Source organism: Pseudoalteromonas haloplanktis ATCC 14393 (assembly GCF_000238355.1).
GTDB classification, from domain to species: domain Bacteria; phylum Pseudomonadota; class Gammaproteobacteria; order Enterobacterales; family Alteromonadaceae; genus Pseudoalteromonas; species Pseudoalteromonas haloplanktis.
Genome location: NZ_AHCA01000011.1, coordinates 115,343 through 162,542 on the forward strand (window position 1 = coordinate 115,343; position 47,200 = coordinate 162,542).

A 47,200-nucleotide genomic window follows, 5' to 3' on the forward strand; every position below is an offset into this window, starting at 1 on the left:
TCAAACTAATTTTTTATGGACTGGGCACTGCAATGCCAAAGGCAAACTCTGGAGTGTTGCCAAACTTTTTGCATATCAAGAAAGTTACTACTTAGCCGCCTCTGCCGCTGAAGTTGCACAATCTCTAGCTGAGTTAAAAAAGTATGCGGTGTTTTCAAAAGTAGAAATACAGACTGATAACAACAAGCTAATTGGCCTTCTCGGTGATGATTTAACAGCAACATTAGCGGCATTAGAGATCCACTTTAATGAGCAAGACAGTGCATGTAATTTTAGTCATGGTAAAGCACTTAAATTAGCAGATAACCGTATATTGCTTATGGTTAATGCTGACTTTTCTCTGCCTGACGATGTTATTGCCTTAGAAAACGATGCACTTTGGCAACAACATAGTATTTTAGCTGGCGAGCCTGAGCTTAACGAAGAAGCACTCGGTGAATACGTACCGCAAATGGTTAACCTGCAAGCAATTAACGGAATAAGCTTTCGTAAAGGCTGCTACACAGGCCAAGAAACCGTTGCGAGAATGAAATACCTTGGTAAAAACAAACGTGCGATGTATATCGTATCAGGACACAGTGATGGTGAGCTCGCGGAGCCAGAGCTTGAAACCCAAATGGGTGAAAACTGGCGTCGTGCTGGTAAATTAATCAGCCAAGCCTACAATCAACAAAGTAAAACCTTATTTGGCCTTGTTGTGTTGCCAAACGACAGTGAACCTAGTCAGTTGCTGCGTGCAAAACATGCCCCAACGGTAGAGTTATCAATTCTTCCTCTACCCTACTCTCTCGAAGACGCATAAATAGGAGTGACTATGATCATTGCAGCAAACAAAGTGGTAAAAATGCATTATTCAGTAATGGATAACGACAAAAACTCTATCGATAACTCATTTGATGGCGAACCACTCATCTTTATCGTTGGTACCGGTTACCTAATTCAAGGGCTAGAAGATGCGTTACAAGGCAAACAAGCTGGCGATACTCTAAGTGTCACAGTGCCACCAGAGCAAGGCTATGGTGAGCGCCATGATGAACTAATGCAAGCTGTACCAAAATCGATGTTTGAAGGAATGGAAATTGAAGTTGGCATGCAATTTAGAGCCTCAACAGATGACGGCGACCAATCGGTAATGATCATTGATATTCAAGAAGATGAAGTGATTGTTGATGGTAATAACCCACTAGCTGGTATTACTCTAAACTTTGATGTAGAAATACTTGAAGTACGCGATGCAACAGCTGACGAACTAGCTCATGGGCATGTTCACGGTGCAGGCGGTTGTGGTCACGATCACTAATATCGACAGTATTACCGATATAAAAAAGCGCTACGGCGCTTTTTTTATATTGCCCAAATTATACGGCTTCAATTTCTTCAGGCTGGCTAATTTTATCAGCTAAAGCGGCTAATAACCCAGCTTGATCATTGGTCCCTAATCGATATTGGCTACCATCTTTTAAAGTTAACTGTACTGCACTAAAACCTGACACTGTGTATACCCAGCCATCATGTGTAATACGTAGGCCTATACCATGTCGAAAAGAGTTTTCTACGGCTTTAGCTTCCACGATATCCGCTAATTGTAATGTATCACCGAAGACCCCAGGACCAAAACCCCAACTTATCTGGCTGTCATCCACTTTAATCGTTAAACCATGGAATAAAAAACCTACCAGCACTAAAATCGCAGCAAATACCATTAACGGCATATCTGCACCAATTAAATACCACGCTAGACCTACAAAGCTGGCTATCCAGCTTAAAATTACAAAAATGAACAGTGCAAATTGCTTATGTTGATACATACTACTCTCTAAAAACTATAAACTAATGTCGCACTTAGCTCTGAGTCAAACTTTAATTTGTCGTCTTCCGGTTTGGAGTTATAACGATACAAATAGGCGAACTTTAGGGATACTGAGCCCATAACTTGACTTATTAATGAGGTTTCTGACTTTAATCGCGAGTTGAGCCCTGATAAAGATTGCTCAATACTTAAATCTTGATTAAAGCGAGTGCGTGTTGATACTGTACGCTCCCACTGCAAGGCTAGGCGTAATAAATAACCGGTTTTGGTTTCATCTTCATCCTCTTCGAGTTCGGCATCATCCTCTGCCACAGAGCGATATAAACCAGGCCCAATATCAAAATCCACTTGGTTCTTCACTCCTTGATATAAACGATTACCGTAACCGGCAGCTAACGTACTTTTGAAATCAAGACCACTGAATTCATCTTCTTCATAATCACCATATATAAAGAAGGAGGCATTTTTTTCCCCTACTTTATAGTTGCCTTGAGCAGAGAGAAAAATACGGTTAGCAGACACTTCATCATTGCCTGTAGTGTCATTTCGATCACGCTTATATAAGCTGTCTATTTTAAATTGATTGCGCCACTTTTCGAGATCTTGATATAAATTACCTTTAAACTTCAAGCTCGTCGAATTGGTATTACCACGGCTAACAATAAAACCAAACTCAGTATCGCCGTATAAAAGCTCACCTTGGTGGATTTTATGGATCTCTTCATCCGAGAGTTGCCCATACTCATGGAAATCTTCAAAAGGATCAACGGCCCAAGCATTAACACTCAGCAAGCAGCTTATTAACAGTAATAACCTAATCACTGTACGCTCACTTGACTGATGCTTAAAACAGGGCGTCTTTCACACAAATACAACATCGATATTATTCGCTATCTTTCCACAAAATATGACAAAACGGGGCGTCTTTATCACGGCTGATCAAAATTTTCGCAAATAATATATCTTGATTGTCGAACTCAAGGCCAACCAAAACCTGTAGAAATAATTCCGGCTCTATTTCCAATGCCACAAAGTCATGCCATTGATCATCAGGTTCACCTTCTTCAATAAAGCCAAGCTCTTCACGGTGTTGATTAAAATCTTCAATATCTTGCTCGCTAAGGTTATCAGGGGCTAACTCTAGAAAGATATCGTAAGCTTGGTGTGTTACTTCTTCTTCGCTGTATAAACGTGGTCCTGTCATTGCCATAAACCTTTCATGCTGCTAATGCGAGATATAGTATCAAACCTCAGTAAATTTTTGACAAAAAAAAGCCAGGTTTCCCTGACTTTTTTTATATGGCGCGTATTTTACTCTTGTGTCGTCGCTGTACCTTTGACTTTTTCACGCATTAATTGCACCAAACTATAAAATAGCGGTACCAGTAAAGTGCCAAATATCGTCGCCGCTAACATACCAGCAAATACAGTGACACCCAGTGATACACGGCTTCCAGCTCCCGCACCAGTAGCAAATACTAATGGTAATATACCAAGCACAAATGATAATGCGGTCATTAGCACCGCACGAAACCTCATTTTAGCGGCACTAAGTGCCGCATCAAATATGCTCTTCCCCGCGAGGCGTTCTTCCATAGCAAACTCAACAATCAAAATTGCGGTTTTGGTCGACATGCCTATTAACAATACTAACCCCACCTGCGCATAAATATTATTCTCCATACCTAATACATAAAGCGCTAACATAGCACCAAACATCGCCAGTGGTATTGCCGCAATCACCGAAAACGGAATAGTCCAACTTTCATATTGCGCCACTAAGAATAAGTAAACAAAAATAACAGCTAAACCAAATAAGATTGGCGCCATATTCCCTGCTTCAATCTCTTGCTTTGATTGCCCAGCCCATTCAAAGATATAACCATTGGGAAGTTGCTCGGCAAGCTCTTGCATTGCTGCAATTGCATCGCCACTTGAAAAACCCGCCGCTGCCTGGCCACTGATACTGGCACTGCGATATAAGTTAAAGTGATTTAAGGTGGTTGGACCTAGGATTGGCTCAAGTTTAGCTAAGGTGGTGAGCGGCACCATAGCTCCCTCGTCATTGCGAACAAAATAATGCTGTAAGTCAGCTGGGTTTTTACGAAACTCGCTCTCAGCCTGTATTATAACTTTATAAGTACGGCTAAACTGATTGAAATCATTAATATATAGTGAACCCAGCTGAGCTTGCAGGGTTAAGAAAATATCACTTAACGCAACTCCTTGAGCTTTAGCTTTGTTTCGGTCTATTTCTAAAAAGTACTGCGGTACATTTGCTCTAAAGGTACTGTATACATTACTTAAGTTTGGATGCTGATTGGCTTCATAAACTAACCCATTAAGTACTTGTGCCAGCTCACTCGGATCACGCCCTTCACTGTCTTGCAAACGGAACTCAAATCCTGCACTTGCACCTAACCCTGGTATTGGTGGCGGGTTAAATACCATGATCTGTGCGTCAGGCATCGCCCACAATTGCCCCATTAATCGACCAATCACTGACTTCAATCCGAGTTCGGGTGTCGTACGTTCTTCCCAATCTTTTAAAACAACAATACCAAGTGCATTATTAGAACCTGCGCCACCAAGTAATGAAAACCCCGATACGGCGATAAAATCAGTTGCCGCAGGCTCTTGTTTTACAATTTCCCCAATTTTATGCATCACACTCTGTGTGCGCCCTGAGGCCGCAGCATCTGGTAATTGTACATCGACAAATACAAAGCCTTGGTCTTCTGCTGGTACAAAGCCCGTTGGCACGCTTTTAGCAAGCCAACCTGCCGCAACAAAAATAACTAATACAAATATGGCCATCCGTGCAGAACGCTTTAAAATAAAGTGAATTATTTTACTGTAAACTGAGGTTGATTTAGTGATACCACTTTCAATAGGTGCCAACCACTTAATTGGTTTCATGGCTTTTTCATTTAGCAATAACGCACATAAAGCAGGGCTTAAAGTTAATGCATTCACCGACGAGATAAGTACCGCAAACGAGATAGTTACTGAAAACTGCTTATAAAGCTCACCGGTTATGCCCGGCATAAAACCGACCGGTACAAATACAGCTAACAACACTAAGGTAGTCGCAATAATAGGCCCTGTCACTTGCTCCATTGCTTTAGTTACCGCGTCTTTAATTGGTAGTTTTTCTTCTTTGAGGATCCGTTCAACATTCTCAACCACGATAATCGCGTCATCCACCACAATACCAATGGCAAGCACTAAACCAAATAAAGTAATTAAATTAATTGAGTAACCCATTGCCATCATAAACGCAAAAGTGCCCACTAAAGAAACGGGAATTGCAATGGTGGGAATTAGTGTCGCACGCCAGTTTTGTAAGAATAAAAACACGACTAACACAACCAAACCAACCGCTTGAAATAAGGTAATAACAACTTCTTCAATAGAGCGATTGATAAACTCTGTGGTGTCATAAGGAATTGAGTACTGCACACCATCAGGTAACTGTTTTGCGAGCTCTGCCATGGTTGCTTTTACATCACTGGCGACTTGCGTTGCATTAGCATCAGTTAACTGATAAATAACGATAAAGGCGGTATCTTGTTGATTTAACTTGGCGCTGGTGCTGTAGTCAGCAGAGCCAAGTTCAATACGGGCAATATCATTTAAACGTACAAAGTTACCGTCTTTATTGGCTCGAATAATAGTCTGACCAAATTCTTCTGGGGTTTTTAAGCGCCCTTTAGCTTGGATTGAATACTCAAATTGCTGACTTGGTAAGCTCGGCGCGGCGCCTAATTTCCCTGCCGCAACTATGGTATTTTGCTCTTGTAATGCAGCTTGTACTTCACCTACAGTCAGCCCTAAAGCGGCCATTTTATCAGGGCGTAACCATAATCGCATCGAGTAAGTTTTCTCACCCATTACTTCAGCTGAGGCTACACCTGATATACGTCCTAGCGGTTCAGTTAAATAGTTAGTGGCATAGTTGCTTAAAAATATTGCATCGATATTTTGTTGATCAGAGTACAAATTAATACCGAGTAACATTGAACTGGACTTTTTCTTAACTGAAACGCCTTGGCGTGTTACTTCATTTGGTAAGCCGGGCTCTGCAAGTGCCACTCTATTTTGTACATTCACTTGCGCAATATCAGTATCAGTACCGACTTTAAAATACACGGTAATAGTTGCCGTCCCATTATTAGTAGAGCTGGACTCGATATACATCATATCTTCAACACCATTGACTTGCTCTTCAATGGGTCTGATCACCGACTCTTCAACAATTTGCGCACTCGCGCCAGGGTAAACAGCAGTTATTTGTACTTGTGGCGGGGTTATTTCGGGGTACATATTCACTGGTAGTAAAGCCATTGAAATCAAACCCGCAAGAGTTATCACAATGGAAATCACTAAAGCAAATTTAGGCCGCGCGATAAACGTTTTACTTATCATGTGGGTTCTCTTTAGCTTACTGCATCTGTTTTGTTAGAAATAGTACCTGTGGTGTGATCAACTTTTTTCTCAACCGGTTTTACTTCAACCCCTTGGCGTACTTTTTGTAAGCCTTCAACAATTACTTGCTCACCTTCTTTGAGCCCAGACTCAACCACCCACATGGCGTTAATACGACGACCAAGCTTAACAATACGCGTTGCAACTTTATGATCTTTACCCACGACTAAGACAAATTTACCTTGCTGGTTTTCTTGTACTGCAGCTTGAGGAATAAGAGCTTGTTGTTTTTTATCTTTACTTTCAACAATCAATGTCACAAACAAGCCTGGCATTATGATATTTTGTGGGTTCGCAAAAGTCGCTCTTAGCTCTACCGTCCCTGTGCTGCGATCAATTTTAGTATCAGCGAAGTCAAGTCGCCCTTTTGAATCTAAACTTGAGTTATTAGGTAAGCGCAGCGATAAATCAATAGGCACATTTTGTGGGTTATTAGCACTATCTTGATGCTTTTGACGATAACTAATAAAATCGGCTTCTTCTACTTGAAAATTCACATAAATAGGATCAACATCGGTCAGTTCAGCCAATTCATTTGAAGCAGGCCCTACGATATTACCCACATCATAATTCACCTTACCGATACGTCCTGCAAACGGAGCTTTTATTTCCGTATAGCTTAGATTTAGCTTCGCTTTTTCAAGACTTGCTCGTGAAGAAGTAACAGCCGCTGCAGCTTGATCATACTTAGTGGTTAATTTATCTAAATCAGATTGAGAGATAAACCCCTGTGAAGCCACTTCTTTACCACGCTTTAAATCACGGAATGCGCCATCTTGACCCGCAAGTTTACTCTTTAAATCCGCCTCGATTTCTGCAACAGATGATTGGTATTCGCTTGGATCTATTTTTAATAATAATTGCCCTTTTTCAACAAATGAGCCTTCATCAAAATGTCGCTCTATCAGCTCCCCCTCAACACGAGCGCGAATTTTAACTTCCTGATAAGCTTGTGTACGCGCAACAAACTCTCGATAATCCCCCACTTCTTGAGTCACCACATTAAACACAGAGACCGCCGGAGCAGGAGCCACTTGTTTTGTCGCATTGTCATCTGAGCAACCAGCTATATATGCAAGTAATGTTATACTCACAACGCCTTTTATAGCGAGTGACATGTAAGTTCCTAAAATGCTTGGCGTGAACCGTTTTAGCATGGTTTTTCTCCTTGGTAGGGTGCGCATCCTACCTTAATGATTGTTTGCAAAATGTGCTTAAACGCAACTTGCGTTAAGTGGCTATATTGATCGATAAGATAACAGTTAGTTCAGCTAAAAATATACACCACTTTGTAATCATTTGTGCGCCAAATTAACAATAAACGATGTTTTTATAGCTTATTTTTCAACTAACAAGCCATTCTTTACATCAATTCAAATAACTCGTAAGCTAATCTTAAACAGGTCTGAGGAGTTAGCATGATAAACTTTGAAAAACGACAATCGATTGCGTATGTAACATTATCCCGAAAGGATAAGCAGAACGCGTTAAACTTTGATATGTTCAAACAGCTCGCAACAATGATTAAGCTAATTAAAAAAGACGCCTGTATCCGTGCTGTTGTCATTCAAGGAGACGGAGAACATTTTTGTGCCGGATTGGATGTATCAGCCGTGATGAAAAGTCCTGCTAATATTGCCAAGCTGCTGTTTAAGTGGTTACCTGGGAACTGTAATTTAGCTCAGCAAGTTGTTCTTGGCTGGCAATCGTTAAGTGTGCCAGTATTTGCGGTAATTCAAGGTAACTGCTTTGGTGGCGGGCTACAAATAGCACTTGGCGCTGATTATCGTATTGTTCATCCAGATGCTCAATTAGCGATTATGGAAGCACGCTGGGGACTTTGTCCTGATATGGGGGCGAATGTGATTTTACCCAGCTTAATAAAACGTGATGATGCCATGTGGCTTGCCAGTCATGCCGCGCCTATCAGTGCAGATAAAGCATTGCAATTGGGCTTAATTACGCAAGTAAGTGATGACCCCTCACAGTGTTGTTTAGCAATGATAGACACCCTGTTAGCTCGCTCACCCGATACATTGGCGGCAATCAAGCGTGTTACCCAACAAAGTTTTAGCTCCTCAAAAAGACAAATTTTGGCCAAAGAAACAATTAGCCAAATTCGCTTACTAATGAATGGCAATACCAAAAAAGCCATTGCTATAGCAAAAGGCGCCGATAACATTGAGTATCACAATAGCAAACGCTGGTAACAAAACGCGCTTAATATGACGACTCAACAATAAGTCGCATAGTGTTAAGTAACAAAACATGGTGAAGTAATACCCAAACAGCTATGAGTCAATAATTAATGGACGTTAAAACATCTTTGCCCATCAAGCTTCTCCCATATTTGATCAGCAGTACATTAATTGTAGGCTGCTTAGCCGTTGCCAAGCTGATAATGAATTGGTTGCAAGGCAGTTTCCCCGCCCCATTATTAGGTATGTTGATCTTACTTACACTGCTTTTAACCAAAACAGTAAAAGAGCACCATATCGCACCATCAGCTAAACCACTGTTAAACTTTATGCCATTATTTTTTATCCCTGCGGGGGTCGGCTTTATCGAGCACCTTGAACTCATCAAACAACAATGGCAGTTCTTAACCGCAACACTTATTTTGGTACCGTTAACTAGCTTATTATTAATCGCTTTTGTGATTGGCTTATTTAAAGGACGTGCTGAGCATGGATGAGCTCGGATGGCTAAGTACCATCGTCATTATCACGTTATTTTTAGGGTTAAAAAAACTGAATGCAATCATTAAGAACCCTTTGCTTAAAGCGCTAACTAACCCAGTTTTGATGACGATTATGTTGCTTGCTTTATTATTAATCAGTTGCTCACTACCCTACTCACAACTTGCAAACGATAGTCAATTATTAACTAGCCTGTTGGAGCCGGCAATTGTTGCACTTGCATTACCTCTATACCAACAATTTATACATATACGGAACAACCTAATACTCATTTTTATCAGTTGTAGTATAGGGATAATCAATGCCACCGTCATGGCAACGCTGCTCAGTGCCGCATTTGATGCTCCTCCGCAATTGGCGGCATCTGTTGCCGCTTTATCAGTCACAACACCGATTACATTATTAGTAACCGAATCACTCGGTGGGATCCCTTCTTTAGCAGCTACAATGGTCATTTTTATAGGTATACTCGGCGCATTATTTGCTTTGATGATCTTGCGGTTAGTGGGCGTTCACAATCACCAAGCACAAGGCGTCGCAATTGGCACCACTTTCCATGCCATTGGCACTGCAGCGGTCTTAACTGAGCCTCAAAAAATCAGCGCATTTGCGTCCGTTGCTATGGCATTAAGTGCATTACTTACGGCATTAATTGTGCCGCTACTTTATCCATTTTTAAGTCAAGCTCTGCTATGATGATCTGTAATATTCTAATCGAACTATTTATGGCAAAGAGATGATCAGCACAGAAATTCAGCAAGTCGAAAAATACTACACCATGATCAGTGAGTACCTCGTTAAATACAGCATGCAGTTAGTGGGTGCATTGTTGATATTAGTTTTTGGCTTATGGGTCGCACAGAAAATCTCAAAAATGGTTGCCGCTTTAATGACGCGCAATAACATTGACGTGACGCTCACCAACTTTATCAGTAATGTTGTGAAAGTTTTACTGATCGTGATTTTTGTCATTATTGCGTTAGGTAAAATCGGCATAAGTGTTACCCCTTTTGTTGCCGCTATTGGTGCTGCTTCCTTAGGTGCAGGTTTAGCGTTACAAGGTATGCTATCAAACTATGGCGCTGGCTTAGCCATTATTGCTACTCGCCCCTTTATTGTTGGTGACACGATTGAAGTTAAAAATGTCAGTGGTCAAGTCAAGACTATCGAACTGGGCTATACCATTTTAATTAACGAAGAAAAAGTCGAAATAACCATTCCCAATAAACATATTGTTGGAGAAATACTGCATAACTCGTTTAACTACTCATTAGTCAAAGGGGAGATTGATATAGCCTACAATGCCAATGCAGAGCATGCCATCGAGCTTATTGAAAAGGTTTTAAAAGTACATGAGTTAGTTGCTGATGAACCTAATGCGCAAGTGGGTATTGAGCGCTTTGCACAAAGCGGTGTAACCATTAGCTATCGATACTGGGTGCCAACAACAAAAATTATCGAAACTAAGCTGGCAATAAATGGCGGTGTTTATAACGCAATTCAGGGGGCAGATATTGAAATTCCATTCCCGCAACGTGTTATTACTATTAATAATCAAGAACGTGATAGTTGACCCTGATAATCTTTGGGGTTTAATTTTCTGTGCCGGTGGCAGGTTATCTACACGAATGTAAACAAGATGCGATAATCAACTCAAATTAATAAGGGAGCAAATAGCTCCCTTATTAATTACGCTATTTTTTAAAACTTATAACGAACATTCGCCGACACCGTACGACGTTGCCCATAAAAGCAGTCGCCGCGCGCCAAACACGAAGTAATAACCGTTTTATCAGTAATATTTTGTGCCTGTAGACTCAGGCTATACTTCTCAAAGTCATACCCTATCATGGCATCAAATAGAGTAAAATCATCCGTCTTGATCGGATCATTCAGTACCACATTATCTATACTGACATAAGCACTACCATCAGAGGTTTCTCCTACATAACGAGCACCAAACCCCACCTTAAACCCATGCATATTCTCAGGTCGCCATGTTGTCCAAATTGAAGCTTGTTGTTCAGGTAAAGCAGCAAGTGTTGCGCCCTTTTCTCCTAGCGTATTACTTTGGCTCACATAACCATCGCTGTATGCATATGATGCATATACGTCAACACTTTGCCACGCTAGCTGCGCTTCAAGTTCAAGCCCTTTTACGGTAACTTCACCTTGCTGTACTTGGCCATTAGGATCAATAACGTTACTGTCTGTAGCTTGGTCTGCATTCAACGAGGTCGTACGGTTTTGCTCTACTATATGATACAACGCAGCCGTTAATAAATGCTCAGTTCCAGCGGGTTGATATTTAATACCAGCCTCGACTTGCTCACCTGTTTTTGGTACAAATGCATTACCAAACGCATCAGAACCTAATAAAGGTTCAAATGATTCACTGTAACTTGCGTATGGTGACACTCCACTATCAAATAAGTACATTAATCCAAGACGACCTGTTGTGGCATACTGTGATTCAGGCTCACCATTTTGTGGATTAGTGGTGGCTTTATCACGGCGCAATGCTGCTGATATGATCCATTGCTGCGCTATTTTCATACTATCTTGGATATATAAACCGGTTTGATAAGTTTTTGATGAATCATAATCAACAACATCTTCTAAGGTTGGTAAATTATCAACCTGTCCATATTCAGGGCTAAATAAGTCTAAAGTGCCGCCAACTCCATAAGCAGAGTCGTTGTCAGTATAGGCATTTTGATAGTCAAGACCGACGACTATTGAGTGCTCTATATTGCCAGTTACCACATTGCCATGAAACTGTGCGTCACTTGCAATAGCACGTGAATCAGCAGAGCTAATATAAGCTACTCGGCTAACTGTTCGACCATCATCAAGGTACTTTGGTGGCCAACCATAAATAGTATGATAATCAGCATGACTGTCTGTATAACGCGCTGCTAATTTAAATTGCCAGTCGGTATTAATATTTTGTTCTAAAATAGCGGTAACTGACGCTTGCTCAGTATCATAACGGTCAAAACCTGGTTCAGAAACAAATCGATTTGAAGGTATTTGACCGTTTTCATTTTCCAAAATCGTTCCCGAGTGAGGTAAAAAGGAGGTGCTTGTACCAGACTCATTTTTTTGCCAATTGGTTAACAAGGTTATTTTAGTATCTTGTGCGGCGTACCAAGTAAGTGATGGAGAAAACACCATGCTATTATCCGGGACATAATCTGTTTGCGTGTCACTATCACGCCATAAGCCAACAACCCGTCCCTGCAGTGACGCATCATCATTTAATGCACCTGTAATATCACCTGCAACTTGCTTACGAGAGTAATTACCCACTTGCCCCCAAAGCTGCCCTGACGTTTCAGCTTCTGGCTTTTTACTCACTAAGTTAACAATTCCACCAATTGAGCCTTGTCCATAAAGCACCGAACTTGGGCCTTTGAGAATTTCAATTTGTGATAAAGCATACGGGTTTGTACGAACATTATTGTAATAGCCATATAATGACTTTAAACCATCAAGATATTGCACCGGCGACACACCACGAATGACAGACCAATCACCACGTGTATCAACACCATAGGGACCATTATACAGACCTGCAACATAGCCGATTGCATCCTGAACGGTTAGTGCACCTAAATCTTCAATACGTTCTTGCGTTAAAACAGACACAGATAGTGGAGTTTCAATGATTGGCACATCTGATTTTGCACCAGACGCACTCATATATGAAATTAGACCCCGCTGGCTTTTGACCGTAATAACCTCTAAATCTTGATCTTCTTTCGTGATTACTTCATCGCGTGCGATAACTGTCGATGCATTAAAAAGTGTATATAAAGTCAGCGACAATACACTTAATCGCGTAGTTATTCTGTTTAACTGCATTACTATCTCTTAGTCGTAAATTGAAATTGCCTATAGTTTAATAGTACAATTACTCAAATACAATGGTAATGATAATAAATATCATTTAAATAGAGTTTAAAGATGGCAAAAATTAGCAAGCGGTTTTGGTTTCAATTACATGGGTGGTTCTCGTTACCTGTGTGGGTATTGTTCTGTTTTATTTGTTTAACTGGCACTATTTCAGTGATCAGTCATGAGCTAACATGGCTAACAAACTCACACGCGCGCGCTAGTAACCCTGACAACTTACCTGAGAAATCTAAACAATCGCTGATTAATAGCTTAACCAGTGAATACCCAACTGCTGATGTGATGAGTGTTGTTAGTTACGAACCTTATTTAGTTAATGCCATTATTTTTACTGATACCGATAAGCCATACGCAACAGCCTATGTAAATCAATACACAGGTGAAATACAAGCCATAAATCAAACAACATCGTTTATTGAATTCATGCGCACTTTACACGGCTGGTTATATTTTCCATGGCAAGCGGGCTATAGTGTAGGCTACTACCTAGTGAGCGCTATGGCATTAGTGATCTTCGGTGCCTTGGCAACTGGCTTAATAATCTATAAAAACTTCTGGCGTGCCTTTACTCAGCCAAAAATACGCTTTGGGCAAGGTAGTAAAACATTGCTAAAAGACTTACACACTGTGGCAGGTGTTTGGTCTATTTGGTTTATGGCGATTATGAGCTTAACTGGGCTTTGGTACTTAACTCAAGCCATTATGTGGCATAACGAGATCGATATTGAAGAGCATGCGCCGATAGTAAGCGAAGCCCAATTACCTAGCTCTAAAAACACACAAGCAATTGATTTAAATAGTGCTATTACAATAACTAAAAACCAGTTTAGCGAATTTACTCCGACTTACATCATGCTTCCTGAACACAACCGCGGTATGTATAGCATCATGGGGGCTGGCGATACGGTTTTTTATGATGGCTATTCATATTCTACATCTGTGAATCCTTGGACAGGCGAGATCGCAGCTAGCAAAAGTCCTGAAACCATGAGCACATTACAAACATTGTCACATATCGCAGATCCGTTACATTACGGCACAATTGGTGGTATTTGGACCAAAGTAATTTGGTTCCTTTTTGGCGTAATTTTAACGGGCATGTCTGTTACTGGTTTTATGATGTATTCAAAAAAGCTGGTTAAAGTGAAAAAGCCAAGCTCTGTCACACTGAATAATACTGCGGAGACAAACTAATGGCACGTTTACAACAAACCTGGTGGCAAGGTAACAAGTATTTACTCAATGCACTGATCTTGGTGTTGCCTTGTATCTATATTTATCAAGCGTTAAACCCTACTTTTCCTGAGCTATGGCAAGAACACACTGTAGGTGAGTTTAAAATAGCCCCTATGCCATTAAATATGGAACAACCATATTCGCATCATAACGAATATGTAAAAGACTTCTTTTTAGCATTTAACCAAGGTGAAATCAGTAATATTCGCCAAGCTTATTTAAATATAGGCCCGTATCCTTTGCCGCTAACTGAGTTAGCAAAGGGTGATGAAGGTATTATGCACGGCACCAATCATGGACAACACGCCCATGCTATAGCACCGTCGGGTATCAGCAAGGACGATAAGCTTTGGATCACCATTCAAACTTGGCAAGGTGAAGAACTCATTCAACACTGGGCGATCCCAAACCAATTAATACCGTAAACTATTCGCTTGGGGCACCTTGCCCTAAGCCTCTCCCTTCTTAGTGTGCTACTTAAAGTGTGCTCTCGTTTATAAAAACCAGCTTAAATCATTAGTTCATTAACTTTTATTGAACATTACAAAACAAACCCTTTACAAATATATTAATATAATAAAGTATTACAATTCATAAAGGCTAATTATCTGCCTTCGCTAATAATCTAATCCACACACAATAATTTGGAGACACTATGATATTTTCTAATAAAGTGATAGCCACTGCATGTATAGCTGTTGGTTTTTGTGCTAATAGTGCTTATGCAATTGATAACGGTGTTTACACTATTGAATCAAAATACAGCGCCAAACTTGTCGAAGTTAGTAGCGCACAAACCAATGATGGCGCAAATATAAGCCAGTGGACTGCAAATCAACATAATACTCAACGTTGGATCATTACCAATGTTGGAGGTAATAATTACTCTGTGATCAACTTAAACAGTGGTAAAGCGATGGAGGTGTACGACTGGGCCATAGCTGATGGTGCAAATGTCGCACAATATGAATATTCTGCAGTGGCTACACAACATTGGCAAATCAATGACAATGGCAACGGTTACGTGAGTTTCATTAATGCCAATAGCGGCAAAGCGCTCGATTTGTATGAGTTTAACGGTAGCGATGGCGCTAATATTAGTCAATGGACCTACAACGGCAGTGATGCTCAGCTTTGGCAACTCAATAAGCTGGCAAACGTAGAGTCTGCCCCGTTTGATCCTTCAACCACCAATGGTGCAACAAATCATTGGCCATTAACAGGTAGTTTAGTGACTCATGATCCGACCATTAGTTACGAAAATGGCACTTGGTGGATTTTTCAAACCGGGCCTGGCATTGCCGGAAAATGGTCAGATAATGGAGTTACTTGGAATGATGCAGCAGCGATTTTCCCTAATGGTTTAAATTGGTGGTCTAACTATGTGCCTGAGCATGATGGCATCGATGTCTGGGCACCAGAGCTGAAAAGCTATAATGGCCGTAGTTGGCTTTACTATGCCGTATCCACCTTTGGTTCACGGGTTTCAGCTATTGGTTTAACGTCAGCCACTAGCGTGTCAGCCGGTAACTGGCGAGATGATGGTTTAGTTATTAATACCACCAACAGCAATAACTACAATGCCATTGACCCTGATCTCGTCATCGCTAAAGATGGCGCCCCTTGGTTAGTCTTCGGTTCATGGAATTCAGGCATCAAATTAATGCGTATTAATCCGATCACCATGAAACCATTTGGTGAGCTCTATTCATTAGCTAGTCGCTCTGGTGGGATTGAAGCACCAACTATTATTTATCGTCAAGGTTATTACTATTTATTTGTCTCCGTGGGTAAATGCTGCGCGGGAACCGACAGTACCTACCGTATCGCATATGGCCGTGCCAGTGATATCCGCGGCCCTTACTTAGATAAAAATGGCAACAACATGCTCTCTGCTGGCGGCAGTATTTTAGATGCTGGTAACAATCAATGGGTCGGCCCAGGTGGGCAAGATATCCTAAATACTGATGTGATGGTTCGCCATGCTTATGACGGCGGTGACAACGGTGTGCCAAAGTTACTGATCAGTACGCTTAATTGGGACTCAAATGGTTGGCCAAAATATTAAATAACCTTGTTAGCTTTTCATCAAGCTTATTTACGCGCTTGATGAAAAGCTGTTAACAGCCAAACCTGTTTGCGCACTGTTAAAATCATTCATAAGCAGTTAATTGCTGAAATGTTTCCATCGTACACAATTGCCTAATTGCACTTAATTAGTGTAGCGTAGGCGAGTTGGTCTAGGTTAATGGGGAATACATGCAAAGCAAACAACGAAATGTTATCAAGTATATTGCCATACTTATACTAATAGTGCTTTGTTGGTTAGAGCAATTTAATAGCTATATAATGGCTTTTCTTGATCAAGCTTTAGTCCAAGCCTCACTCGTGTACGCTTCTGCTCGCAGCGTAAACGGGATTATTTCGTTACTGCAATCGGCCGAAGTGGGCATCGGCATAGCCAGCATTGCGCCTGCACAATTACTTGATCCCGTTAACGATTTAGCCGAATACATTGCCGATGCAATGCGTATGTCATTAGGTTCATTATTTATCCAACGAATATTATTTAGCATCTCTTCAGGTGTCTTTTTCAGTAGCCTATTCACCGCCAGTGCTATTGGTTATCTACTCTGTGATTACTTTGGCTATTTTAAACAGCTCACAAGCAAACTACTCGCCAGTCTTGTTTTAGTGCGGTTTTTAATCCCACTGGTGGTGCTCACCACAGGTCTTGCCAGCCAAGCGTTTTTAGATGAAGAGATTAACTCTCAAAATCAATATGTTGAAAACACCGTTGACACGCTCAGTGCCAAAGCCAACACAACCTCAGCGTTATCAGCGCAGTTAAGCGCAAAAATTAATAGCCAAAAGCAAAGTAGCCTCGATGAACTGGAACTCATTGCTGTTCAACAACAGCAATTAAAGGCAATTATTACCGATAATAAACAGCAACTTGATGAATTAGATAAACAAATTGAGGCTATTCAAACAACCCGTAGTTTAACCGAAAAACTCACCTTAACAGAGCTGCCACAAGCCAAACCATTATTAAAAAAACAGCGCGATCTAAGGCAACAGCAAGCGTCGCTCAACAACCAATTAGCGGCATTACATCTACAAAAAAATCAACAGCTGAAATTGTTACATGATTATAATGATCAACTAACGGGTAACTCGGGGAATTTAATTAGCAAAGTTGTTGATACTGTTAGCACTGGTATTGCCGAAATGGCCGATTCGTTGGAAGGGTTATTTATTGAATTTTTAAACCTTGTGTCGCTGCTGATCATCAAATTATTTTTAATGCCTTTACTATTTTTATACTTATTTTGTAAGGCGTTTAAAGCTATTTGGCAACGCTCTGTATTACAGGCTTTAGCACAACTAAAATCACAAATAACCACCACTATCACAGACAAATAATGGCTTAGGGTCAAATCAGCTCACCCTGTATTTTATAGATAAAAGAGTCAATAACAACTCAAAACGCTCAATATAAATAAAATTAAAACAATGAGTTATATTATTTAAAGTGATACCTAGATAAAAATAATCAATTTAACCTTTGTGGTAAAAGTCTTAATTTTGTCACGGCTTTGTCATAAAAGTTATTTAGCTTGCACCGCATATCTGGCTAACTTAGGACTTACTTGTGCCAACACTTAAACCACTGGCTTATGCACTGAGCATAATTACATTCACAGCAACATTAGGCGCTTGCAGCAACCAAAATGTGCAACCCTCTGCGTCAGAGCACACTGCGCTCAAGCTAAATAGCACGCCATTTTGGCAACAAAATAATATTCAAGGCTCGCAAGCCGCTTGGCTTGTTGACGACTCATGGTTACTCGCGAGTGAGAGTCAGGGCCTAATTATCGTTTCAAAAAATGGCCAACACAGTGACATTATTAAGTCAGGTAATTTTGAAACATTATCAGTACGCACTATTGCTGAGAACACGTTTTTAGTGGCCAGTATAGATAACGAGCATGATCACGTTGCAATATTCAAACTAACAAATACTAATGGTAATTGGCAACTTACAACACACTCTGCCATTATCACCCCACAGGCAAAACCTGAAGCAGTATGCCTATTTAACAACCTCAATACTGGCAGTATTTCAGCATTTGTTGCCGATGTACGAGGTTTAATGACAGAAACCTTAGTGTACAATTTTGTCACAGGCAAAGCTCCAAACATTGCAGTACGTGAGTTTGCAGCGGTCAATGAAGCTGCTGGCTGTACAGTTAATGATAAAAATCAACAACTATTTATTAGTGAAGAAGAACTGGGGATTTGGCAAATGAATGCCAATGCAGAGTCAACGGCAGCTAAGCACCCTGTAGCCATGGTTACGCCATTTGGAGAGCTTGCCAGTGGTATTGGTGGATTAACCACCAGTGCTGATGGCAGCTTATGGTTTACCACCAGCAACGACAATAGCTTATACCGATACAATACCGAGCATAACTTGCAACAAAAATGGCAGCTAGCTGGCGATCACAGTATTGGTTCAGTGGCCGTGACAAATGACGTAGCCGGTACGCAAGCTATTATGTACGATGACGAGACTGGCGCGTACCTCAGCAGCCAACTAGTGCTAGAGCCACTTAGTAGCGCTTCATCATCACCGAGCAGCGTGACTAAAACAGCACATGTATATGCAAACCTACAAACTGAGCCAGTTGCGGCCTTTGGCGATGCCGCTGACGACCCCGCCATTTGGGTGCACCCAACAGATACCAGCAAAAGTCTGATCCTAGGGACCGATAAACGCCGCGGCCTTATGGTATACAACTTAGCGGGTGAGCAAACGCAAGCGTTGGAAGTGGGTAGAGTTAACAATGTTGATGTTCGCCAAAATCGTCGCATCAATAACCCTACTAATACCTTAATAGCAGCAAGTAACCGCAGTGAAAATAGCATTAGTTTATTCACCGTCGATCTACAAAATAACGTGCAACTGCTAGGCAGCGTAGCAACAAATTTAACTGAAATTTATGGTTTATGTATGTACTCTTCTCACTCTGGGAATTACGTATTTGTTAATGATAAATCAGGGCTATACCAGCAATATAAAATTACCAACCAACAACAAAAAGTGGCCGGTGAACTGGTGCGTGAATTTAATCTACCAAGTCAGCCCGAGGGCTGCAGTAGTGACGATAAGAATGGCGAACTTTTTGCCGGTGAAGAAGACGCTGGAATTTGGTTTATCAGTGCTGAGCCCGATACAAAACAGCAACCCATTTTACTGCAATCAATTAATGAAATGTTGATTGATGATGTCGAAGGGATGGAAATTTATCAAGGTACTAATGAGCGTTTACTCGTGGTATCAAGCCAAGGTGATAATAGCTATGTGGTATATAGGATAAACAAAGGTGAACATCACCCGACACTAGAATTTACCAGCAAATTTAATATTATTGCCAATTTAGCTCACGGCATTGATGGCGTGTCAGAAACGGATGGCTTAACAGTAACCGCTAAGCCTCTGCCAGGTTACCCACAAGGCGTGTTAATTGTGCAAGATGGCTATAACCGTATGCCTCAACAACCGCAGAATTTTAAACTGGTTGATTGGCGCCAGATACAAAACCTGAAATAAAAGTCGCCACTCAAGCCTTGTTATTGCCGCTTTTAGGCGGCTATAGCAAGGTTGTTATCCACCAAATAAGTAACACTAATAGCGTTAAGCCAATCACCGCTTTGGTTTTATGTTTTTTAATAACCCGCTCTGCTTGATTACCCGCAAAGTAAACCACCAACGCCAACCCAAAGTAGCGGATTGAACGCGCGATAGTCGTGGCAATTAAAAACATCACAAGTGAATATTTAGTCGCACCTGCAGCAAGCATGGCAATTTGAAAGGGGATGGGCACGATCCCTAACGTGATCACAAACCAAAAGCCTTGTGCCTGCATTTGCTGTTTTACTTGTTCAAACTGTTCAGGATTTGAAAAAGTATTAATTACCCAATCTCCAACCGCATCAAATAAATAATAACCCAGTGCATAACCAAATAGCGCACCAATGATACAGCCGACTGTCGCCATTAAGGCGATTAACCACAGCTTTTCACGGCGAGCTTGCATTAAAGGCACTAACACCGCTTCAAGTGGGATAGGAACGATTGTTGATTCTAAAAATGAAGCCGCTGTTATGCTGGTAAGCATATGTTTTGAATCAATCAATTGTCGCGTTTTCTGCTTTAAACGCTTAACAACAGTCATGGTAATCCTTTAGAAAATAAATTCATAATATCAATACACTGCAAGCTCAATACCAACCGCTTCAGTGAAATAAAGGCATTGTTTAATAATGATTTTTCTTAAAAAAGTTAATTAATTGGCCGGCTTGTCTGAATGAGGCTGTAAAAATCCCAGTCAAAATTGTAAATTTTACTGTAATCAATAGCTTAGATATTAAGCAAGGTTATATTGGTCTCGCCCACTGTTTTTAGCTTTATATAACGCCTGATCAGCACGCTTAACGACCTCAGTAAGCGATTCGTTGGCAGTCTTAAACGACACCCCAATACTCACTGTAACCTTACGTTGCTTATTCAACTCTATAGTTCGTGCAATTGCGAGTAACTGCTGGCTAAGCTCGATGGCAAATTGCTGATCATCGCCGGGCACAAATACAGCAAACTCCTCACCTCCTAAGCGAGCAAACACACATTCTTGACTAAATGCCTTGCTATATAATGCCGCCAGTTCAGTCAGAACCTTATCGCCCACATCATGACCAAATTCATCGTTAATCGATTTAAAAAAATCGATATCAATAATTATCAGGGTAAATCGCTGAGTTTGCACCTGCTGCATATGTTGATAAAAAAAGCGTCGATTAGCTATTTTAGTTAGATAGTCTGTGGTCAACTCTTTTGATAAGCGTTGCTGAGTGCGCTTTAAATCCGCCATTGTTAGCTTTAAACCATAACAGGTAAGCAACATGCCCGCAGTACGTAAAATATCTTCAACATAAATACCAATAAATAATGGCTGAGTTAAAATTTCATCAAGAAGATCAAAAGTTAATCCTGCTGTCCAAAGCGTCAAACCGAGACTCAAGTGAACATAAGCAGTCGTCGACAAATTGGCTTTTTGTACGATCACAAAAATAGCCACCACAATTAAAAAGTTAATAGCGTCAGTAAGTACACCGTTTAAAAATATATGCTCATCAAGATCAGGTAAAAAAATACAATATAAAACAACAATCAATACCAGTGACAATATAAACATCGACGCAAACGCTCGGTGTAGCCACTTTCTCTCAAGCTGCTGATTAAATTCATTTTCACAGTATGCCATACGCGATTATCACTGCTTAAATTATCACTTAATAACTAACCTTAGCACAAACACATGAACCTATACTGCAGCTAATGCATCACGCGTGTATTTAATAACTTAGTCACCACGATAGAAAAATTTTGACACCTGTGTTCCTAACTGTCGTTTAGAGCAACTTACTGTGCAGCCATGTTTTGCCTTACTCAATCAGGGTAAGGCTAATCTTCGTCAGGTGCTTGTGCAGCCTTTATTCGCGCTTGGTTCTCTTGCATTTGCTCAAATGCCGCTCTGATTTCATCAAGTACTGAGTCTACATTAGCGGCAGTATGATCATCTGCGATATCACCATAAAGCACGGTTTCAGGAGTTAATTCACCCGCTTGGTACAAAGCCCACATTTCTTCACCAAAACGGGTATCGAGTATTTCTGGTGCGTACTGTCCGTAATACAAACGCATATTACGTACGTCACGTAAAAACATCTCGTGGGCATTATTATTCGCCGCCGCATTAACCGCTTGCGGTAAATCAATCACAACTGGACCATAACTGTCGACTAACACATTAAATTCAGACAAATCACCATGCACAATCCCAGCACAAAGCATCAAGCGAATGTAATGAATCATAGTGGCGTGATCTTCGATGGCCTGCTCTGCAGTTAAACTGACATCGTTTAAACGCGGTGCAACATCACCTTCATTATCGGTCACTAAGTCCATGATCAGTACACCATCATAACAACCATAAGGCTGCGGTACTTTTACACCAACCCGAGCCAGCGTGAACAGCGCATCTACCTCTGCATTTTGCCAGACGTTCTCTTGTTCTTTACGCCCAAACTTCGAGCCTTTCTCCATCGCCCGACCACGACGGCTATTACGTACTTTACGCCCCTCTTGGTATTTTACGGCTTGTTTGAAGCTGCGATGCTGCACATCTTTATAGACTTTTGCACAGCGAATGTCATTGCCGCAACGGACAACATAAACCGACGCTTCTTTACCACTCATTAACTGGCTGATGACTTCATCAACGATACCGTCTTCGATTAACGGTAGGATCTGTTTTGGCGTTTTCATAACACGTTTATACCGAACTTAGGCATACCTTTTAATCTTCTCGCACACTATTTTATTTGACAGGCCCTTACGTTAAAGCAAAAGCACATGAAAACCAATGCTAATAAACACACTATCGAATTTATCAAACTGGTTAAATAACAAAAAACTTGACTAAATCAGCTAAATCCACAAACTGCGAGGTTAACAGCCTAAATTATACTTACTTTATATGAATTCAGAAATACGCTACCACTTCCAATCAGCTCAAATAGCAAATCGTTTTTTAAACGAATTAAAACACTGGCCTATCGCTCGGGTGAAAACAAAACTGCTTAATGGTGGCTTTGATGTAAAAGTAAGTTATCAATTTGATGGTGAAGGGTTTGACTACACGTGTGCTGAACTTGATGACTTAGCCGCAAAACATGGCGGCGAAGAAGTCAGCTAACTTTTGTTCAGTCACTGCGATTAATTTTGTTTGTTGTGCAGACAGCAATATACATTGTCAGCGCTCTCAGCTATGTTATTAAAAAACTAAATCATCAATAACATAAGGTACTGCAATGAATAACCCACATTCAGATCATATTCCTCAAGAAGCGTTTGATTGGTACGACGAATACGCCCATGGCAAAATGAACCGACGTACCTTTATGAAAAAACTAGGTGGCTTAGTCGCACTTGGTTACTCCATGACCGTACTCACTTCAGCACTATTACCTAATTACGCCCTCGCCGAACAAGTCTCATTTAATGACGAAGCAATCAAAGCCACTTACCAAACCTTTGATTCACCCGATGGCCACAGTAAAGGCCAAGGTTACTTGGTCATACCTACGGGCCTTACAGGTAAACGTCCCGTGGTACTAGTGATCCACGAGAACCGTGGCTTAAATCCATACATTAAAGATGTTGCCCGCCGTTTAGCTAAAGCGGGCTTTATTGCTTTTGCACCCGATGCACTATACCCACTTGGGGGTTACCCTGGCAATGATGATGAAGGGCGAGCAATGCAACGCTCTATGGACAAAGAAAAAATTCAAAATGATTTTGTCGCGGCCGCTAACTATTTAAAATCACACCCAAACAGTAATGGTAAACTCGGCGCTGTAGGCTTTTGTTTTGGTGGCTATATTGTCAATTATTTAGCGGCTGTGGAATCAACCTTATTAAATGCCGGTGTACCTTTTTACGGCACTCCTGCCAGCGAAGCACTGCGCAAAAATATAAAAGCTCCGTTGGTAATTCAACTTGCAGAGCTCGATGAGCGGGTAAATGCAACATGGCCTGATTATGAGCGTGACTTAAAAAGCCTCGGTGTAGATTACCAAATGCACATGTATCCCAAAACTAACCATGGTTTTCATAACGATTCAACGGGTCGTTACGATAAAGAAAACGCTGAACTTGCTTGGCAACGAACACTGGCATTTTTTAACGAAAAACTCGTATAACTTCAGTGCAGTGTTTAGTAACATAGCTAATAACAAGCTAAGCACTGCCACTTTCTCACTAAACTCATTTAAGAAATCACCGCCCTCATGAGCAAATTTTTCCTGTTAAAATACCTGACATTTTTTTTCGGTTGCATGAGTTGTTTTATTCTTCATACTCAGTTTGCTATTCCTGCTGTTATTGCATCTTGTTTAACTGGCCTCGTTGGTAGCTTTATTCCTTTTCCCAAGCAGTATGAATCTCACCCTTACGCAGCTATTTATGCAGGAAGTTTTGCCGGTATGTGCTCTCAAGGTTTGATCAGTAGTTACTGGGAACTTGCCATTATTTCTTTCATTGGCGCTACGTTATATGTACTGACTAGGAAAATGTTTACTGGCTTTGGTGGGAAACTAGGCAGTATTGCCTTTATCAGTGTTGCTTTATTTGTCCTTGCGAAAGGGATTGTACTATGAATTTAGCATCGATTTTATTGGCATTACTAGGCGCATTCTCGACTTTTTATTTGGCGAGACATCATCGTCTGGGTGCTATTAGAGCCTCTGCCATTTTGTCTATCCTTACTTACCTTATACTCCTGCCGACTGATTTTAACGCAGAGCTATACAGCACCCTCTTTTTTGGTGGCTCTTTTATTGGCATGAGTGCGCCAAAACGCTTTGGTATCTATACCCTATTTTCATCCAGTATTATGTTTGCAATGCTATTTGAAAACTTAATTCCGTATTTTAATAACTTTGGTGGCGCTTTAGGCGTCAGTGCATTTTTATCTGTATGTATTTGCCAAGTGGCAATTATACTTGGCGCGCCACGCAGTAAAAAGCACCACTAATCGTATTGATAAACTAAGGTGATTTAACGGGGATTAACCTTTACGCGTCTTCTTCTTTGCTAATTAAATCAGCCATACGTTGGCTTATTTCGTCTTCGCTAAGATCTTCTTTATGGGTGCCAATAGTCCAAACATGGCCAAATGGATCTTGTAATGTACCTGCTCTATCTCCGTAAAACTGATCGTGTACAGGGCGAATTTCTGTAGCGCCTCCTGCAATCGCGTTAGCAAACACGCTATCTACATCCTCAACGTACAACATTAAACTAACCGGTGTCCCCCCTAATTCATCAGGGCTTTTAAAATGTACCTCTGGGCACATATCTGAAAGCATAATATGCGAGTCACCTATTTTAATCTCCGCATGGGCAATACCGCCATCAGGTAAAGGCATTTGCATAATAAGCTGAGCATTGAATACCTGCACATAATACTCTATTGCTTTCGCTGCACCGTTAATTATCAAATAAGGAGTTATTGCATGATACCCCTTTGGAATAGCTGAAACCGTCATTTTATTCTCCAAATGTGTGTTCTTGTTCATAAAGATAGTCGATCTTAGCTGAAAGTCAGCTTTATAAAGTAATAATCGAGACATTCAATTACTGATCAAAACAATCGCAATAACGATTGCCCCTTTAAAAATAAAATTTCCCCCCAAGGTCTATGTGTACTGTAAGCAATTTAACTAGTTGATAAGGAGTTATGTATGAGTAAGACATTAATCATAGGCGCGAGTGGTCAAATTGGTAAATTAACAACGCAATTACTACTTAATGATCAGCAGCATGTGGTCGCACTGGTACGTGATAAAAACAAACTAAGCGAGTTAAACAGCCCTTACTTAACAGTGCTTGAGCAAGATCTTGAAGGGGACTTTAATCAAGCATTTACAGATTGTGATAAGGTTATTTTTGTAGCTGGCTCGGGCGGTAACACCGGTGCAGATAAAACCTTATTAATTGATTTATGGGCCGCAGTCAAAGCCGTTGACTATGCAAAGCAACATACTATTAAACACTTTATTATGGTCAGCTCAATCGGTGCAAATGACCCAGATGCGATTGAAAGTGACATAAAGCCTTACTTAGTTGCAAAGCATATGGCTGACGAACACTTAATCAATAGTGGCTTAAATTATACGATTGTACGCCCTGGTACACTTACTAACGACAGTGCCTCATTAAAAATTACCACACAACGACCCAGTGACCGTAAAGAGGCCAAAATTAGCCGAGGAAATGTTGCCAATGCATTATTACAAGTAGCTAAAAATGCCCCGAGTGAGAATCAAATTTTTGAATTATTTGATATGAACTAACTCCAAGCAGTGTAGATCGGGGCGTGTATACATGCTCCGATCTAAGCCCAAATTAAACTTCTGCGTTTTTCGCATACCTGCAATTGAAGCTACATTTACTTACAAAACATTACATTTTTAAGGTACAAAAATAGACGTGTCTCTCTAAACTAATTAGTAACTAACACATAAAAGGACTTAGTTATGCTAACTAGAATGCTCTGTATTGTAACCTTATCAAGCTTTATTAGTGCGTGTGATTCTGAAGATCTCGAAACTGCTAATTTTGGTTCTTCACTTTATAAAAATGATTACACACTAATCAACGCGACGAATAGCGAAATTGATTTCCACATGGCAAATACCGAAATTGCAGGCGATGAACGAGACGTAAGCAGTAATAAGTACTATATTGAAACCCTAGCCAGTGGTGATGAGCCAACAACCATCCGCCACGAACATAATGTGGGCTATAAAATTTCTTTTTATGTGCAAGAGCACAGTAAAGCTAGCCGCCACCACAAAAAGCAATTTAAGGTAAAAAACGATCAGGATTATCATTTCATTGCTTGGCAAGAGCAAGATGCCTTGCGCTTAAGCTTAATGAAAAACCAAACAAACAATAAACCTGACTTTTTTGCAGTGAGATTTTTAGCCACAGAATCAATGACACTTATGGTGAACAAACAACCACTCATCATGGCCAAAGGAGAGATAAGCCTATGGCGCCATGTTGACGACTGTAATGATGATATTAAAATTAATGATGAAACACTCTCAATTTGTCACACATCTTATGGTAACTCTTATACATTCGTGATCGATAAAAGCGGCATTAAAGCAACCATTAACGAATGATAAACCTCGCATTAGTGATGTAAAACATACCTACATTTTTAAATAAAAATCCTTACACAGGGCAATATACTCATCACTATATTGCCCAGCTTCACCATGAATCGTTAAATGGGTCAGCTCACATAAACGAGCCTGATAGGCAAAACACATTAAGCTGCGACTTGGCGCTTTTGCTTTTGTTGTATTCACCAAACAATGGCGTACTAAATGCAAATCTTGCAGTTGTGCTTGTGTTATAAATTGCTGTGCTTCTGGACATGGTAAAATTACATTTAGAAATGACTTTTCATGGCTAAGTCGTTTAAATGCGCTGATAAGCTCACTAAAACTCAAACTATCAGTATGACGTGCTGTATTACGCGCTTGATCATCCCCTTTTAAACTGGCATTAAAATACGGAGGATTACTGATCACTACATCAAACTTAGTAATGCTGTTTACTTGCTGAATAGCTTTTTGCACCAGTGCAATATCGGGCCATGGACTATTGGCAAAGTTTTGCTGCGCATCAGCACACGCATTCTCATCAATTTCAACAGCACTAACGGCCATGCAGGGCTTGCGTTGCTTACACATCAATGCCAATAAGCCTGTTCCCGTGCCAACATCCAGCAACCGCTGTGCAGTGACTAAATCAGCCCAAGCGCCCAGTAAAATACCGTCCGTCGAGACCTTCATCGCGCTGCGCGTTTGCGCTACTTTAAATTGTTTAAACACAAAGCCTGACATTTTTTCACCTTTTCATTCACCAACTGGCGGATAGCGCGTATAATTAACGGCAATTGTCCTCTATTTTTGACACTCTATGCAATTTTCTGATTTTGATATTGATAACAAGCTACTGCAAGCCGTTGCTAAGATGGGTTACGAAACCCCAACGAGCATCCAACAACAAGCTATTCCTGAAGCGCTGCAAGGGCGAGACATTTTAGCTTCTGCACCTACCGGTACTGGTAAAACAGCTGCATTTTTGATCCCAGCTATTCAATACTTACTTGATTTTCCACGTCGGGAGCCAGGCTTCGCCCGTGTTTTGATCATGACGCCAACCCGTGAGTTAGCTTATCAAATTCATGAACAATGTGAACTACTTGCTAAAGGCACCAACCTTAAGATTGGGGTGGTAACTGGCGGTATTAACTACGGTACGCATAAAGAAATATTTGAAAAAAATAACGACATTCTAATCGCCACACCGGGGCGATTAATGGAATATTTAGAAACTGAAAACTTCCACGCCGAAAACGTCGAAATGCTTATTTTAGACGAAGCCGACCGCATGCTCGACATGGGCTTTCGTAAAGAAATGATGCGCATTTGTGAAGAAGCTAAAAATCGACGCCAATGCTTTTTGTTCTCAGCCACCCTTGAAGGCGACAGTGTTGAGCGTTTTGCTGAGCAAATATTAAATGACCCTGCGCTGCTTGAAGCTGAGTCATCACGAAAAGAAAAAGCCAAAATCCATCAATGGATCCATTTAGCCGATGACTACCATCATAAACTCGAGTTATTAGTTAATACACTAAATGGCCCTGATGTTAGCAAAGCGATTGTGTTTGTAAAAACCCGTGAACGCCTTGAAACCTTAATTGGTGAACTCACTAACAACGGTGTTAAAGCAGCATGGTTACGTGGTGAAATGCCACAAGACAAGCGTATGAAGGCAATGGAAAACTTCCACAGTGGCCGCACTAAAATACTCGTGGCGACTGATGTTGCAGCCCGAGGAATTGATGTGGCAGATATCAGCCATGTCATTAACTTTGATATGCCACGCACCGCAGATGTATATGTGCACCGTATTGGCCGTACTGGTCGCGCGGGTAAAAAAGGCATTGCGATTTCATTAGTGGAAGCCCACGATATTGCAATTGTAGCAAAAGTAGAACGTTACACAGAGCAAAAGCTTAAACGTCGTGTTATTAAAGGGCTCGAGCCAAGACATAAAGAAGCTAAGTTGCCAATTAAAAAACTCAAAGATCCGGCAAAAATTAAAGCCCGCAAAAAGGCGAAAGCTAAGAAAAAGAAGTAATCATTTTCTTTAATGTGTACAAAAGCCGAGACTGTTATAGCCTCGGCTTTTTAGTATAACTTACTGGCATTTACCTAAATCTTTCCATACCGCCCATGCAGATGAATTATCAGCAGGGTTGGCACCTTGTGTCCACCACTTAACGCTGTAACGGTTGCCACTATAGGCGACTTCATTTCCTGCGGTGTAGGCCGTTGAGGCACTCCACGCAGCTAAACCACTGCAACCTGCTGGTGGCGTATCACCATCAGTTACTATCACTGTTTTTACTAAACTGTGATTGAGGCCTTGCGCATCACTTACTGTTAATTTTACTTCATAAGAGCCGGGAGCTTGATAAGTATGAGTTGGTGTTTTTGCATTGGCTGCATTACCGTCGCCAAACGTCCAGTTATAAGCCGTTACCGCTACATCATCGGTTGATGCGTTAGTAAAGCTCACCGCTAAACCAGTTACGCTAAAATCAAAGTTAGCTTTTGGCGCTTGATTTACAGCACCACCACCGCTACTTTGACAGTTACCTTGACGTGACCATACATTCGAAAAGACTGCCGGACTTGCACCCGTTGACCACCAAGTTGCTTTATATTTAGCTTGGTTATACTCAACTAAATCACCGACACGGTATGCTTTTGCTGCATCCCAACTTGCTAAACCATCACACCCACCTACCGGGGTCGATGAAACCGTCACCGTCTGACTGCGTTGATTTTTTTGCCCTATCGTATCCGTCACTTCTAAAACAACCGTGTAGTTACCTTCTGCTGCATAAGTATGAACAGGGTTTTGCGTGCTTGCAGTATTTCCATCACCAAAACTCCAGCTATAACTGCTAATGCCTTTATCATCAGTGGATGTATTACTGAATGTCACTTGTTTGTCATTTACCGAGGCACTAAAGCGCGCGACTGGTGCATTATCAACACCACTGCCACCACCACATTCAGATTGCGTTAAATAATCATAAGCATCTTTTGCTTTAACAATACCAAAGCCGTATGACGTATCACGCCCTGGTGTGCCTTTGTCTTGGGCTGTTACATTAAGTGCATCACGAATTTGTTGATTACTACAATTTGGAAAGTAACTCCATACTAGTGCTGCAACACCCGATACATGCGGTGTCGCCATTGAGGTACCACTAATACTTTTATAACCGCCGTTATTCCACGTTGAATTAGTGCCTACACCCGGCGCTGCAATTTCAACTTGTGAGTTATATTGTGAGAAGGAGGCTTTATTGCCATTACGATCAACCGCAGCCACCGATACCACAGAGTCATACGATGCCGGGTAGCTTAGCGAGCTATTTGCATCATTACCTGCCGCCGCAATATGTAACATGCCTTGCGCATAACTATTGGCAAATGCTTGACGTTCAGCATTAGATGATTGTGGTCCCCCTAAGCTCATACTTGTCACACTTGCACCTGCTGACTGACACTGAGCAATTGCAGCAACAAGATCAGAGCCGTATGCCCAGTGACCTTGATCGTTAAATACCTTAACTATATGCAGCCCTAATTGACCCGATGAATTAACCCCAACAACGCCCAACCCATTACCGCCAAGTGCCGCAATGGTTCCCGCTACGTGAGTACCGTGACCATTACCATCGTTGTACCAATTCCCCGTATTATTAGCGCCATATCCATCACTACCTGTGATCCCTGTATTTGGTAAGTCAGGATGGTTAAGTGCATAACCGGTATCCATAATACATACTTTTTGATTACCAGTTAGATTGTCTGATAACTGTTGAGCTTGTACCATAGTGATCCCATAAGGCGTGCTCTCAGCCATTAAATAGCGCTTTGGATCTACTTCGATACTGGCTACATCCTCACTTTGCAACAATCGCGCTTTTTGCTCCGCCGTTAAAACCACCGCCATAGCATTAATATCTGGTAAACTTTGCAGCACTTCTACATTTGCTTGCAGAGCAATATCACTCATCAAATTCATTTTAATCGTATCAACGTGGGCTTTACTGCGCGCAAACGCAGTGTGTACCGCTGCTGTTTGCTCTGATAAATGCACGATAAAACGCGCTGATTCTACTTGCTCTGCCATTGCAGTGCTTGCAGTTGATAATAGAATCGCACTCGCTAATGCAGTTATTTTCAATGCGGGGGTTTTCGACGCTTTCATTTTAAAATCCTTGGATGTAAATTTAAATAAGCTATGAACTTACAATTAATTCACAACCCTTTAATGGAAACACCACAAGACAACGCTGTCAACTTAGTAATTGTAATCTATTAAAGTTTAAAATAGAGCAATTAATCTATTGTAATTTAAAGAGAATTATTTCATTTAAATATTTATCCCAAAACTCAGCTACACACCTTTAATTTATTAAGGAATGACATTCTCTGTAAATTAAATGTTACAAATAGCTATATACTGTATTAATCTAATAAAGCTAAAAAAGGAACAAATAAATCTAAAATAATGACCACTCATCGTATTTTTTACTCAGTAGAATGTAAAAAATTCTTAAGGTCACTATGAAAATATTAAATATCTTTAATTTACAATAGGTTAATTTTGGAATGGAATTTGTAACTAAGTAAATGTCATTCACTAAGCAAACTTGAGGGAAATCATGAACCGCTTTAAATTAACTGTATCATTAGTATCACTATGCTGTGTATTTTTACTCGCCTGTGCAACACAAGTCAGTGCAGCCACCAGCACGATTATGATCAGCAGCGTTTCTCCTCAGCCAACTTTACAACAAGCAATAATTGATAAACTACGCCGCAACCCAAACCTAAATCTTACACAACTGCAAGTGCATGTTGATGGCAACAAAATAGCCCTGTACGGCCAAGCTGCAACCGGTTTTGAACGCGCACTGGCACAAAAGTTTTTAGAAAACACCCAAGGTATCGCTATCATAGAAAATAAAATGCAAGTGAGAAATTAAAGAGCTTAGAGAGGCTAGGTTGGAGAATTTAATTGCTCGTTGTGTTTCTATTTAGTGCTTTATTAGTGCTGATTTTTATATTCACAAAAGTTCAACCCTCTTCAATATTGTAATGGCATGTAGTATCAAGTAAACAGTCAGTTCGAACTTAATGCCTGCCAATATAAAATTAATAGCACGAAGATAATTCATCATAATTATTTATGTCGGGCGTTTTTGCGGTTTTGGCATTCATTAAGAATATGCTGTTTTTGTTCTGGGTTGGCGCTGTGCCAAGCTAGGATTTCAGCTAGGGTTCTAAAGCAGCCGAGGCAAATATCATTGCCATCCAAACAGCAATGACGAATACATGGATTGTCGGGCTGCTTGGTGTTCAACTTATGACTATCCATTTTGAACCCCGCGTCGTTATTACTTACTAGACAGTAGCGGGTGTTTTTAGCTGTGTCTAATAAGTAATCTTAAAAAGCAGCACGCAATCATACAAAGCTAACTTTACTTACCTTGATGTTTTGCTAAGAATGGTTGTAGTCTTTCAAGCAGCAGGCCTTGTTTTAACTGCCCTTCTTGCATACCTAACTGCGCACCTATTTGCATTAGCTCTGGTGATTTAGCAAGAAACTTTTGCCCTGTGGGTGTTTCATAAAAGGCGATTAACTCATTGATTTCTTTTTCAGTAAAATTCTCAGAGTAGATTTCAACTAATTCTGTTAAAATTGCTTGTTGATCAAAATCATACTTAAACCAATCTCGGTAAATGTTTTTCAACTCTTCTTTAGCCGCGGCATCTAATTGTAACTGTACCGCCATTTGCTCAATAACTGGTAACATTGCTTCAAAACCACCATTCATCTGCTTATCCATGCCCATTACTGAGAACATTCTTTCAACTGAGCTGGTTGCCTGCTCTTGTGCATAGGTGGGATTGGTTAATATTAATAGTGAGAATGCGCATATTGATACTAGTTTTTTCATTGTAACTTCCTTATAGGGGATAAATAAACCTGTACTTATCTTACTCTTATTGCTGCTATTTCTCAGTAAAAAACTTAATACAGGAAATATGCGCAAAGCAAAATCCTATTGCCACCAGCATATATGTGTAAATTAGCACTATCAGCAAGTAAATATTACCTGCTGATACACTGACTCTAAAGCGAGTAATTACTCAGTCTGCTGTTGCTTTTCACTGATCATTGCATCGAGTTTTTCGCCGCCTTTGATACCAAAATCAAGGGTGCGAATTGGGAATGGAATACTAATATCAGCATCACTTAGTGCTTGCTTAACGGCTACAATTGCTTTGTGGCGTACTGTCATAAAGTCAGCCTCACCTGGGTATTTGATCCAAAACCACACCAGTAAGTTGACACTGCTGTCACCAAAACTGTCAGCATATACTGCGGTTTCCTGCTGTTTAATAACAAAATCAAATTCATTAATTTTTTTAACTATCACCTCAGCGGCAAGCTCAGGATCATCACCGTATGAAATACCCACCGGTACTTCAATACGGCGCACGCCTAAGGTACTGTAATTACGTAATACATTACGAAACAGTATTTTGTTAGGCACTAAAATTAATTGCCCGTAGAAGTTTTCCACCAAAGTGTTACGCAGGTTTATTGACTTAACAGTGCCAAACACATCATCGGTTTTAATGACATCACCTGTTTTAAAGGGCTTGCGGATCCCCATAGCAATACCGGCAATAAGGTTTTCGGTCATATCTTGAAAAGCAAAACCAATGGCAAGGCCCACAATCCCCGCACCGGCAAGCAGTGAGGTCACTGTGCCTTTGAGCCCCATAAAATCAAGTGCAACAAATAATCCCACGCACAATATTATCATTTTAAATATTGATGCCATCAAATCGGCAATTTGTTTAGAGTCCAAAGAGCGGCGTAATAAGTTACGCATCATCGAGCCTAAAAAGCGAGCGAGGATAGAAAATACAATGGCAATGATCACTGCCACTATAAAATTGGGAATGTGGCTTATGACAACATCAAACCAGCCACCGAGTTTCTCTTCTATTAACTTTTCAGCTTCACTGATAGAAGGTATTTTCAACATTATTTAACCCTAAGTATTCTTACATATACTCAAGGTACTGCAAAATAAGCGCCAAAACGTAAAGCCATGGATTGCATGGCTATGTAAACTGAGCGATGTTTAAAAATTAATTTTGCTCGTCACGCATAAATACCGGTTCAAGTGCTTTTTGACTCGCTTCTTCACTGTAGTAGTAACCATCAACAGTAAACTTTTTCAGCTCACTTAACTGCGTGATTTTATTTTCAATAATGTAGCGTGCCATTAAGCCGCGGGCTTTTTTAGCGTAAAAGCTAATAATTTTATATTGGCCGTTTTTACAGTCTTTAAAGTGTGGAGTAATGATTTGCGCATTTAAGGCTTTTTTATCAACCGCTTTAAAATACTCGTTTGATGCAAGATTTACTAAATATTGGCTATCTTGCTCAGCGAGAACAGTATTGAGCTTATCGGCAATAATGCTGCCCCAAAACTCATATAAGTTTTTGCCGCGACTATTTTCAAGCTTAGTGCCCATTTCTAAGCGATACGCTTGCATTAAATCAAGTGGTTTTAATAACCCATAAAGGCCTGACAAAATTCGTAAATGGCTTTGCGCGTAATCAAGCTGGCTTGCAGTTAAGCTGTTTGCATCTAAACCACCGTATACATCGCCATTAAAAGCCATTACAGCTTGTTTGGCGTTGTCGGTAGTAAACGGTTGTGACCATTCGCTAAAGCGTGCAGCATTGAGGCCGGCAAGCTTATCGCTTATTTTCATTAAACTGCTAATCTGCGCCGGTGTTAACTCCCGACACACAGTCATTAACTCTTCGCTGTGCTCAAGTAACTCAGGTTGCGTGAATTTATCGGTACTTGCTTGGCTCTCGTAATCTAAATTTTTTGCAGGTGAAATAACAGTGATCATAGTTAGCTATTGACTTGGAAATTATTTAATGTCAATTTCAACATTAAATGAAACGAAAAGCACGTTTTGTTTGTATCAATCTTATGATACCTACCTTATTCGCATAGCAAATTAAACGATGCGCCTTCGTTCTTTACTGATACGGACATAAGACCTATAAAGCACTGTCACAGTGTTGCAGTATAAGGTAGTTACAGTATTTTCTTTTAACTTGCTTGGAATGAGGAAAGCAAATGACTTCAGCTCTACAAAGGCTCAAACAACATTCATCTATCGTAGCGGACACTGGTGATATTGAAGCGATTAAGAAACACCAACCAGAAGATGCAACAACTAACCCTTCACTGCTATTAAAGGCTAGTGAAATTGCAGCCTACAAACCATATTTAGATAAAGCGTGGAGTTATGCTAAAGAAACCGAGCAAGACGCTGCAAAACAATTAGAGCTCGCGTGTGATTACTTTGCGGTATTACTTGGTAAAGAGATCAGTGAAATTGTACCTGGCTACATTTCTACCGAAGTTGATGCACGTTTATCGTTTGATACTCAGGCAACCATAGCTAAAGCGCATACTTTACTGAGCCTTTATGAAAAAGAAGGTGTCAACAAAGATAAAATTTTAATTAAAATAGCCTCAACATGGGAAGGTATTAAAGCCGCTGAACAACTTGAGAAAGAAGGTACTAAGTGTAACCTGACTTTATTGTTTAGTGATGCTCAGGCTCGTGCATGTGCCGATGCTAACGTATTTTTGATTTCACCATTTGTGGGCCGTATTCTTGATTGGCACGTTGCCAACGGCATGGAAAAGCCTACGGATCCATTGCAAGATCCTGGTGTGCAATCAGTACGTAGCATTTTTGAATTTTATAAACGCCATGATTACAAAACCGTGGTTATGGGTGCAAGCTTCCGTAACACCGGTGAAATCATCGCCTTAACGGGTTGTGACAAGCTAACGATCAGCCCTAACCTATTAGAAGAGTTAGGCAACCTTGAAGGCGCACAAGAGTATTTACTTGAAAGTGATATTGCTAAAGAGCCAAAGCCTGCGCCACTGACAGAAACACAATTTCGTTGGTTGCATAATCAAGATGCGATGGCGACTGAAAAACTAGCCGAAGGTATTCGCTCATTTGCAGACGCGCAAGAGCAGCTAGAAGCACGCTTTAAAGCAATGTAAACGGCTTTATCGACTCGTTAACTAATGAAAGATTAAACGTCGCATATGCGGCGTTTTTTTATGCAAAAATATAATCCCTATTCATTAATTTATCACTTATCTGTAACATAACCGTCACTTTTTTGTTCTATTTTAGTTTGGCCTGTGGTATAGGTATTTTCGAGGTTCAAAAAAATTCAATAGGAGAAGTTCATGGATAGCCTAGACGATATTTTAGAAATGTTAGAAGGTCCTGATACAACAAGAAAGACCTCTCAGAAAAATAAAAAGAGAAAATGGCGTGAGATCGAAGCTTTAAAAGATAAGCAACGTTTACGTAAAGAACTACAGGAACTAGATTTTTTTGCAGACAATATTGCGATTGATGAATTAGATTTTTAATTTAACTACGCAGTAAAACTAACCAACTAAAAAGGCCCTTGCTTAACTGCCAGGGCCTTTGTTTTATCGGTAAATATATATTGCGCGTTGCCTACCCCACGTAATTAAGACTTGTGTAGCAGCGATTTTACATCGCGACTGAATTTTATATTTGCGCGGGGTAAACCCGCGCCTACAATTCTTAAACTTGCCAATCGATCGCGGTTTTACCTTGCTGGGTTAATAACTGATTGGTTGTAGAAAAATGCTGACAACCAAAAAAGCCACGATGGGCAGACAACGGCGAAGGATGTGGGCCATTTAAAACATGATGACGGTTGCTATCAATGCCCTTCCCTTTTTTTTGCGCATGAGCACCCCATAAAATAAACACCACACCCTCGCAGTGTTGGTTAATATGGGCAATCACTTGATCAGTAAACTGCTCCCACCCCAAATGCTTATGCGAATGAGCTTGGCCTTGTTCAACCGTTAATACGGTATTGAGTAAAAACACCCCCTGCTCTGCCCAACGTTGTAAATAACCATGTGTTGGAATGCTGAAACCTAGAATATCAGCCGCCAGCTCTTTATAAATATTTTTTAATGACGGCGGCAGTTTACTGACTTCAGGCAACACAGAGAAACACAAACCATGCGCTTGCCCTTCGCCGTGATATGGATCTTGTCCTAAGATCACGACTTTTATTTCACTCAGCGGTGTTGCATCAAAAGCGCTAAATACCTGTGATTGAGGCGGATATACCGCGATGCCTTCGCTGCGCTTTTGTGCTACCGTATCAAGCGTCTGTTGCATATAAGGTTTTGCACATTCGGTTGTTAAAAAGTCTTGCCAATCACTCATTATGGCTCCTTAATTATTGCGCGTGAATCATCTATTTTAATACACATATCATCAAGGCCATCAATCATCCGTGTTGTAAAACGGTGTAATAAATCAGCATTTACACTAATAAACTGCTTATACTTCACTGCGGGCACCTCAGGCCATTGCGACCAATCAATCACAGCTTGTTGCTGCTGTGACTTTTCGTCGGGTAATATAATCACTTCAGGCTTTGCCACCACAACATTTTCAATGCTGATCTGCGGGTAGTCAGTACGGCTGTTTGCAAATACATTGCGCCCTTGGCAAATATCGATTAGCTGATTGATCCAAGTATTTTTACCCACCGTCATCATTGGCTCAGGCCATAATTGATAAAATACTGCTACCTCTGTTTTATGTTGGTATTCAGCTCTGATAGCAGCAATTTTATCTGCAAATTCAATTGCAGCTTGCTCGGCAGCTTGCTCTCTCCCAGTCAGCATTCCTAAGCGGCGCAACTCATTTGGCACTTTATCGACTTCGCTGGCATCGCTGTAAGCAACGTCAATTCCAAAGCGCTCAATACGCGCTAAGTCTTCTGCTTTACTGCCTGTTTTCCAAGCTAAGACTAAATCGGGCTTAAGCGCTAATAGCTTTTCTAGCTGAATCCCTTGATGGCCACCAATGCGGGGGATATCGTTAGCTGCTGCTGGAAAGTCTGCATATTCAACTGTGCCAACTATTTGCTCGCCCGCACCTATGGTATAGAGGTTTTCAACAATATGGGGAGCAAGCGCGATAATTCTTAACTGCTGTTTGCTCGTAGCTGCAATAACGCTAAAGCTGTGTAAGATAACTAATAAAAAAAAGGCTAACCTAACCATTAGTAATCAAAGCCTATTTGCGCTTTAACGCCTGCGTCAAACGCATGCTTAACATTGCGTACTTCACTGACGGTATCGGCTAAATCAGTTAACTTACGATGCGCGCCACGACCTGTCACAATCACAGACTGCATTGGCGGACGATTAGCTATCACTTCAAGCGCTTCATCTAAATCAATATAGCCATAGGTGATCATATAGGTGATCTCATCAAGTAATACTAAGTTTATTGATTCATCAGCCAGCATACGTTTAGCTTCTTGCCACGTTGCTTGCGCCGCTGCGGTATCTGACTCTTTATTTTGCGTCTCCCAAGTAAATCCGGTATTCATAATAGCAAACTCAACCCCTGCACCTTGCAGTAAGTTGCGCTCGCCACAAGGCCAAGTGCCTTTTATAAACTGACATACAGCGGCTTTCATACCATGACCGACACAACGCGTTACTGTGCCAAACCCTGAGGTGGATTTTCCTTTACCGTTACCGGTGATCACCTGAAAAACGCCTTGCTCTGTCTGCGCTGCAGCAATGCGTTCATCTACCTTATCTTTTACTTTTTGTTGGCGTTGCTGGTGTTTATCGTTACTTGTGTCGCTCATAGATTACTTCCTTCCCAATCTTGGTAAATTTCTGTGATTTTTTCTAAATCTAAATATTTTTTACACATATTTGCTAAGCGTGTTAGTTGCTGCTCGCGATGTGTATCGATGTCTATTAATTGCGTAATACCACTATTGGGTAATACCCAATCAAGTATTAATTGCGTGGCTTCGCGGTTATCAAACAAGCCGTGTAAGTAAGTACCTGCTATACAATTATCGACTGATATAAAACCGTCTTGCACAACATTATGTGGATGCTGCGTAAATTTTAAAAAAGGCTTATCGAGTGCCGGGCCTTGACTACTACCAGCATGAATTTCATAGCCTGTCACTTTAGCCTGCTGTCCTTGTAAAATGATCATCCCTTGTGCTTGGGTAAGTACTTTTTGCTGCCCAAGATGAGTCACAAAATCTGCAAAGCCTAAACCTTTACAATGAGTTTGCTTGGATTCAACTTCGTCAGGATCAAAAATATCAGAGCCCAACATTTGCAAACCGCCGCAAATACCGAGCAATTTACCACCGTAGCGTAAATGGCGCTTAATTTGCTCCCCCCAGCCTTCATTTTTTAAAAAGGCCAAATCGCTGATCACATTTTTACTGCCCGGAATAATAATCAGATCAACATTCGGGATTGCTTGGGTATGGCGAACATAGTCAATATCAATCTGCGGATTTAATCGCAGCGCATCAAAATCAGTATGATTACTAATATGTGGTAGCAGCAGTACTGCTATTTTTACTTTAGCTTGGGTTACTTGGTTATCAATCGCAACCGCATCTTCGGCATCTAAGGCAAGATCATGTAAATATGGTAATACACCTAACACAGGCTTCCCTGTGTATTCTTCAAGCCAATCGAGGCCACTTTGTAGTAATGCAATATCACCGCGAAAACGATTAATTACAAATCCCTTTACTCTCGCTTGTTCAGACTCGCTTAACAGTGCCAAAGTACCAACTAAGTGCGCAAATACGCCGCCCTTGTCGATATCAGCAATGATGATAACAGGGCAATCAACCGCTTCGGCGTATCCCATATTAGCAATATCACCAGCACGTAGATTGATTTCAGCAGGGCTACCCGCCCCTTCAACCACTAGCAGCTCAAACTCTTCGCTTAAGCGTTGTTGCGAGGTGAGCACCGCATCCATCGCGACTTTTTTATAATCGTGGTACGCCTGTGCTTCCATATTGCTAATCGCTTTGCCGTGAATGATCACTTGTGCGCCAGTATCACTGTTTGGTTTGAGTAAAATAGGGTTAAAATCAACTCGTGGCGCAACTTTAGCGGCAATAGCTTGTAATGCCTGCGCACGACCTATCTCACCGCCATCTTCGGTTACCGCGCTATTTAAAGCCATATTTTGCGGTTTGAATGGCGCAACTTTAATGCCTTGCTCGACAAATACCCGACACAGTGCCGCCACTAAGGTACTTTTACCGGCGTCTGATGTTGTGCCCTGCACCATCAATGTTTTCATTGTGATTGCCCTTTAAGTGTTAAGGCAAGACCTGCCATTATAAATTCAACACACGCAGCTTTTACTGCAATCGCTTGGTGCAACCAGCCAGATTCATCCACAAATTGACGACTAAGCTCGCCAAGCGGCACAATGCCATGACCCACTTCATTACTGACAAAAATGACTTGCCCAGGTAAGTTATCAAGGGTATTTAGCAGTGCCGTTTTTTGTTCACTCCAGCAGCTATTGCTATGACATAAACAGTTACTTAGCCACAAGGTTAAACAATCAACTAAGATGCAGTTATCTTTGCTGCTATGTGCTTGCAGTGTTGCTGCTAAGGCAATGGGTTCTTCTATTAATTGCCAATCTGTAGGGCGCTGTTGCTGGTGATGCTTAATACGCGCTTGCATTTCTTTATCATGAGCTTGCCCTGTTGCAAGGTAAATAACAGGCTTATTAGTTTGTTGTGCAAGCTGCTCTGCAAAACGGCTTTTACCGCTGCGCGCACCGCCTAAAATAAGCGTGTGATTAACGTTCATAATAGACTCACTAAAGTTAAATAAATTGCAATTTCACTTAGCTGTTGTGCCGCACCGAGGCAGTCGCCGGTGTAGCCACCTAACTGGCGTTTGAACCAACTTATTAAAATCAATCTTAAAAGCAATAAAACAGCACTGATAATTAGCGCTGATTGCCATGAAATAATACCAAGTAAAATTAAACCAGCCAGTAAAGCGGCGGCGGTTAACAGTAAAATAGTTAAACTTGTAACCGATAAATGCATCGCCAGCGGTTTTACTTTTGAGGTGGCATCTTCACTGACGTAATCCATGCTCATAATTAGACTCGTTGCCACCATACGGCTTAAACATTGTCCGAGTAAAATTGCACTCAGCACACTTGATAATGATTCACTAAGAAAGAGTAGGCTCTGAAATTTAATTAGCAGTATGATAAATAATGCCGCCGCCCCGTATGTGCCAAGACGGCTGTCTTTCATAATGGCAAGTTTTTGTTCTACCTGCCAACCGCCACCAAAGCCATCCCAAACGTCAGCCCAACCATCTTCGTGAAAAGCTCCGGTTAACAGCAGCCCTATTGCCATCATTAATAGGATGCTAATTGATGGCGGAAACAGCAGCTGGAAAACACCATAACTAAGCGCTAATAATCCACCGAGTAACAAACCAACGAAAGCAAAATAACGACTTGCTTGGTTTAAATGCGCAGTACTAACATCAAAGCGTAATTTAACAGGTATGCGAGTTAAAAAGCTGATTGCTAATAATAGTAACTGCCATTGCGTAACGTTATTGTACACTGAGTTATTTTGCATTAACTAACAACCTGCTCTACACCAGCATCAGCAAAACTCGCCATTTGATTATAAAAACCCAGTGCAGCTTGCAGTAACGGGAGACTTAGCGCCGCGCCGGTGCCCTCTCCCAAACGTAAATCGAGTTGTAGCAGTGGCTTAACATTTAGAGCCTCTAACATAAGCTGATGCCCTTGCTCATTTGAACAATGCGCAAATATTAAATACTCTTTAACTTCGGGGTTAATCGCGATAGCAACCATAGCTGCGGCGCTACAAATAAAGCCATCAACAACGACAACCATGCCTTTCTCAGCAGCACTAAGCATTGCACCTGTTATATGCACAATTTCAAACCCGCCTAACGCAGCAAGTAAAGTCATCGGATCAGCAAGGTGTGATTTATGTAATGCTAGCGCCTGCTCTACTACCGTTATTTTGCGCTTTACAATATCATCGCTCACCCCAGTGCCTTTACCTACACACTGCTGCGCGGGTAACTTTAGTATTGCCGCCATAATTGCTGCAGCACTGGTGGTGTTGCCTATACCCATTTCTCCAAATGCAACAGTATTACAACCGTTAAGATACAGCTGCTGGATAAGTTGCTTAGCATTATTAAAGCCTTGCTGCACTTGTGAGGTGCTCATCGCCATTTCAGTATTTAATGGCTTGGTGATGCTACCTAAACGACAATTGTGCACACTCGCTGCTGTGACTGGATGCAAAGTGCCACAATCAACTACTTCAAGCTGCCAGCCAAGCTGTTGGCAAAATACATTGATGGCTGCACCACCGCTGACAAAGTTAGCAACCATTTGAGAGGTAACATCACTGGGTGCTATCGACACGCCTTGCGCTGCCACACCATGATCCCCTGCAAAAACCAATAAAGTAGGCTTGCTGATACTAGGCGTGAATGCTTTAAACGCGTGTTCCTCAGCCACATTTTGGCTAAACACTGTAACCAGTTGCATAGCACATTGCTCAAGCAGTCCAAGTGCGCCTAATGGTTTGGTTTTTTGATTTATTTTATCAGCGATTATATGGCTAAACTGGTTCGTCATTGTGGGTATATTAAACATCGGTTAGCTCTCTCGCTTGCGAAAATAAAGTAACGATAAAAAGAACACACTACCAATTGCAGAGGTGATCACGCCAATAGGTAACTCTTGATTGGCAAGTAGAATACGCGACAACACATCAACCCATACCATAAATGTGCCACCAACCAGTGCGGTCATCATTAAGCCACTGGGTGTGCCTTGGGAAATAAAAAAGCGCACAATATGCGGGATCATCAAACCAACAAAACCTATGCCGCCACACATGGCGACTAATACAGCAGTGATCAAAGAGCTAAGTATCAACATTAATAGTCGAAAACGTTGCACCGGGATACCTAGCGTTACAGCACTTTCATCACCTAATAACATTGCATTGAGCTGACGGCGAAAACCTATCATTATCGCTGTACAACTTAAAATAACTAAAGCAGGTAACCAGAGTGTTTCCCAATGAGCACGAGCAAAGCTGCCTAACGTCCAAAATAAAATAGCGGTGATCGCCTGTGGATCGCTAAAGTACAACAATAAACTAGTAAATGCGCTAAATAAAAATGAGAGCGCCACCCCTGCTAATAACATGGTTTCAACTTGCCCACGACCTGCCCGCCCAGCAATAAAAACCAGTAATAACATCGTAACCAAACTGCCAACAAACGCTGCCGCAGACATGCTGATTCCAGCACTTACACCAGTGATGGTAATAAAGCACACCACGCCAAATGACGCGCCCGATGAAATACCAAATAAATAAGGATCGGCCAACGGGTTACGCGTCACTGTTTGTAAAATTAACCCAGCAATCGCTAAACCAGAACCTGCTAAAAAAGCCAATAAGGTACGCGGCATCCGTAATTGCCAGATGATTCTTTCAATAAAGGAGTCATGCCCTTGCCCTATAAGACTATGGTACACATCAATGAACTTACTGGGGGCAGCACCAAAGCTCAATGCAATAAAAATACTGACAACTGCCAATATTAATGCAGTGACAACAGCTAGAGAGTGATTATTTGCCATTAGTCACTCCCGTCTGATAACCATAAAAGTAGGTAATATGCGGAATCACCTTGTCTAATTGCTCGCTTTGAGGATGCAGGGATACCTCAGCGCACACGCCAAATACATCGCTGAGCATTTTTTCAGTGATCACTTGCTCTGGTGTGCCTGATGCAACTAATCGGCCTTTTTTGAGAACCAACAATTCATCACACATACTCGCAGCGAGATTCAGGTCATGAAACGATGCTAAAACGGTCACATTAAGCGACTTAGCCAATTCCATTAGTTGAATTTGATATTTAATATCTAAATGACTAGTAGGCTCATCCATAATGAGTAATTTGGGGCCTTGTACAATAGAGCGCGCAATTAATGCCCGTTGCTTTTCGCCACCCGAAAGAGAATCAAACGATTGCTGACAATGATGGCTCAAGCCAACTTGTTCAATCGCCTGTAAAATTAGTTCTTTATCCGTTGTTGTGGTAGAACTAAATAAGCTTTTGTGGGGGGTAAGCCCAAGGCTTACAACATCATAAAGAGATAAGTTAAATTGCGAAGGTGTTTCCTGCAGTACAACGGCTACCTGTTTAGCATACTCATCCGCACTTAACTGCCAGATGTTCTGTCCGGCAAAGGCAACCTCGCCACTGCCTGGCTTGCTATAACGGTATAAACAACGCAGTAAGCTTGATTTACCTGCACCATTGGGGCCTAACAAACCGATGAACTGCCCTGCTTTTATCGAAAAATCGATACTTTGCAAAATAGTAGTACTGGCTACAGACCAAGATAAGTTGGTAACTTTAAGTAAAGGAGGTGGCGCTGCGTCAGGTGTATGCAATGTGTTGTTCTCTCTGGCGATAGCAAACCCACAGCACTACAACCCATAACATTTATGGTGAAAATAGAAGAGTTAACCCGCTCGTTGATTCAAATTAACGTATTTTGTATCTGACTTATCACCCAGGTGACTTACAGTTGCGGGTACAGTTGAGGACTTTCACCCCATTCCAAAATACATAAGGCTCTATTATGGGCAGGTGAATAAATATTTCAATGAATATCTTTCTAGACGGCTAGTAATCGTATTTAAAAAATAATTCTAGGCCATGCATGACCACTTTCATCAATAAAAACCTCAATGCACACATGCTTACCATAGCCGATGGAGAAAATATTTTGTTGCTGAGATTGTTTAGGTAACTGGCAAATTATCGCGAGCAGCTGTTTGATCACTCCTGCATGAGTGATCACCAACTGCGCTTGAGTGTTGGTTTTTGCAATATCAATTAGTAGAGTGTGCCACCATGTCGCAATCCGTTCATAAAATTCAGCCATGCGCTCGCCACCGGGCGGAGTAACATGCCATGGTTCTTGCCAAAAATCACCAATACTCGGACTATGTGTTTGTTGCCATAAAAATTCATATTTACAACCATCCCACTCGCCAAAGTTATACTCTCGGATTTGATCCGTTAACACTAGGGGGATTTGTTGGCGATTAGCAAGCTCAGTTGCAAATACGCTGCAACGTATTAGCGTAGAACTAATAATGCGTTCTATACCCGTAATTCCGGCAACGGCAGAGTTTAACTGTTCGACACCATTTTTGCTTAATGCAAAATCGGTATGTCCGGCCAAAACACCTTGCTCAACAAGTTCTCCATGACGTAATAAATAAACACGACTAGAAAATGGTGTCATAACATCCTTAGTAAAAATAATGAATCGAGCTTTGAATTATTAAGTAATACCAATCATATCAAGTTACTGACCATTTATAGCGACAGATAAATGGCGTGATAACAAGGCATAAATTTTGACATGTAGTTGTTCTCGGCAATTGCTTCTGCATTGCTCTACCTCCTGCATCCATGCAGTCATTTATACGCAGTTAGCGCTTTATTTAGCTCGCTAGAATGGTTAAATATTTAAGTTGATTGATATAAAGCACCGCTTAAGCTAAACGTATTAAACGCACATCAAAATGCAATACCGCATTAGCACCTATTTTACCGCCATTACCTTTGCGACCCCATGCCAGTTCAGGAGGAATAACAAACTCATAGCGAGAACCAACAGTCATCAATAGGATACCTTCTCGTAATCCTTCAATAGCCTCAGCTAATGCAAACACTTCCGGCATACCCGCTTTATAGCTGTCAGCTATAACACTACCATCTGCTAACATAATACGCTGATTAATTACCACAGTATCTGAATCAGTTACCTGCTCTGCAGACACTTCATCAATTACCTTATACATTAAACCAGAATCACACCGTTGAGTATCAGGGTGACTACTAAACTTTGCAATAAAACTTTCACTGTTTTTACGATTAAGCCCCGAAGAGCCTTTTGATTTTGTTGTCTTTTTCCGTGCCACCTAAGCTCACTTATTTATACTATAAATAAGGTGATTTATCGCATAAGTAGAGCAATAAACGCAAGTGTTATAATAAGTTTCGAGTTTCGAGTTTCGAGTTTCGAGTTTCGAGTTTCGAGTTTCGAGTTTCGAGTTTCGAGTTTCGAGTTTCGAGTTTCGAGTTTCGAGTTTCGAGTTTCGAGTTTCGAGTTTCGAGTTTCGAGTTTCGAGTTTCGAGTTTCGAGTTTCGAGTTTCGAGTTTCGAGTTTCGAGTTTCGAGTTTCGAGTTTCGAGTTTCGAGTTTCGAGTTTCGAGTTTCGAGTTTCGAGTTTCGAGTTTCGAGTTTCGAGTTTCGAGTTTCGAGTTTCGAGTTTCGAGTTTCGAGTTTCGAGTTTCGAGTTTCGAGTTTCGAGTTTCGAGTTTCGAGTTTCGAGTTTCGAGTTTCGAGTTTCGAGTTTCGAGTTTCGAGTTTCGAGTTTCGAGTTTCGAGTTTCGAGTTTCGAGTTTCGAGTTTCGAGTTTCGAGTTTCGAGTTTCGAGTTTCGAGTTTCGAGTTTCGAGTTTCGAGTTTCGAGTTTCGAGTTTCGAGTTTCGAGTTTCGAGTTTCGAGTTTCGAGTTTCGAGTTTCGAGTTTCGAGTTTCGAGTTTCGAGTTTCGAGTTTCGAGTTTCGAGTTTCGAGTTTCGAGTTTCGAGTTTCGAGTTTCGAGTTTCGAGTTTCGAGTTTCGAGTTTTTCAAGATTAAAGTATGGGAGAGTGAAAGAGGCAAGCCGTTTTAAAGGTGTATGTTGCGCTCTGAGGAGTTCGTGGCGTTCTTTAATCCGTGGGAGCCCTCAACCCACGCTGCGGTATCCAGGTTGACACTGTGCGGCTGACAGCTGACAGCTTACTTTATTCCAGACAACAAAAAACCCGTTACATTGCTGTAACGGGTTTCTCTTATTGGGAGCCATGGTGCGCTACGCAGTAGGATGACCTACTTTCACATAACAAATGCTACATCTCATCGTCCGTGGCTTTATTTATCCGTGAGTATCAGATACTCAATTCACGCTACGATGTATAGGCTAACACTGTGCAACTCGCTAACTCGCTAACTCGCTTACTATTTCACTTTCCTGTAAACGTAAAAAAGCCCGACTCTTTTGAATCGGGCTTTCTCAATTTGGAGCCTGGCGATGACCTACTTTCACATAGCAAATGCTACACTATCATCGGCGCTGTTTCGTTTCA

General features: G+C 41.1%; 48 protein-coding genes and 1 riboswitch (1 of these 49 only partly in view). Of the genes, 21 read left to right on the forward strand and 27 right to left on the reverse strand.

Annotated elements, in window-relative coordinates:
* Nucleotides 1-802 carry the 3' portion of a tRNA-modifying protein YgfZ gene (ygfZ, locus tag PHAL_RS0118190; RefSeq protein WP_016709863.1) on the forward strand. Its footprint begins 110 nt before the window's first position, so the window shows 802 of its 912 coding nt (coding positions 111-912); its start codon lies beyond the left edge, outside the window; its stop codon occupies nucleotides 800-802.
* Nucleotides 803-814: 12 nt separating this feature from the next.
* Nucleotides 815-1,300, forward strand: a complete 486-nt coding sequence (locus tag PHAL_RS0118195; protein WP_016709864.1) for an FKBP-type peptidyl-prolyl cis-trans isomerase — start codon at nucleotides 815-817, stop codon at nucleotides 1,298-1,300.
* A gap of 58 nt (nucleotides 1,301-1,358) precedes the next feature.
* On the opposite strand, the gene PHAL_RS0118200 is transcribed toward PHAL_RS0118195, so the two are convergent.
* The 5 genes from PHAL_RS0118200 to PHAL_RS0118220 all read right to left on the reverse strand — a co-directional run bounded on the left by PHAL_RS0118200 (nucleotide 1,359) and on the right by PHAL_RS0118220 (nucleotide 7,455).
* Complete coding sequence (locus PHAL_RS0118200) at nucleotides 1,359-1,808, reverse strand: hypothetical protein (protein ID WP_016709865.1); 450 nt, start codon at nucleotides 1,806-1,808, stop codon at nucleotides 1,359-1,361.
* Nucleotides 1,809-1,816: 8 nt separating this feature from the next.
* Nucleotides 1,817-2,632 carry a DUF481 domain-containing protein gene (locus PHAL_RS0118205; protein WP_029216230.1) on the reverse strand — a complete coding sequence of 272 codons (816 nt, stop codon included), beginning with the start codon at nucleotides 2,630-2,632 and terminating at the stop codon, nucleotides 1,817-1,819.
* Between the two features lie 61 nt (nucleotides 2,633-2,693).
* On the reverse strand, nucleotides 2,694-3,014 hold the full coding sequence (locus tag PHAL_RS0118210) for an HI1450 family dsDNA-mimic protein (protein ID WP_016709867.1): 321 nt from the start codon (nucleotides 3,012-3,014) through the stop codon (nucleotides 2,694-2,696).
* 107 nt (nucleotides 3,015-3,121) lie between these two features.
* Nucleotides 3,122-6,238: an efflux RND transporter permease subunit gene (locus PHAL_RS0118215; protein ID WP_016709868.1), complete on the reverse strand. Its 3,117-nt coding sequence runs from the start codon at nucleotides 6,236-6,238 to the stop codon at nucleotides 3,122-3,124.
* A gap of 11 nt (nucleotides 6,239-6,249) precedes the next feature.
* On the reverse strand, nucleotides 6,250-7,455 hold the full coding sequence (locus PHAL_RS0118220; RefSeq protein WP_138973973.1) for an efflux RND transporter periplasmic adaptor subunit: 1,206 nt from the start codon (nucleotides 7,453-7,455) through the stop codon (nucleotides 6,250-6,252).
* Between the two features lie 261 nt (nucleotides 7,456-7,716).
* Between PHAL_RS0118220 and PHAL_RS0118225 the strand changes: the two genes are divergently transcribed.
* The 4 genes from PHAL_RS0118225 (at nucleotide 7,717) to PHAL_RS0118240 (ending at nucleotide 10,570) form a co-directional block, all read left to right on the forward strand.
* Nucleotides 7,717-8,508, forward strand: coding sequence for a crotonase/enoyl-CoA hydratase family protein (locus tag PHAL_RS0118225; RefSeq protein ID WP_016709870.1), 792 nt, complete (start codon nucleotides 7,717-7,719; stop codon nucleotides 8,506-8,508).
* Nucleotides 8,509-8,606: 98 nt separating this feature from the next.
* Entirely contained in the window at nucleotides 8,607-8,993 is a 387-nt protein-coding gene (locus tag PHAL_RS0118230; protein WP_016709871.1) for a CidA/LrgA family protein, read from the forward strand.
* Nucleotides 8,986-9,693 carry an LrgB family protein gene (locus PHAL_RS0118235; RefSeq protein WP_016709872.1) on the forward strand — a complete coding sequence of 236 codons (708 nt, stop codon included), beginning with the start codon at nucleotides 8,986-8,988 and terminating at the stop codon, nucleotides 9,691-9,693. The genes PHAL_RS0118230 and PHAL_RS0118235 overlap by 8 nt, the downstream gene beginning before the upstream one ends.
* 40 nt (nucleotides 9,694-9,733) lie before the next feature.
* Nucleotides 9,734-10,570, forward strand: a complete 837-nt coding sequence (locus tag PHAL_RS0118240; RefSeq protein WP_016709873.1) for a mechanosensitive ion channel family protein — start codon at nucleotides 9,734-9,736, stop codon at nucleotides 10,568-10,570.
* A 128-nt stretch (nucleotides 10,571-10,698) separates the two neighbouring features.
* Here PHAL_RS0118240 and PHAL_RS0118245 read toward each other — a convergent pair whose 3' ends face one another.
* On the reverse strand, nucleotides 10,699-12,864 hold the full coding sequence (locus tag PHAL_RS0118245) for a TonB-dependent siderophore receptor (RefSeq protein WP_016709874.1): 2,166 nt from the start codon (nucleotides 12,862-12,864) through the stop codon (nucleotides 10,699-10,701).
* A 102-nt stretch (nucleotides 12,865-12,966) separates the two neighbouring features.
* On the opposite strand from PHAL_RS0118245, the gene PHAL_RS0118250 reads away from it, so the two are divergent.
* From PHAL_RS0118250 to PHAL_RS0118270, 5 genes are all read left to right on the forward strand, one after another.
* The gene (locus tag PHAL_RS0118250; RefSeq protein ID WP_016709875.1) at nucleotides 12,967-14,109 is read left to right on the forward strand and encodes a PepSY-associated TM helix domain-containing protein; all 1,143 of its coding nucleotides are present in this window, start codon (nucleotides 12,967-12,969) and stop codon (nucleotides 14,107-14,109) included.
* Complete coding sequence (locus PHAL_RS0118255; RefSeq protein ID WP_016709876.1) at nucleotides 14,109-14,576, forward strand: hypothetical protein; 468 nt, start codon at nucleotides 14,109-14,111, stop codon at nucleotides 14,574-14,576. The genes PHAL_RS0118250 and PHAL_RS0118255 overlap by 1 nt, the downstream gene beginning before the upstream one ends.
* A gap of 230 nt (nucleotides 14,577-14,806) precedes the next feature.
* Entirely contained in the window at nucleotides 14,807-16,219 is a 1,413-nt protein-coding gene (locus PHAL_RS0118260; protein WP_016709877.1) for a family 43 glycosylhydrolase, read from the forward strand.
* Between the two features lie 191 nt (nucleotides 16,220-16,410).
* Nucleotides 16,411-17,577 (forward strand): hypothetical protein, encoded by a 1,167-nt coding sequence (locus PHAL_RS0118265; protein ID WP_016709878.1) that lies wholly within the window; start codon nucleotides 16,411-16,413, stop codon nucleotides 17,575-17,577.
* A gap of 229 nt (nucleotides 17,578-17,806) precedes the next feature.
* Nucleotides 17,807-19,768 carry a phytase gene (locus PHAL_RS0118270; protein ID WP_016709879.1) on the forward strand — a complete coding sequence of 654 codons (1,962 nt, stop codon included), beginning with the start codon at nucleotides 17,807-17,809 and terminating at the stop codon, nucleotides 19,766-19,768.
* A gap of 40 nt (nucleotides 19,769-19,808) precedes the next feature.
* On the opposite strand, the gene PHAL_RS0118275 is transcribed toward PHAL_RS0118270, so the two are convergent.
* The 3 genes from PHAL_RS0118275 to PHAL_RS0118285 all read right to left on the reverse strand — a co-directional run bounded on the left by PHAL_RS0118275 (nucleotide 19,809) and on the right by PHAL_RS0118285 (nucleotide 22,543).
* A complete protein-coding gene (locus PHAL_RS0118275) occupies nucleotides 19,809-20,393 on the reverse strand; it encodes a YqaA family protein (RefSeq protein WP_016709880.1) in 585 nt (194 codons plus the stop codon).
* Between the two features lie 192 nt (nucleotides 20,394-20,585).
* Complete coding sequence (locus PHAL_RS24610; RefSeq protein WP_016709881.1) at nucleotides 20,586-21,479, reverse strand: GGDEF domain-containing protein; 894 nt, start codon at nucleotides 21,477-21,479, stop codon at nucleotides 20,586-20,588.
* Between the two features lie 200 nt (nucleotides 21,480-21,679).
* Nucleotides 21,680-22,543 (reverse strand): PA4780 family RIO1-like protein kinase, encoded by an 864-nt coding sequence (locus PHAL_RS0118285; RefSeq protein ID WP_016709882.1) that lies wholly within the window; start codon nucleotides 22,541-22,543, stop codon nucleotides 21,680-21,682.
* A gap of 211 nt (nucleotides 22,544-22,754) precedes the next feature.
* On the opposite strand from PHAL_RS0118285, the gene PHAL_RS0118290 reads away from it, so the two are divergent.
* From PHAL_RS0118290 to PHAL_RS0118305, 4 genes are all read left to right on the forward strand, one after another.
* Entirely contained in the window at nucleotides 22,755-22,973 is a 219-nt protein-coding gene (locus PHAL_RS0118290) for a hypothetical protein (protein ID WP_016709883.1), read from the forward strand.
* 115 nt (nucleotides 22,974-23,088) lie between these two features.
* The gene (locus tag PHAL_RS0118295; RefSeq protein ID WP_016709884.1) at nucleotides 23,089-23,979 is read left to right on the forward strand and encodes a dienelactone hydrolase family protein; all 891 of its coding nucleotides are present in this window, start codon (nucleotides 23,089-23,091) and stop codon (nucleotides 23,977-23,979) included.
* A gap of 87 nt (nucleotides 23,980-24,066) precedes the next feature.
* Nucleotides 24,067-24,435 (forward strand): hypothetical protein, encoded by a 369-nt coding sequence (locus PHAL_RS0118300; RefSeq protein ID WP_016709885.1) that lies wholly within the window; start codon nucleotides 24,067-24,069, stop codon nucleotides 24,433-24,435.
* Complete coding sequence (locus tag PHAL_RS0118305) at nucleotides 24,432-24,812, forward strand: hypothetical protein (protein WP_016709886.1); 381 nt, start codon at nucleotides 24,432-24,434, stop codon at nucleotides 24,810-24,812. Before PHAL_RS0118300 ends, PHAL_RS0118305 begins: the two co-directional genes overlap by 4 nt.
* Nucleotides 24,813-24,852: 40 nt before the next feature.
* Here the strand turns inward: PHAL_RS0118305 and PHAL_RS0118310 are convergent, their stop codons facing one another.
* The gene (locus PHAL_RS0118310; protein WP_016709887.1) at nucleotides 24,853-25,326 is read right to left on the reverse strand and encodes a VOC family protein; all 474 of its coding nucleotides are present in this window, start codon (nucleotides 25,324-25,326) and stop codon (nucleotides 24,853-24,855) included.
* Nucleotides 25,327-25,521: 195 nt separating this feature from the next.
* Here PHAL_RS0118310 and PHAL_RS0118315 point away from each other — a divergent pair, with 195 nt between their 5' ends.
* Nucleotides 25,522-26,133, forward strand: a complete 612-nt coding sequence (locus tag PHAL_RS0118315) for an SDR family oxidoreductase (protein ID WP_016709888.1) — start codon at nucleotides 25,522-25,524, stop codon at nucleotides 26,131-26,133.
* 183 nt (nucleotides 26,134-26,316) lie between these two features.
* Entirely contained in the window at nucleotides 26,317-26,970 is a 654-nt protein-coding gene (locus tag PHAL_RS0118320; RefSeq protein WP_016709889.1) for a hypothetical protein, read from the forward strand.
* A gap of 30 nt (nucleotides 26,971-27,000) precedes the next feature.
* Here PHAL_RS0118320 and PHAL_RS0118325 read toward each other — a convergent pair whose 3' ends face one another.
* Entirely contained in the window at nucleotides 27,001-27,699 is a 699-nt protein-coding gene (locus PHAL_RS0118325; RefSeq protein WP_016709890.1) for a tRNA1(Val) (adenine(37)-N6)-methyltransferase, read from the reverse strand.
* 76 nt (nucleotides 27,700-27,775) lie between these two features.
* Between PHAL_RS0118325 and srmB the strand changes: the two genes are divergently transcribed.
* The gene (srmB, locus tag PHAL_RS0118330; protein ID WP_016709891.1) at nucleotides 27,776-29,002 is read left to right on the forward strand and encodes an ATP-dependent RNA helicase SrmB; all 1,227 of its coding nucleotides are present in this window, start codon (nucleotides 27,776-27,778) and stop codon (nucleotides 29,000-29,002) included.
* A 60-nt stretch (nucleotides 29,003-29,062) separates the two neighbouring features.
* Here the strand turns inward: srmB and PHAL_RS0118335 are convergent, their stop codons facing one another.
* Entirely contained in the window at nucleotides 29,063-31,153 is a 2,091-nt protein-coding gene (locus PHAL_RS0118335) for a S8 family serine peptidase (RefSeq protein ID WP_016709892.1), read from the reverse strand.
* A 457-nt stretch (nucleotides 31,154-31,610) separates the two neighbouring features.
* On the opposite strand from PHAL_RS0118335, the gene PHAL_RS0118340 reads away from it, so the two are divergent.
* Entirely contained in the window at nucleotides 31,611-31,934 is a 324-nt protein-coding gene (locus PHAL_RS0118340) for a BON domain-containing protein (protein WP_016709893.1), read from the forward strand.
* Nucleotides 31,935-32,131: 197 nt separating this feature from the next.
* Here PHAL_RS0118340 and PHAL_RS23950 read toward each other — a convergent pair whose 3' ends face one another.
* The 4 genes from PHAL_RS23950 to yaaA all read right to left on the reverse strand — a co-directional run bounded on the left by PHAL_RS23950 (nucleotide 32,132) and on the right by yaaA (nucleotide 34,896).
* The gene (locus PHAL_RS23950; RefSeq protein ID WP_080571552.1) at nucleotides 32,132-32,326 is read right to left on the reverse strand and encodes a DUF1289 domain-containing protein; all 195 of its coding nucleotides are present in this window, start codon (nucleotides 32,324-32,326) and stop codon (nucleotides 32,132-32,134) included.
* Between the two features lie 103 nt (nucleotides 32,327-32,429).
* The gene (locus tag PHAL_RS0118345) at nucleotides 32,430-32,909 is read right to left on the reverse strand and encodes a DUF2059 domain-containing protein (RefSeq protein WP_016709894.1); all 480 of its coding nucleotides are present in this window, start codon (nucleotides 32,907-32,909) and stop codon (nucleotides 32,430-32,432) included.
* A gap of 189 nt (nucleotides 32,910-33,098) precedes the next feature.
* Nucleotides 33,099-34,010 (reverse strand): mechanosensitive ion channel family protein, encoded by a 912-nt coding sequence (locus tag PHAL_RS0118350; RefSeq protein ID WP_016709895.1) that lies wholly within the window; start codon nucleotides 34,008-34,010, stop codon nucleotides 33,099-33,101.
* Between the two features lie 106 nt (nucleotides 34,011-34,116).
* Entirely contained in the window at nucleotides 34,117-34,896 is a 780-nt protein-coding gene (gene yaaA, locus PHAL_RS0118355) for a peroxide stress protein YaaA (RefSeq protein ID WP_016709896.1), read from the reverse strand.
* Nucleotides 34,897-35,129: 233 nt separating this feature from the next.
* Between yaaA and tal the strand changes: the two genes are divergently transcribed.
* Entirely contained in the window at nucleotides 35,130-36,080 is a 951-nt protein-coding gene (gene tal / locus PHAL_RS0118360; protein ID WP_016709897.1) for a transaldolase, read from the forward strand.
* Nucleotides 36,081-36,272: 192 nt separating this feature from the next.
* Nucleotides 36,273-36,461: a DUF3545 family protein gene (locus PHAL_RS0118365; RefSeq protein WP_016709898.1), complete on the forward strand. Its 189-nt coding sequence runs from the start codon at nucleotides 36,273-36,275 to the stop codon at nucleotides 36,459-36,461.
* A 181-nt stretch (nucleotides 36,462-36,642) separates the two neighbouring features.
* Here the strand turns inward: PHAL_RS0118365 and ung are convergent, their stop codons facing one another.
* The 11 genes from ung to PHAL_RS0118420 form a co-directional block, all read right to left on the reverse strand.
* Nucleotides 36,643-37,305, reverse strand: a complete 663-nt coding sequence (gene ung / locus PHAL_RS0118370; protein WP_016709899.1) for a uracil-DNA glycosylase — start codon at nucleotides 37,303-37,305, stop codon at nucleotides 36,643-36,645.
* A complete protein-coding gene (locus tag PHAL_RS0118375; protein ID WP_016709900.1) occupies nucleotides 37,305-38,153 on the reverse strand; it encodes a cobalamin-binding protein in 849 nt (282 codons plus the stop codon). The genes ung and PHAL_RS0118375 overlap by 1 nt, the downstream gene beginning before the upstream one ends.
* Complete coding sequence (cobO, locus tag PHAL_RS0118380) at nucleotides 38,153-38,752, reverse strand: cob(I)yrinic acid a,c-diamide adenosyltransferase (protein ID WP_016709901.1); 600 nt, start codon at nucleotides 38,750-38,752, stop codon at nucleotides 38,153-38,155. Before cobO ends, PHAL_RS0118375 begins: the two co-directional genes overlap by 1 nt.
* Nucleotides 38,749-40,239 carry a cobyric acid synthase gene (locus PHAL_RS0118385; RefSeq protein WP_016709902.1) on the reverse strand — a complete coding sequence of 497 codons (1,491 nt, stop codon included), beginning with the start codon at nucleotides 40,237-40,239 and terminating at the stop codon, nucleotides 38,749-38,751. Before PHAL_RS0118385 ends, cobO begins: the two co-directional genes overlap by 4 nt.
* On the reverse strand, nucleotides 40,236-40,763 hold the full coding sequence (gene cobU / locus PHAL_RS0118390; protein ID WP_016709903.1) for a bifunctional adenosylcobinamide kinase/adenosylcobinamide-phosphate guanylyltransferase: 528 nt from the start codon (nucleotides 40,761-40,763) through the stop codon (nucleotides 40,236-40,238). The genes PHAL_RS0118385 and cobU overlap by 4 nt, the downstream gene beginning before the upstream one ends.
* Nucleotides 40,760-41,560 (reverse strand): adenosylcobinamide-GDP ribazoletransferase, encoded by an 801-nt coding sequence (locus PHAL_RS0118395; RefSeq protein WP_016709904.1) that lies wholly within the window; start codon nucleotides 41,558-41,560, stop codon nucleotides 40,760-40,762. Before PHAL_RS0118395 ends, cobU begins: the two co-directional genes overlap by 4 nt.
* A complete protein-coding gene (cobT, locus tag PHAL_RS0118400) occupies nucleotides 41,560-42,624 on the reverse strand; it encodes a nicotinate-nucleotide--dimethylbenzimidazole phosphoribosyltransferase (protein WP_016709905.1) in 1,065 nt (354 codons plus the stop codon). The genes PHAL_RS0118395 and cobT overlap by 1 nt, the downstream gene beginning before the upstream one ends.
* A gap of 3 nt (nucleotides 42,625-42,627) precedes the next feature.
* A complete protein-coding gene (locus tag PHAL_RS0118405; RefSeq protein ID WP_016709906.1) occupies nucleotides 42,628-43,623 on the reverse strand; it encodes a FecCD family ABC transporter permease in 996 nt (331 codons plus the stop codon).
* The gene (locus PHAL_RS0118410) at nucleotides 43,613-44,446 is read right to left on the reverse strand and encodes an ABC transporter ATP-binding protein (protein ID WP_016709907.1); all 834 of its coding nucleotides are present in this window, start codon (nucleotides 44,444-44,446) and stop codon (nucleotides 43,613-43,615) included. The genes PHAL_RS0118405 and PHAL_RS0118410 overlap by 11 nt, the downstream gene beginning before the upstream one ends.
* An 84-nt stretch (nucleotides 44,447-44,530) precedes the next feature.
* Nucleotides 44,531-44,655: riboswitch (cobalamin riboswitch) on the reverse strand.
* Between the two features lie 39 nt (nucleotides 44,656-44,694).
* A complete protein-coding gene (locus PHAL_RS0118415) occupies nucleotides 44,695-45,309 on the reverse strand; it encodes a histidine phosphatase family protein (RefSeq protein ID WP_016709908.1) in 615 nt (204 codons plus the stop codon).
* 253 nt (nucleotides 45,310-45,562) lie between these two features.
* On the reverse strand, nucleotides 45,563-45,991 hold the full coding sequence (locus PHAL_RS0118420) for an FKBP-type peptidyl-prolyl cis-trans isomerase (protein WP_016709909.1): 429 nt from the start codon (nucleotides 45,989-45,991) through the stop codon (nucleotides 45,563-45,565).
* Nucleotides 45,992-47,200: the final 1,209 nt, after the last annotated feature.

What these genes read in the sequence shown, in the direction of transcription:
- PHAL_RS0118195 (WP_016709864.1), top strand. Translation starts at nt 815, where the DNA reads ATGATCATTGCAGCAAACAAAGTGGTAAAAATGCATTATTCAGTAATG.
- PHAL_RS0118200 (WP_016709865.1), bottom strand. Translation starts at nt 1,808, where the DNA reads ATGTATCAACATAAGCAATTTGCACTGTTCATTTTTGTAATTTTAAGC.
- PHAL_RS0118210 (WP_016709867.1), bottom strand. Translation starts at nt 3,014, where the DNA reads ATGACAGGACCACGTTTATACAGCGAAGAAGAAGTAACACACCAAGCT.
- PHAL_RS0118215 (WP_016709868.1), bottom strand. Translation starts at nt 6,238, where the DNA reads ATGATAAGTAAAACGTTTATCGCGCGGCCTAAATTTGCTTTAGTGATT.
- PHAL_RS0118220 (WP_138973973.1), bottom strand. Translation starts at nt 7,455, where the DNA reads ATGCTAAAACGGTTCACGCCAAGCATTTTAGGAACTTACATGTCACTC.
- PHAL_RS0118225 (WP_016709870.1), top strand. Translation starts at nt 7,717, where the DNA reads ATGATAAACTTTGAAAAACGACAATCGATTGCGTATGTAACATTATCC.
- PHAL_RS0118230 (WP_016709871.1), top strand. Translation starts at nt 8,607, where the DNA reads ATGGACGTTAAAACATCTTTGCCCATCAAGCTTCTCCCATATTTGATC.
- PHAL_RS0118235 (WP_016709872.1), top strand. Translation starts at nt 8,986, where the DNA reads ATGGATGAGCTCGGATGGCTAAGTACCATCGTCATTATCACGTTATTT.
- PHAL_RS0118240 (WP_016709873.1), top strand. Translation starts at nt 9,734, where the DNA reads ATGATCAGCACAGAAATTCAGCAAGTCGAAAAATACTACACCATGATC.
- PHAL_RS0118245 (WP_016709874.1), bottom strand. Translation starts at nt 12,864, where the DNA reads ATGCAGTTAAACAGAATAACTACGCGATTAAGTGTATTGTCGCTGACT.
- PHAL_RS0118250 (WP_016709875.1), top strand. Translation starts at nt 12,967, where the DNA reads ATGGCAAAAATTAGCAAGCGGTTTTGGTTTCAATTACATGGGTGGTTC.
- PHAL_RS0118255 (WP_016709876.1), top strand. Translation starts at nt 14,109, where the DNA reads ATGGCACGTTTACAACAAACCTGGTGGCAAGGTAACAAGTATTTACTC.
- PHAL_RS0118260 (WP_016709877.1), top strand. Translation starts at nt 14,807, where the DNA reads ATGATATTTTCTAATAAAGTGATAGCCACTGCATGTATAGCTGTTGGT.
- PHAL_RS0118265 (WP_016709878.1), top strand. Translation starts at nt 16,411, where the DNA reads ATGCAAAGCAAACAACGAAATGTTATCAAGTATATTGCCATACTTATA.
- PHAL_RS0118275 (WP_016709880.1), bottom strand. Translation starts at nt 20,393, where the DNA reads ATGACTGTTGTTAAGCGTTTAAAGCAGAAAACGCGACAATTGATTGAT.
- PHAL_RS24610 (WP_016709881.1), bottom strand. Translation starts at nt 21,479, where the DNA reads ATGGCATACTGTGAAAATGAATTTAATCAGCAGCTTGAGAGAAAGTGG.
- PHAL_RS0118285 (WP_016709882.1), bottom strand. Translation starts at nt 22,543, where the DNA reads ATGAAAACGCCAAAACAGATCCTACCGTTAATCGAAGACGGTATCGTT.
- PHAL_RS0118290 (WP_016709883.1), top strand. Translation starts at nt 22,755, where the DNA reads ATGAATTCAGAAATACGCTACCACTTCCAATCAGCTCAAATAGCAAAT.
- PHAL_RS0118295 (WP_016709884.1), top strand. Translation starts at nt 23,089, where the DNA reads ATGAATAACCCACATTCAGATCATATTCCTCAAGAAGCGTTTGATTGG.
- PHAL_RS0118300 (WP_016709885.1), top strand. Translation starts at nt 24,067, where the DNA reads ATGAGCAAATTTTTCCTGTTAAAATACCTGACATTTTTTTTCGGTTGC.
- PHAL_RS0118305 (WP_016709886.1), top strand. Translation starts at nt 24,432, where the DNA reads ATGAATTTAGCATCGATTTTATTGGCATTACTAGGCGCATTCTCGACT.
- PHAL_RS0118310 (WP_016709887.1), bottom strand. Translation starts at nt 25,326, where the DNA reads ATGACGGTTTCAGCTATTCCAAAGGGGTATCATGCAATAACTCCTTAT.
- PHAL_RS0118315 (WP_016709888.1), top strand. Translation starts at nt 25,522, where the DNA reads ATGAGTAAGACATTAATCATAGGCGCGAGTGGTCAAATTGGTAAATTA.
- PHAL_RS0118320 (WP_016709889.1), top strand. Translation starts at nt 26,317, where the DNA reads ATGCTAACTAGAATGCTCTGTATTGTAACCTTATCAAGCTTTATTAGT.
- PHAL_RS0118325 (WP_016709890.1), bottom strand. Translation starts at nt 27,699, where the DNA reads ATGTCAGGCTTTGTGTTTAAACAATTTAAAGTAGCGCAAACGCGCAGC.
- srmB (WP_016709891.1), top strand. Translation starts at nt 27,776, where the DNA reads ATGCAATTTTCTGATTTTGATATTGATAACAAGCTACTGCAAGCCGTT.
- PHAL_RS0118335 (WP_016709892.1), bottom strand. Translation starts at nt 31,153, where the DNA reads ATGAAAGCGTCGAAAACCCCCGCATTGAAAATAACTGCATTAGCGAGT.
- PHAL_RS0118340 (WP_016709893.1), top strand. Translation starts at nt 31,611, where the DNA reads ATGAACCGCTTTAAATTAACTGTATCATTAGTATCACTATGCTGTGTA.
- PHAL_RS23950 (WP_080571552.1), bottom strand. Translation starts at nt 32,326, where the DNA reads ATGGATAGTCATAAGTTGAACACCAAGCAGCCCGACAATCCATGTATT.
- PHAL_RS0118345 (WP_016709894.1), bottom strand. Translation starts at nt 32,909, where the DNA reads ATGAAAAAACTAGTATCAATATGCGCATTCTCACTATTAATATTAACC.
- PHAL_RS0118350 (WP_016709895.1), bottom strand. Translation starts at nt 34,010, where the DNA reads ATGTTGAAAATACCTTCTATCAGTGAAGCTGAAAAGTTAATAGAAGAG.
- yaaA (WP_016709896.1), bottom strand. Translation starts at nt 34,896, where the DNA reads ATGATCACTGTTATTTCACCTGCAAAAAATTTAGATTACGAGAGCCAA.
- tal (WP_016709897.1), top strand. Translation starts at nt 35,130, where the DNA reads ATGACTTCAGCTCTACAAAGGCTCAAACAACATTCATCTATCGTAGCG.
- PHAL_RS0118365 (WP_016709898.1), top strand. Translation starts at nt 36,273, where the DNA reads ATGGATAGCCTAGACGATATTTTAGAAATGTTAGAAGGTCCTGATACA.
- ung (WP_016709899.1), bottom strand. Translation starts at nt 37,305, where the DNA reads ATGAGTGATTGGCAAGACTTTTTAACAACCGAATGTGCAAAACCTTAT.
- PHAL_RS0118375 (WP_016709900.1), bottom strand. Translation starts at nt 38,153, where the DNA reads ATGGTTAGGTTAGCCTTTTTTTTATTAGTTATCTTACACAGCTTTAGC.
- cobO (WP_016709901.1), bottom strand. Translation starts at nt 38,752, where the DNA reads ATGAGCGACACAAGTAACGATAAACACCAGCAACGCCAACAAAAAGTA.
- PHAL_RS0118385 (WP_016709902.1), bottom strand. Translation starts at nt 40,239, where the DNA reads ATGAAAACATTGATGGTGCAGGGCACAACATCAGACGCCGGTAAAAGT.
- cobU (WP_016709903.1), bottom strand. Translation starts at nt 40,763, where the DNA reads ATGAACGTTAATCACACGCTTATTTTAGGCGGTGCGCGCAGCGGTAAA.
- PHAL_RS0118395 (WP_016709904.1), bottom strand. Translation starts at nt 41,560, where the DNA reads ATGCAAAATAACTCAGTGTACAATAACGTTACGCAATGGCAGTTACTA.
- cobT (WP_016709905.1), bottom strand. Translation starts at nt 42,624, where the DNA reads ATGTTTAATATACCCACAATGACGAACCAGTTTAGCCATATAATCGCT.
- PHAL_RS0118405 (WP_016709906.1), bottom strand. Translation starts at nt 43,623, where the DNA reads ATGGCAAATAATCACTCTCTAGCTGTTGTCACTGCATTAATATTGGCA.
- PHAL_RS0118415 (WP_016709908.1), bottom strand. Translation starts at nt 45,309, where the DNA reads ATGACACCATTTTCTAGTCGTGTTTATTTATTACGTCATGGAGAACTT.